Annotated in this window: 56 protein-coding genes and 2 tRNA genes (1 of these 58 cut by a window edge); 40 read left to right on the top strand and 18 right to left on the bottom strand. The window is 67.8% G+C overall.

Annotation, left to right across the window (positions count from 1 at the left end; translation table 11 throughout):
• From CQ034_RS18715 to CQ034_RS18700, 4 genes are all read left to right on the top strand, one after another.
• On the top strand, positions 1 to 152 hold the 3' portion of the coding sequence (locus CQ034_RS18715; protein ID WP_105712274.1) for an inositol monophosphatase family protein. 643 nt of this gene lie to the left of the window's left edge; only the last 152 of its 795 coding nucleotides appear in the window; the start codon falls outside the window, past its left edge; the stop codon is at positions 150 to 152.
• Between the two features lie 120 nt (positions 153 to 272).
• Positions 273 to 1,526 carry a M23 family metallopeptidase gene (locus tag CQ034_RS18710; RefSeq protein WP_105712273.1) on the top strand — a complete coding sequence of 418 codons (1,254 nt, stop codon included), beginning with the start codon at positions 273 to 275 and terminating at the stop codon, positions 1,524 to 1,526.
• 69 nt (positions 1,527 to 1,595) lie between these two features.
• Positions 1,596 to 1,667 (top strand) — tRNA-Thr (locus CQ034_RS18705).
• Between the two features lie 34 nt (positions 1,668 to 1,701).
• Positions 1,702 to 1,775, top strand: a tRNA-Met gene (locus tag CQ034_RS18700).
• 103 nt (positions 1,776 to 1,878) lie between these two features.
• On the opposite strand, the gene CQ034_RS18695 is transcribed toward CQ034_RS18700, so the two are convergent.
• The gene (locus tag CQ034_RS18695; protein ID WP_181156379.1) at positions 1,879 to 2,535 is read right to left on the bottom strand and encodes a GntR family transcriptional regulator; all 657 of its coding nucleotides are present in this window, start codon (positions 2,533 to 2,535) and stop codon (positions 1,879 to 1,881) included.
• A gap of 117 nt (positions 2,536 to 2,652) precedes the next feature.
• Here CQ034_RS18695 and CQ034_RS18690 point away from each other — a divergent pair, with 117 nt between their 5' ends.
• From CQ034_RS18690 to CQ034_RS18660, 7 genes are read left to right on the top strand one after another with little or no spacing between them, the layout of a single operon-like run.
• Complete coding sequence (locus CQ034_RS18690; RefSeq protein ID WP_105712271.1) at positions 2,653 to 3,717, top strand: substrate-binding domain-containing protein; 1,065 nt, start codon at positions 2,653 to 2,655, stop codon at positions 3,715 to 3,717.
• Between the two features lie 27 nt (positions 3,718 to 3,744).
• On the top strand, positions 3,745 to 4,836 hold the full coding sequence (locus CQ034_RS18685; protein ID WP_105712270.1) for a mandelate racemase/muconate lactonizing enzyme family protein: 1,092 nt from the start codon (positions 3,745 to 3,747) through the stop codon (positions 4,834 to 4,836).
• A complete protein-coding gene (locus CQ034_RS18680) occupies positions 4,836 to 5,915 on the top strand; it encodes an ABC transporter permease (protein ID WP_105712269.1) in 1,080 nt (359 codons plus the stop codon). Before CQ034_RS18685 ends, CQ034_RS18680 begins: the two co-directional genes overlap by 1 nt.
• Positions 5,912 to 6,916, top strand: coding sequence for an ABC transporter permease (locus CQ034_RS18675; RefSeq protein ID WP_105712268.1), 1,005 nt, complete (start codon positions 5,912 to 5,914; stop codon positions 6,914 to 6,916). Before CQ034_RS18680 ends, CQ034_RS18675 begins: the two co-directional genes overlap by 4 nt.
• Positions 6,913 to 8,433, top strand: a complete 1,521-nt coding sequence (locus CQ034_RS18670; protein WP_105712267.1) for a sugar ABC transporter ATP-binding protein — start codon at positions 6,913 to 6,915, stop codon at positions 8,431 to 8,433. Before CQ034_RS18675 ends, CQ034_RS18670 begins: the two co-directional genes overlap by 4 nt.
• A complete protein-coding gene (locus CQ034_RS18665; RefSeq protein ID WP_105712266.1) occupies positions 8,430 to 9,413 on the top strand; it encodes an aldo/keto reductase in 984 nt (327 codons plus the stop codon). Before CQ034_RS18670 ends, CQ034_RS18665 begins: the two co-directional genes overlap by 4 nt.
• A 16-nt stretch (positions 9,414 to 9,429) precedes the next feature.
• Positions 9,430 to 9,765 carry an L-rhamnose mutarotase gene (locus CQ034_RS18660; RefSeq protein ID WP_105712265.1) on the top strand — a complete coding sequence of 112 codons (336 nt, stop codon included), beginning with the start codon at positions 9,430 to 9,432 and terminating at the stop codon, positions 9,763 to 9,765.
• Between the two features lie 7 nt (positions 9,766 to 9,772).
• Here the strand turns inward: CQ034_RS18660 and CQ034_RS18655 are convergent, their stop codons facing one another.
• The 4 genes from CQ034_RS18655 to CQ034_RS18640 all read right to left on the bottom strand — a co-directional run bounded on the left by CQ034_RS18655 (position 9,773) and on the right by CQ034_RS18640 (position 13,394).
• Positions 9,773 to 10,600: a CPBP family intramembrane glutamic endopeptidase gene (locus CQ034_RS18655; RefSeq protein WP_105712264.1), complete on the bottom strand. Its 828-nt coding sequence runs from the start codon at positions 10,598 to 10,600 to the stop codon at positions 9,773 to 9,775.
• Between the two features lie 90 nt (positions 10,601 to 10,690).
• Positions 10,691 to 10,999, bottom strand: a complete 309-nt coding sequence (locus CQ034_RS18650) for a hypothetical protein (RefSeq protein ID WP_105712263.1) — start codon at positions 10,997 to 10,999, stop codon at positions 10,691 to 10,693.
• 112 nt (positions 11,000 to 11,111) lie between these two features.
• Complete coding sequence (locus tag CQ034_RS18645; RefSeq protein WP_105712262.1) at positions 11,112 to 12,782, bottom strand: MDR family MFS transporter; 1,671 nt, start codon at positions 12,780 to 12,782, stop codon at positions 11,112 to 11,114.
• Entirely contained in the window at positions 12,783 to 13,394 is a 612-nt protein-coding gene (locus CQ034_RS18640; protein WP_105712261.1) for a TetR/AcrR family transcriptional regulator, read from the bottom strand.
• Positions 13,395 to 13,569: 175 nt separating this feature from the next.
• Here CQ034_RS18640 and CQ034_RS18635 point away from each other — a divergent pair, with 175 nt between their 5' ends.
• The 9 genes from CQ034_RS18635 (at position 13,570) to CQ034_RS18595 (ending at position 17,652) form a co-directional block, all read left to right on the top strand.
• Positions 13,570 to 14,013: an Asp23/Gls24 family envelope stress response protein gene (locus CQ034_RS18635; protein WP_081859859.1), complete on the top strand. Its 444-nt coding sequence runs from the start codon at positions 13,570 to 13,572 to the stop codon at positions 14,011 to 14,013.
• Complete coding sequence (locus tag CQ034_RS18630; RefSeq protein WP_105712259.1) at positions 14,010 to 14,201, top strand: DUF2273 domain-containing protein; 192 nt, start codon at positions 14,010 to 14,012, stop codon at positions 14,199 to 14,201. The genes CQ034_RS18635 and CQ034_RS18630 overlap by 4 nt, the downstream gene beginning before the upstream one ends.
• 38 nt (positions 14,202 to 14,239) lie before the next feature.
• Positions 14,240 to 14,545, top strand: coding sequence for a hypothetical protein (locus tag CQ034_RS18625; RefSeq protein WP_146114884.1), 306 nt, complete (start codon positions 14,240 to 14,242; stop codon positions 14,543 to 14,545).
• Positions 14,542 to 15,108: a hypothetical protein gene (locus CQ034_RS18620; RefSeq protein ID WP_105712257.1), complete on the top strand. Its 567-nt coding sequence runs from the start codon at positions 14,542 to 14,544 to the stop codon at positions 15,106 to 15,108. The genes CQ034_RS18625 and CQ034_RS18620 overlap by 4 nt, the downstream gene beginning before the upstream one ends.
• The gene (locus tag CQ034_RS18615; protein WP_105712256.1) at positions 15,105 to 15,722 is read left to right on the top strand and encodes a hypothetical protein; all 618 of its coding nucleotides are present in this window, start codon (positions 15,105 to 15,107) and stop codon (positions 15,720 to 15,722) included. Before CQ034_RS18620 ends, CQ034_RS18615 begins: the two co-directional genes overlap by 4 nt.
• A gap of 90 nt (positions 15,723 to 15,812) precedes the next feature.
• Positions 15,813 to 15,986, top strand: a complete 174-nt coding sequence (locus tag CQ034_RS18610) for a CsbD family protein (protein WP_029261149.1) — start codon at positions 15,813 to 15,815, stop codon at positions 15,984 to 15,986.
• A 126-nt stretch (positions 15,987 to 16,112) separates the two neighbouring features.
• Entirely contained in the window at positions 16,113 to 16,679 is a 567-nt protein-coding gene (locus tag CQ034_RS18605) for an RNA polymerase sigma factor (RefSeq protein WP_029261150.1), read from the top strand.
• Entirely contained in the window at positions 16,676 to 17,296 is a 621-nt protein-coding gene (locus CQ034_RS18600) for an Asp23/Gls24 family envelope stress response protein (protein ID WP_105712255.1), read from the top strand. Before CQ034_RS18605 ends, CQ034_RS18600 begins: the two co-directional genes overlap by 4 nt.
• Positions 17,278 to 17,652 carry a hypothetical protein gene (locus CQ034_RS18595; RefSeq protein ID WP_105712254.1) on the top strand — a complete coding sequence of 125 codons (375 nt, stop codon included), beginning with the start codon at positions 17,278 to 17,280 and terminating at the stop codon, positions 17,650 to 17,652. The genes CQ034_RS18600 and CQ034_RS18595 overlap by 19 nt, the downstream gene beginning before the upstream one ends.
• 56 nt (positions 17,653 to 17,708) lie before the next feature.
• Here the strand turns inward: CQ034_RS18595 and CQ034_RS18590 are convergent, their stop codons facing one another.
• Complete coding sequence (locus tag CQ034_RS18590; protein ID WP_105712253.1) at positions 17,709 to 18,554, bottom strand: SDR family oxidoreductase; 846 nt, start codon at positions 18,552 to 18,554, stop codon at positions 17,709 to 17,711.
• 93 nt (positions 18,555 to 18,647) lie between these two features.
• On the opposite strand from CQ034_RS18590, the gene CQ034_RS18585 reads away from it, so the two are divergent.
• The 7 genes from CQ034_RS18585 to glmM all read left to right on the top strand — a co-directional run bounded on the left by CQ034_RS18585 (position 18,648) and on the right by glmM (position 24,777).
• Positions 18,648 to 19,013 (top strand): helix-turn-helix domain-containing protein, encoded by a 366-nt coding sequence (locus CQ034_RS18585; RefSeq protein ID WP_091035171.1) that lies wholly within the window; start codon positions 18,648 to 18,650, stop codon positions 19,011 to 19,013.
• Positions 19,014 to 19,111: 98 nt separating this feature from the next.
• Positions 19,112 to 20,653, top strand: a complete 1,542-nt coding sequence (locus CQ034_RS18580; RefSeq protein ID WP_105712252.1) for an APC family permease — start codon at positions 19,112 to 19,114, stop codon at positions 20,651 to 20,653.
• Positions 20,654 to 20,695: 42 nt separating this feature from the next.
• Positions 20,696 to 21,580 carry a tRNA pseudouridine(38-40) synthase TruA gene (truA, locus tag CQ034_RS18575; RefSeq protein ID WP_105712251.1) on the top strand — a complete coding sequence of 295 codons (885 nt, stop codon included), beginning with the start codon at positions 20,696 to 20,698 and terminating at the stop codon, positions 21,578 to 21,580.
• A 12-nt stretch (positions 21,581 to 21,592) separates the two neighbouring features.
• On the top strand, positions 21,593 to 22,261 hold the full coding sequence (locus tag CQ034_RS18570) for an endonuclease/exonuclease/phosphatase family protein (RefSeq protein ID WP_029261157.1): 669 nt from the start codon (positions 21,593 to 21,595) through the stop codon (positions 22,259 to 22,261).
• 183 nt (positions 22,262 to 22,444) lie between these two features.
• Entirely contained in the window at positions 22,445 to 22,891 is a 447-nt protein-coding gene (gene rplM / locus CQ034_RS18565) for a 50S ribosomal protein L13 (protein ID WP_029261158.1), read from the top strand.
• 27 nt (positions 22,892 to 22,918) lie between these two features.
• Entirely contained in the window at positions 22,919 to 23,404 is a 486-nt protein-coding gene (gene rpsI / locus CQ034_RS18560) for a 30S ribosomal protein S9 (protein WP_028502255.1), read from the top strand.
• Positions 23,405 to 23,418: 14 nt separating this feature from the next.
• A complete protein-coding gene (gene glmM / locus CQ034_RS18555) occupies positions 23,419 to 24,777 on the top strand; it encodes a phosphoglucosamine mutase (protein WP_105712250.1) in 1,359 nt (452 codons plus the stop codon).
• Positions 24,778 to 24,860: 83 nt separating this feature from the next.
• Here the strand turns inward: glmM and CQ034_RS18550 are convergent, their stop codons facing one another.
• Together CQ034_RS18550 and CQ034_RS18545 are read right to left on the bottom strand one after the other, a co-directional pair.
• On the bottom strand, positions 24,861 to 26,309 hold the full coding sequence (locus CQ034_RS18550) for a hypothetical protein (RefSeq protein ID WP_105712249.1): 1,449 nt from the start codon (positions 26,307 to 26,309) through the stop codon (positions 24,861 to 24,863).
• Positions 26,306 to 27,091 carry a glycosyltransferase family 2 protein gene (locus tag CQ034_RS18545; protein ID WP_105712248.1) on the bottom strand — a complete coding sequence of 262 codons (786 nt, stop codon included), beginning with the start codon at positions 27,089 to 27,091 and terminating at the stop codon, positions 26,306 to 26,308. The genes CQ034_RS18550 and CQ034_RS18545 overlap by 4 nt, the downstream gene beginning before the upstream one ends.
• A 54-nt stretch (positions 27,092 to 27,145) precedes the next feature.
• On the opposite strand from CQ034_RS18545, the gene CQ034_RS18540 reads away from it, so the two are divergent.
• Positions 27,146 to 27,589, top strand: coding sequence for a GtrA family protein (locus tag CQ034_RS18540; protein ID WP_105712247.1), 444 nt, complete (start codon positions 27,146 to 27,148; stop codon positions 27,587 to 27,589).
• 21 nt (positions 27,590 to 27,610) lie between these two features.
• Here the strand turns inward: CQ034_RS18540 and CQ034_RS18535 are convergent, their stop codons facing one another.
• Both CQ034_RS18535 and CQ034_RS18530 read right to left on the bottom strand, forming a co-directional pair.
• Positions 27,611 to 29,068, bottom strand: coding sequence for a polysaccharide biosynthesis tyrosine autokinase (locus tag CQ034_RS18535; protein WP_105712246.1), 1,458 nt, complete (start codon positions 29,066 to 29,068; stop codon positions 27,611 to 27,613).
• Positions 29,069 to 29,180: 112 nt separating this feature from the next.
• Entirely contained in the window at positions 29,181 to 30,533 is a 1,353-nt protein-coding gene (locus tag CQ034_RS18530; RefSeq protein WP_105712245.1) for a polysaccharide biosynthesis tyrosine autokinase, read from the bottom strand.
• A 70-nt stretch (positions 30,534 to 30,603) separates the two neighbouring features.
• Here CQ034_RS18530 and CQ034_RS18525 point away from each other — a divergent pair, with 70 nt between their 5' ends.
• The 10 genes from CQ034_RS18525 (at position 30,604) to wecB (ending at position 44,954) form a co-directional block, all read left to right on the top strand.
• Positions 30,604 to 31,809, top strand: coding sequence for a hypothetical protein (locus tag CQ034_RS18525; protein ID WP_105712244.1), 1,206 nt, complete (start codon positions 30,604 to 30,606; stop codon positions 31,807 to 31,809).
• A 129-nt stretch (positions 31,810 to 31,938) separates the two neighbouring features.
• Positions 31,939 to 33,753, top strand: a complete 1,815-nt coding sequence (locus CQ034_RS18520; RefSeq protein WP_258134276.1) for a nucleoside-diphosphate sugar epimerase/dehydratase — start codon at positions 31,939 to 31,941, stop codon at positions 33,751 to 33,753.
• Entirely contained in the window at positions 33,750 to 34,880 is a 1,131-nt protein-coding gene (locus CQ034_RS18515; RefSeq protein WP_219860817.1) for a DegT/DnrJ/EryC1/StrS aminotransferase family protein, read from the top strand. The genes CQ034_RS18520 and CQ034_RS18515 overlap by 4 nt, the downstream gene beginning before the upstream one ends.
• A complete protein-coding gene (locus tag CQ034_RS18510) occupies positions 34,877 to 35,977 on the top strand; it encodes a GNAT family N-acetyltransferase (protein ID WP_105712243.1) in 1,101 nt (366 codons plus the stop codon). The genes CQ034_RS18515 and CQ034_RS18510 overlap by 4 nt, the downstream gene beginning before the upstream one ends.
• A complete protein-coding gene (locus CQ034_RS18505) occupies positions 35,970 to 36,995 on the top strand; it encodes an ATP-grasp domain-containing protein (RefSeq protein WP_105712242.1) in 1,026 nt (341 codons plus the stop codon). Before CQ034_RS18510 ends, CQ034_RS18505 begins: the two co-directional genes overlap by 8 nt.
• Complete coding sequence (locus CQ034_RS18500; RefSeq protein ID WP_105712241.1) at positions 36,992 to 39,382, top strand: glycosyltransferase family 4 protein; 2,391 nt, start codon at positions 36,992 to 36,994, stop codon at positions 39,380 to 39,382. Before CQ034_RS18505 ends, CQ034_RS18500 begins: the two co-directional genes overlap by 4 nt.
• Positions 39,383 to 39,389: 7 nt before the next feature.
• Positions 39,390 to 40,658, top strand: coding sequence for a lipopolysaccharide biosynthesis protein (locus CQ034_RS18495; RefSeq protein WP_181156378.1), 1,269 nt, complete (start codon positions 39,390 to 39,392; stop codon positions 40,656 to 40,658).
• Positions 40,655 to 41,806, top strand: coding sequence for a nucleotidyltransferase family protein (locus CQ034_RS18490; protein WP_181156377.1), 1,152 nt, complete (start codon positions 40,655 to 40,657; stop codon positions 41,804 to 41,806). Before CQ034_RS18495 ends, CQ034_RS18490 begins: the two co-directional genes overlap by 4 nt.
• A gap of 33 nt (positions 41,807 to 41,839) precedes the next feature.
• Complete coding sequence (locus CQ034_RS18485; RefSeq protein WP_105712238.1) at positions 41,840 to 43,831, top strand: DUF4012 domain-containing protein; 1,992 nt, start codon at positions 41,840 to 41,842, stop codon at positions 43,829 to 43,831.
• 52 nt (positions 43,832 to 43,883) lie between these two features.
• A complete protein-coding gene (gene wecB, locus CQ034_RS18480; protein ID WP_105712237.1) occupies positions 43,884 to 44,954 on the top strand; it encodes a non-hydrolyzing UDP-N-acetylglucosamine 2-epimerase in 1,071 nt (356 codons plus the stop codon).
• 18 nt (positions 44,955 to 44,972) lie between these two features.
• On the opposite strand, the gene lepB is transcribed toward wecB, so the two are convergent.
• Positions 44,973 to 45,644, bottom strand: a complete 672-nt coding sequence (gene lepB / locus CQ034_RS18475; protein ID WP_105712236.1) for a signal peptidase I — start codon at positions 45,642 to 45,644, stop codon at positions 44,973 to 44,975.
• A 48-nt stretch (positions 45,645 to 45,692) separates the two neighbouring features.
• Here lepB and CQ034_RS18470 point away from each other — a divergent pair, with 48 nt between their 5' ends.
• Entirely contained in the window at positions 45,693 to 46,805 is a 1,113-nt protein-coding gene (locus CQ034_RS18470) for an acyltransferase family protein (protein ID WP_105712235.1), read from the top strand.
• 37 nt (positions 46,806 to 46,842) lie between these two features.
• Here the strand turns inward: CQ034_RS18470 and CQ034_RS18465 are convergent, their stop codons facing one another.
• The 5 genes from CQ034_RS18465 to CQ034_RS18450 all read right to left on the bottom strand — a co-directional run bounded on the left by CQ034_RS18465 (position 46,843) and on the right by CQ034_RS18450 (position 52,869).
• A complete protein-coding gene (locus tag CQ034_RS18465; RefSeq protein WP_105712234.1) occupies positions 46,843 to 48,618 on the bottom strand; it encodes a D-glucuronyl C5-epimerase family protein in 1,776 nt (591 codons plus the stop codon).
• A gap of 148 nt (positions 48,619 to 48,766) precedes the next feature.
• Positions 48,767 to 49,855 carry an O-antigen ligase gene (locus CQ034_RS18460; RefSeq protein WP_146114883.1) on the bottom strand — a complete coding sequence of 363 codons (1,089 nt, stop codon included), beginning with the start codon at positions 49,853 to 49,855 and terminating at the stop codon, positions 48,767 to 48,769.
• A gap of 246 nt (positions 49,856 to 50,101) precedes the next feature.
• Entirely contained in the window at positions 50,102 to 51,091 is a 990-nt protein-coding gene (locus CQ034_RS19655) for a MauE/DoxX family redox-associated membrane protein (protein ID WP_181156376.1), read from the bottom strand.
• Positions 51,092 to 51,240: 149 nt separating this feature from the next.
• Complete coding sequence (locus CQ034_RS19650; RefSeq protein WP_181156375.1) at positions 51,241 to 51,777, bottom strand: hypothetical protein; 537 nt, start codon at positions 51,775 to 51,777, stop codon at positions 51,241 to 51,243.
• A gap of 195 nt (positions 51,778 to 51,972) precedes the next feature.
• Complete coding sequence (locus tag CQ034_RS18450; RefSeq protein WP_105712231.1) at positions 51,973 to 52,869, bottom strand: helix-turn-helix domain-containing protein; 897 nt, start codon at positions 52,867 to 52,869, stop codon at positions 51,973 to 51,975.
• A gap of 328 nt (positions 52,870 to 53,197) precedes the next feature.
• Here CQ034_RS18450 and CQ034_RS18440 point away from each other — a divergent pair, with 328 nt between their 5' ends.
• The gene (locus CQ034_RS18440; protein ID WP_105712229.1) at positions 53,198 to 54,283 is read left to right on the top strand and encodes a hypothetical protein; all 1,086 of its coding nucleotides are present in this window, start codon (positions 53,198 to 53,200) and stop codon (positions 54,281 to 54,283) included.
• 25 nt (positions 54,284 to 54,308) lie between these two features.
• On the opposite strand, the gene CQ034_RS18435 is transcribed toward CQ034_RS18440, so the two are convergent.
• A complete protein-coding gene (locus tag CQ034_RS18435) occupies positions 54,309 to 55,772 on the bottom strand; it encodes a polysaccharide biosynthesis tyrosine autokinase (protein ID WP_146114882.1) in 1,464 nt (487 codons plus the stop codon).
• A gap of 94 nt (positions 55,773 to 55,866) precedes the next feature.
• Positions 55,867 to 56,548: low molecular weight phosphatase family protein (locus CQ034_RS18430; protein ID WP_308737274.1), on the bottom strand; the 682-nt coding region annotated here is incomplete at its 5' end.

The raw sequence follows: 56,548 nt of genomic DNA, 5'->3' as shown, positions 1-56,548 counted from the left end.
GCCCCTGGGACCACGCCGCCGGGGCACTTCTGATCACGGAGGCGGGAGGCCGCGTCTCCCGGATCGACGTCGAGTCGACGCGGCCGATGCTGGTGGCCGGAGGTCGCGAGGTGCACGCCCGACTGCTCGAGATCCTCGACCCGAAACACTGACCGATTCATGGCATTCCCAGGCTGATCAGGGTATGGTTTACCCGATCGTTACTTTCGCCACCCGAAGGTGAAAGTCTGAGTTTGCGCCCCCGAGCATGACGCACGACCGAGAGAAACGCTTTGCCCTTCGAGAATTCCCAGGCTGCCTCTGCGCCCACGCGCCGGTCCAGCCGACTCCGCACTGAGGCCCCCGAAGCCTCCGCGGCGGGAACGACGGCACCCGACTCCGCGGCAGAAGCCGCGGCCATCGCCCTCGCCGTCGTCGCTCCGCTTTCCCGCCGTGCTGCACGCCAGCGACAGACCACCGATGACACCGTGGTCGAACCGCCCTTCATCGCCCCGACGCCCGAGCCGATCATCGCGGATGTGCCCGCCTCGCCGGTTGCGGTCGACAAGGTCGAGCAGATCATCGAGATCGCCACCGGCGACGAGGCCCACGCTGCGGCCGAGCCGGAGCCGGCGACCGACCTGCCCCTCGAAGACGATGCCGACGCCTTCGAGCGTGCGTCCCGCGCTTTCCGCACGGGCTCGATCCCGACGGTCGACTCTTCCGCCGCCGCGTTCACCGCGCAGAAGCCGTCGGCTGCGGGCTCTGCGCAGCCAGACGCGCCCGCCCACGTCGTCGCGCGCCGCCCGCGTAGCTTCCGCAAGGTCGTGGCCGTCGGCGCCAGCGTCGGCGTGATGAGCCTCGCAGGGCTCCTCGCCGTCTCCATGACTCTTCCCGCCGAGGCCGTCGCCGCGGTTCAGGGAACCTCGGTCGCCGCCACCTCGCTGGTCTCGGCTGCTGCCGCCGACGCGAAGGGAGCGGCCGACGACGAGATCCAAGCCTTCGTCGCACCCTCGGGCGTCGAGAACGAGACGCTTGCGCGGTCCGACGACTTCAGTACCGTCTCGCTGGTCCAGGTCGCCGCCGAGCAGGGCATCAACTACTCGGGCGAGATCTTCACGAACGACCCCGACGCGGCCATCCAGTGGCCCTTCCTGGTCGGCGTCGGCATGAGCTACGGGTACGGCATGCGCAGCGGCCGTCTGCACGAGGGCATCGACTTCGTTCCCGGCGACGGCGCCCCGGTTCAGGCGATCGCCGACGGCACCGTCCGCATCGCGACCGAGCAGGGCGGCGCTTACGGCGTGACCGTCTACATCGACCACGTCATCGACGGGTCGGTCATCACGAGCCACTACTCGCACATGCAGTACGGTTCGCTGCAGGTCAAGGCCGGCGAGACCGTCAAGGTCGGCACCGTCGTCGGCAAGACCGGAAACACGGGTCGTTCCTACGGCGCGCACATGCACTTCGAGCTCATCGTCAACGGGTCGACCATCGATCCGATGCCGTGGCTCAAGGAGAACGCCGGGCGGACGTCGTACTGACCGGCCCGGATTTCATGAGGACGCCACAGTAATGGTATTCTCGTACGGTTGCCCCGCGAGGGGCAGCACGCCCCGATAGCTCAGTGGCAGAGCACTTCCATGGTAAGGAAGGGGTCGTCAGTTCAATCCTGACTCGGGGCTCGCAGCATTCTTCTCACGCGGACGGATGCCTCGCGGCAGGGTAGCTCAGCTGGTTAGAGCGCACGACTCATAATCGTGAGGTCGCGGGTTCAAGCCCCGCTCCTGCTACAGACTTAAACCCCCGGTCATCCGGGGGTTTTGTCGTTTCCTGAACGGGCGCGGTGTAGCCGATGATGTGGCCCGGCGCCGCGAGAGAGCAGGTGTGCGCGTCTCAGTCGACGACGCGCATCAGCCGGTCGCGGGAGCGCTCGATGTGCGTGCGCATCGACTCCGCCGCCGCGGTGGGGTCGCCCTCGGTGATGGCGCGGACGATGGCCGCGTGCTCGTCGACCGTGTCCGACACGTATGCGCCCGTGTAGGCGAGTCGGAACGTGTGCAGGTGGCAGTGCGTGCGCGCATACGCCTGGCGGACCGTCTCGTTCTGCGCCGATCGGAACACGAGATCGTGCAGTCGCACGTCATGGCGGGAGAGCAGGCGGTAGGCGTCCGCTTCGCCGACCGCGGTCCGCCCCGCCTCGACCTCGTGAGCGAGTTCCTTCAGATCCGTGGCCGAGCGGCGTTCGGCGGCGCTCGCCGCGCTGCCCGGCTCCAGCAGCAGTCGCAGTTCGAAGAGTTCGGTCAGCCGCGTCCGATCGAGCAGATCGGTCGTGCGGTACCCGCGCAGGGGGAGCTTCTCGACGAGCCCGTCCGACTCGAGTCGCGCGAGCGCCTCTCGCACCGGAGTGGGTGACACTTCGAACTGCCGGGCCAGCTCGCCGGCGTTGATGCGCGCGTCCGGCGGGTAGGTTCCGTCGAGGATCGACTGCTGGAGCGCGCCGTACACCTCGTCGCCGAGCATCGTGCGTGCACCGGGGGTGAAGGAGGGCAACTGACCGAGCGTAGACATCCGACCTTTCCCTTGACATAGCGGCGGAGTGCAGCCATCATATCCTTTGAAAGATCAAATACGATATTTCAAAAGGAACCCTTTCCTGGAGGCTCAAAGATGCGCATCACACAGCACGTGCGGCTCGGCGCCGTCATCGCGGCAGCCGCCGCCCTCACCCTCGCGCTCGGCGCGTGCACTCCGCAGAACGCCGATCCGGATGCCGGCGGCGACGGGGCCGGCGGGGATCTGTCCGACGTGCGCGTCGCCCTCGTTCCCGGCGGCGCCCACCCGTACTTCCAGCCCTGGATCGAGGCCGGCGAGAAGGCGGCCAAGGACTTCAGCCTCGGCGAGGTCACGTTCAACGAGACCGCCGAGTGGGACCAGACCAAGCAGAACGATGTGATCAACTCGCTCGTGGCCAACGGCTACAACGCGTTCGGCATCTTCGGCGTCTCCCCGACGGACATCAACGCGACCTTCAAGAAGCTCACCGATGCGGGGGTCGCGGTCGGATCCATCGCCTCCTGTCCGGCAGGCGACGAGAACCTCGCCGCGTTCTGCCTCTCGACCGACACCGAGGAAGCCGCCTACCAGGCTGCCGCTGCGGCCATAGAGGCGATCGGCGGCAAGGGCACGATCGTGCACATGACCGGCAACAACGTCGACTCCAACACGCAGCGTCGCATCGAAGGCGTCCAGCGCGCGATCGACGAGACCGACGGTGCCGTGACCCTGCTCCAGACCATCACCGATGTCGACACCGACCTCGCGACCGCCCAGAAGGCGGCATCCGACCTCCTCGCGGCGAGCGGGTCCGAGATCAACGCGATCGTCACCACGGCCTACAACCCGGCCGTGGCGAGCGCCGAGGCGATCGCCGAATCCGGCCTCGAGATCCAGCTCGTCGCGATCGACGACGACGCCACCATCCTCGACGGCATCCGCGACGGCTCCGTCTACGGAACGGTCGCGCAGAACCCCGCCGGCCAGGCCTATGTGGGCAGTTGGGTGCTAGCTCAGCTCGCGAGCGGCACCTGCGAGATGGCCGACCCCGGAGTGATCGTCGACTCCGGCTCGTTCGTCGTCACGAAGGACAACGTCGACACGTACGACGACGAGCGCGTCGCGTTCGCCGAGAAGGTGAAGAAGCAGTTCGACGACGAGCTGCTCACCTGCAAGTGATCTTACCCACACCAGGAGATGTACCCGATGGCCAGTACGATCACCGATGCTCGCGCGTTCCTCGTGGACGTCGCCGTCGAGACCGAACGCACGGATGCCGTGCAGAGCTTCGTGTCTCAGGAGACGATCTTCGTCGAACTCACCACGAGCGATGGCCTGCACGGCCTCGGGTACTCCTACACGATCGGAACGGGAGGTCGCGCAGTGCTGTCGATGCTGCGCGACCACCTGCTCCCGATCCTCGTCGGTCAGGAAGCCGACCGCATCGAGGCGGTCTGGTACCGCCTGTTCGCCTCGACCCGCGCGACGACGACCGGGGCCATCACCTCGCTCGCACTGGCTGCCGTCGACACGGCGCTGTGGGACATCGCCTCGCGTCGTGCCGCGCTCCCGCTCTGGCGCCTCGCGGGTGGGTTCCGCCGTGACATCCCCCTCTATGACACCGAAGGCGGGTGGCTGCACCTCGACTCCGACGAGCTGGTGGCCGGTGCGCTCGCCTCGAAAGATGCCGGTCTCAAGGGTGTCAAGGTGAAGATCGGCAAGCCGAGCGGGCAGGAGGATCGCGAGCGACTGACGGCCGTTCGTGAGGCCGTCGGCTCGCACTTCGACATCATGGTCGACGCCAACCAGTCCCTGACCGGCGCGGAGGCCATCCGTCGTGCTCGACTGTTCGACGGACTCGACCTCGGCTGGATCGAAGAGCCCCTGCCCGCCGATGACATCGAGGGGCATGTCCGCCTCGCGGCATCGACCTCGACACCTATCGCGGTGGGGGAGTCGATGTACTCGATCGCGCAGTTCCGCGAGTATCTCGACCGCGGCGCCGCGGGAATCGTCCAGGTGGACGTCGCCCGCATCGGCGGCATCACGCCTTGGCTGAAGGTCGCGCACCTCGCCGAGTCGTTCAACGTGCACGTGTGCCCGCACTTCCTCATGGAGCTGCATGTGAGCCTGGTCGCCGCAGTCCCGAACGGACGCTACGTCGAGCACATCCCGCAGCTGCGCGCGATCACCCGGACCGGTATGACCATCGAAGGCGGCCGCGCCCTCGCGCCGGAGACGCTCGGCCTGGGCATCGATTGGGATCGCGATGCGATGGACGACAGGATCGTGCTCTGATGTCGCGTCTGGGTGCTGCCGCGCGCGCCGAGCTCCGCTCACCGCGTGCGCTCCTCGTCGTCCTGATCGTCGTCCTGGTCACGACCCTGGCGATCCTCAAACCGGCGTTCCTCAACGGCCCCTTCGTCATCGCGCCGCTGCTCACGACGATCGCGATCTTCACCGTCGTCGGGCTCGCGCAGATGGTGGTGCTCTCGATCGGTCACATGAACCTCGCTGTCGGTCAGCTCGCCGGGATCGGGGCGCTCGTCACCGGTGCCGCGTTCGAGAACCTCGGCCTGCCACTCCTCGCCGGGCTCGCTCTCGGGGTGCTCGCCAGTACGGCGCTCGGCGCGCTCGCCGGATGGATCATCGCCAAGACCGGCGTGAACTCGTTCATCGTCACCCTCGCGATGAGCTTCACGCTGCTGGGACTGATCCCCACGCTGTACAAGTCGTGGAGCACCGGCCAGGCGTTCACGGTCTCGCCCGCCGGGTTCGAGACCATCGGTCGCGGCACCTTCGCCGACGTCTGCATGTTCGGCTACTGCGGCTCGAACGCCGTGCCGCTCATGGTCCTGCCCGCCCTCGGCTGCATGGCCGTGATCTGGTACTTCTACACCTGCACACGCAGCGGACGCGAAGTCCTGATGACCGGCAGCAGCGTGAAGGCCGCAGAGCTCTCCGGCATCCCCACCGCGAGCCGGACCATCCTCGCGCATGCCCTCTCCGGGCTGCTCGCGGCGATCGCCGGGTTCTTGCTCGCCGCGAGCACGGGGTCGTTCACCCCCGCCATCGGCAGCGAGTTCATGCTCTCCTCGTTCCTCGGACCGATCCTCGGCGGCACGCTGCTCGCCGGCGGCCTGGTCTCGATCGTCGGCACCGCGCTCGGCATCACGCTGACCTCGGTGATCCGCAAGGGGCTCGAGCTGTTCGGGGTCGGGCTCGAGACGCTCAACGTCCTGCTCGGCGTCATCCTCCTGGCGGCACTCGCCACGGACCGGCTGCGGCTGCTCTTCGCGCGACGCCGTCCCGCCGCAGCGACGGAGTCCGCCGCGACGCTCGCCGTCGAACTCGAAGAGGCGGAGGCCCACCGATGAAACGCATGATCAGCGCGAACAACCTCCTGCTGGTCGGGATCGTCGTGGTCGGAGCCGCCGTGCTGGGCATGGCGACGTCGGGACAGTTCTTCGGCCCGGTGTCGATGACGAGCTTCTTCCGGTTCGTCAGCGTGCCGATCCTGATCGGGCTCGCCCAGATGATCACGCTCTGCGTCGGGCAGCTCAACCTCGCGGTCGGTGCCATCGGCGGCGTCGCGGCCTGCTTCACCGGCGTGATCGTCACATCCTGGGGCGTCCCCCCATGGATCGGTGCCCTCGTCGCCGTGCTCACCGGCGCCGTCCTCGGCCTCGTCAACGGTCTGCTGGTCGTCGGGACCAGGATCAACGGCTTCATCGTGACTCTCGCGATGTCGCAGATCCTGATCGGTGTGCAGTACGCCCTCGTGGGCACCCGTACGATCGAGCGCAAGGCCTGGCCCGAGCTCGCCGCCTTCGGGCGGTCGGAGATCCTGGGCATCCCCACGATCTTCCTGATGACGCTCGTGGTCGCCGTGATCGTCGCCCTGTACTTCGCGCAGACGGTGTCGGGACGCAAGCTCCTGGCCAGCGGGGGCAACGCCTCGGCCGCGCAACTCGCCGGAATCTCGACCGACCGCGCTCTCGTCGTGGCCCACACGCTCTCCGGACTCCTCTGCGGCGTCGCCGCGATGGTGAGCATCTCGTTCCTCCCCGGTGTGAACACGACCGTCGGCGGCGACTGGCTGCTGCCGAGCTTCGCCGCACCGATCATCGGCGGCGTCGCGCTCGCCGGAGGGACCGTGGCAGTCCTCGGCACGGTGCTCGCGGCGATGGTCGTGCGGCTCGTGGATGCCGCCAGCCCGATCTTCCGCTTCGACGCCGAGGTCGTGAACTTCGTCGTCGGTGCGGTGGTGCTGGGTACCGTGGCTCTCGGCAAGCTGCGCGAGGTGCAGGCGTCTCGACATGCCAGCAGGATCAGATCGTTGCGGGCGGAAGCCGCACTGGCGGAGGTGAAGCGATGACCGTCGCACTGGAAGTCCGGAACCTGCGCAAGACGTTCCCTGGCGTGACCGCGCTCGCCGACGCGAACCTGACCCTCGAGGCCGGCTCGGTGCACGCCCTCATGGGCGAGAACGGCGCGGGCAAGTCGACGCTCATCAAGATCGTGACCGGTGTGCAGGGCGCTGACTCCGGGAGCCTGATCCTGGGCGGTGAGGAGATCTCGTTCTCGAACCCGCTGGAGGCGATGGCGGCCGGCATCGGTGTCGTGCATCAGGAGCGCAACGTCGTCCGCGAGTTCACCGTGGGGGAGAACATCGCCCTCTCCGCGATGCCCCGCCGTGCGGGCGCGGTCGACTGGCGGCAGGTGTGGCGCGAGTCGAAGCGCTGCCTGGACATGCTCGACCTCGACATCGATCCCCGCACGCCCATGCGTGAGCTCTCGGCCGCGCAGATCCAGCTCGTGGAGATCGCCCGCGGCCTGTACCGCAGCGCCAAGGTGCTCCTGCTCGACGAACCGACCGCCTCACTCAGCAACGACGAGGCCGACCGGCTCTACAAAGTGGTGCGCCAGCTCAGCGCCGAGGGCACCGCCGTCGTCCTCGTCAGCCACAAGCTCGACGAGGTGTTCGCGCACTGCGATGCGATCACGGTGCTCCGCGACGGCAGCACCGTCATGCCCTCGCAGCCGATCGCGGACACGACCCATGACGAGGTCGTCGCGCGGATGGTCGGCCGCACGCTCGCCGATCTGGAGGTCGAGGAGCGCGAGGTCGACCGCACCGTCACGCCCGCGCTCGAGCTGACGGATGTCAGCACCGCCGCCGGGCATCGCCGCATCTCGCTCGCGGTTCATCCGGGAGAGGTGCTCGGGATGTACGGGCTCGTCGGCGCCGGCCGCACCGAGCTCGCGCGAGCCATCCTCGGACTCGACCGGGTCGTCGGGGGAGAGGTGAAGGTCGACGGCAGATCGGTGCGGATCCGCTCCGTGCGCGATGCCCTGCGCCGTTTCCGCATCGGCTACGTCACCGAGAACCGCAAGGAGGAGGGAGTCTTCCTCCTGCAGTCGATCACGCGCAACGTCGCCGTCACCATCTGGTCGGAGATCTCGAAGGTCCTCGGATTCGTCCCCGGGCGCACGGAGCGCGACGCGGTGCAGACCCACGTCGACGCCCTGGACATCAGGATCAGCTCGCAGGATCAGCTCGCCGGACAGCTCTCCGGAGGCAACCAGCAGAAGGTCTCTCTGGCCAAGTGGCTCGCCGCGCGGACCCGTGTGCTCATCATCGACGAGCCGACGGTCGGAATCGACGTGCGCACCAAGCGCGCGTTCTACGAGCTCATCTGGCGGCTCGCCGACGACGGCATGGCGATCCTGCTCATCTCGAGCGACCTCGCCGAGATGGTGACTCTCGCCGACCGCATCGTCGTGATGGACCAGTTCATCGTGCGCGGTGTCGTCGAGAACACGCACGATTACCAGCCGATGAGCGCGGCCGTGATGAGTCACATCCACGGATCGTCGGTGGAGGCCTCATGATCCCCGTTCGCACGCATCGCGGGCTCGACGTCAGCATCCTCGGCATGGGATGCGCCCAGCTCGGCAATCTGGGCAGCGTGATGACCGACGAGGAGGCGGAAGCGTCGGTGCACGCGGCCTGGGACGCCGGCATCCGCTACTTCGACACGGCGCCCCACTACGGACTCGGGCTCTCGGAGCGCCGACTCGGCCGCGCGCTCGCCGCGTATCCGCGGGATGAGTACGTGCTCTCCACGAAAGCCGGGCGACTACTCGTCCCGAGCCCGGAGACAGCCCATCTCCGCGACCTGGACAACCTCTTCGACGTGCCGTCCGATGTAAGGCGCGTGTACGACCTCAGCCGCGACGGGATCCTGCGTTCGATCGAGGCGAGCCTGGACCGGCTCGGACTCGACCGGGTCGACGTCGTGTACATGCACGACCCGGACGATCACCTCGACGCCGCCAGGACCACGGGCGCGCAGACGCTGTCGGCACTGCGCGACGAGGGCGTGATCGGGGCATACGGCGCCGGAATGAACCAGGCCGGAATGCTCGCCGACCTGATCGAGCAGACCGACACGGACATCGTGATGTGCGCCGGGCGACTCACGCTCCTCGAGCAGGCCGCCAGTCTGCGGATGCTGCGGCTCGCGCGCGAGCGTGGTGTCGCGGTGGTCGCCGCCGCCGTCTACAACTCGGGACTCCTCGCCCGTGACAGCGTGCCCGACCGGGTCAGCTACGACTACGCCGATGCGCCCCAGGACGTAGTGGAGCGGGCGCGCGAGCTCGAGCGCATCTGCCGCGCGCATGGCGTGACGCTGCCGTCGGCCGCCGTGCAGTATCCGCTGCGGATGCCGCAGGTGGCCTCGGCCGTCGTGGGGATGCGCGGGGTGCAGCAGGTGACGGAGGCCGTCGCCCGCGCGACGGCGGTGATTCCTGCGGAGCTGTGGAACGCGTTGGAGCACGCCGGGCATGTCCTGTCGCCGGAATCGATCTGAGCGCGGAGGGGACCACATGCGCATCGCCCTGCATTCGATCATCGCCGAGGGTGCGGTCGACGACTACCGATCCCACCACGCCCGGATCCCCGATGCGCTGCGCGACCTCTTCGGCGTCGCGGGCATCCACGACTGGACGATCTGGCGCTCCGGTCGCGACCTGTTCCACCTGGTCGAATGCGACGACTTCGAGGCCGCGATGCGCGTCGTCGAGGCCTCGCCGGTGAACGACGCGTGGCAGGCCGACATCGGCCGGTTCGTCGAAGGCTTCCACGGTGCTGATGGCGAGGACGGCTTCACCCCGATCGAGCAGGTGTGGGCGCTGTCGGTGCAGCGCGGCACCGACGCGTGACGCGCGGTCAGGCCGGACGTGTCTCGCTGAAGTCCGGATGCGCGTCGCCGACGCGGCCGCGGATGAAGAAGATCGTCACGAAGCCGGCGACGACCACCACGATGTTGCCGAGACCGGCGAAGCCCGTGAGCGCGCCCTCCGCCGGGTAGGCGGTCTGCAGGAAGATGCTCGGGTCGGTGCTCGCGTGCAGCAGGATCGGCGCGATGATCGTTCCGGTCACGCGGAGCGCGAGGTACATCAGGATGCCGAAGGCGAAGGTGTAGACCAGCTGGAACCCGGTCGCGAGGAGGTTCTGCCCGTTGAGCAGGTTGCCCGCGTGCAGTCCCGCGAAGAGGGCGGCCGAGACCACGGCCACCACGACCTCGCGGTGGCCCGCCTTGCGCATCAGGTTCACGACCAGGCCGCGAGTGAGCACCTCTTCGGTGAAGCCGATCAGGAGTCCGGCCAGGAGCCACGTCAGCACGACGTCGAAGCCCGCCTTGCCGTAGTCGATCGTCGCGAAGCGGAGGATGTTGAACAGCAGCACCACAACGATGGCGATCCACATCCAGCCTCGGCCGCGGATCGGCTGCCGGCCGAAGACCTCGCGCCACCACCCGACCGAGAGGGTGAAGGCGGCGAGGATGACGGCCCCGACGAGTTCGGGCAGGACGTAGAACACGGCGAGGCCCGCCGCGCTGCTCGGTTCCTGGATGTTCAGCGCGAGTGGAGTGAACGACAGCGAGAGCAGCTGGAAGAGGACGAAGTACGCGGCCGTGAGGAGGAGCGCTCGCCACCATCCGCCCTTTTCCCAGAACCTCTTCCAGAACGTGGCGGTGGGTGCGGGAGAGGTCATGAGGACTCCAGGCGGTGGGGGAGGGCCGGCGTGTTCACGTCAGTTTTGCGCAGGCCGGCGCTGTGCGTCCAGCGGAGGCATCTCGGCGTGTCAGCGAGGAGCGCTCCGACCCGCACCCCGGTTGCGCGTCGGTGGGAGGTGCGGGATCGGGATCGGCCGCGTCGCCCGAGAGGCGTCCTGGAACCTCCGGACGGCGTCGAGCACGTCCTCTGCGGAGCTGTACCGCAGGGCGAGGGGGAGGTCGCGTCGCCACAGGACCTCGAACTCCGTCGGCGCGTCTTCGAAGATCGTGCAGACCACTCGGCGGTGATCGCCCTCCGGGTAGTGCAGATCATGGATCGCCCAGTCGGTGTCGCCGACGCGCGCCAGGGCGAACCTGCGGTCCGGGTCGTGCTCCATCGTTCTCCTGCCTGTCCCCACGATGAAGGATGACCGCTCGCTTCGCGGAAAGGGAGGGGCTTGACACCACCGCGCCCTCACCCTTCATCAGAAGGGTGAGGGCGCGAGGATGTCAGCGGACCGTCGGTGTGGAACCTGTGTCCGTCGGCCCGGCATCCGCCGTCGCGAGGCCGTCCGGATGGGCGATGCCCCGCTGCTCGGCTTCCATGCGCTCCGCTTCCTCACCGCTGATCGCCTCGCCGCGGGCGACGAGTCCGGCCTGATCGGACAGCGGGATCTGCTTGAGGAACAGCGACAACACGAGTGCGAGTGCGATGAAGGGTACGAGGTACCAGAACACCGGCGCCAGAGCGTCCGCGTACGCGGTGACGATGCCGTCGCGCACCTCGTCGGGGAGGGTGTTCAGCGTCGCGGGGTCGATCGTGGACGCGGCCTGGGAGGCGGCATCCGGCGAGGCGCCGGCCCCGGCGAAGACCCCGGTGAGGTTCTCGGTCAGGCGCGTGGTGAAGATCGTGCCGAACACGGCGGTCCCCAGCGACGCGCCGACCTCGCGGAAGTAGTTGTTCGTGCTGGTGGCGGTGCCGAGCTCGCCCGCGGGGACCGCGTTCTGCACGACCAGGACGACGACCTGCATGATGAGGCCGAGTCCGGCGCCGAACACGAACAGGAACGTGCAGATCAACCAGATCGGTGTGGAGGCCGACAGGGTGGTCATCGAGACCATCGCGATGCCGGTGATGATCGTGCCGAGGATCGGATAGATCTTGTACTTGCCGGTCTTGGAGATCGCGATGCCCGAGAAGATCGACGTGCCCATCAGGCCCACCATCATCGGGATCATCAGCAGACCGGATTCCGCCGCCGAGGTGCCGGACGACATCTGCAGGAAGGTCGGCACGAAGCCGATCGCCGCGAACATGCCGATCCCGAGCACCAGTCCGATCGCGGTCGCGTTCACGAAGATCGGGTTGCGGAAGAGGCTGAGCGGGATGATCGGGTCCTTGACCCGCGATTCCGTGATGACGAAGGCCGTGGCTGCGACGATCAGGCCGGCGCCCCAGGCCCAGGTGGCCAGCGAATCCCAGCCGAACTCCTTGTCGCCGCCGAAGTCGGTGAAGAAGATCAGGCAGGTGGTCGCGATCGAGAGGAAGATCACGCCGAAGATGTCGATCGGCTTCTCGGCCTTCTTGCTCGGCAGCTTCAGCGCGACCAGAGCGATGATGAACGCGGCGATGCCGACGGGGATGTTGATGTAGAACGCCCACTGCCAGGTCAGGTGGTCGACGAAGTAGCCGCCGAGGAGCGGCCCCGCGACGGCCGACAGACCGAACACGGCGCCGAGCGGGCCCATGTACTTGCCGCGCTCGTTGGCCGGCACGATGTCGGCGATGATCGCCTGCGACAGGATCATCAGGCCGCCGCCGCCGAGGCCCTGCAGGGCGCGGAAGACGACGAACATCCAGAAGTCGGTGGCGAAGGCGCAGCCGACCGAGGCCAGGGTGAACAGCGCGATGGCGACCAGGAACAGGTTGCGTCGGCCGAGGACGTCACCGAACTTGCCGTAGATCGGCATCACGATGGTCGTGGCGAGCAGGTAGGCGGTGGTGATCCAGACCTGGTGGTCGACGCCGCCGAGCTGCCCGACGATGGTCGGCATGGCGGTCGAGACGATGGTCTGATCGAGGCTGGAGAGCAGCATGCCCGCGATGAGGGCGCTGAAGATGATCCAGATGCGGCGCTTCGTGAGCAGGAAGGGCGCATCCTTCGTGGCGGTGGCGGACATTCAGAGGTCTTTCTGTGACGGTGCGTAGAGCGAGCGGGCGAGGTCGAGACGTCGGGTGATGAGATCGCTGAACGGCTCGGTGGCCTGGTGGTGCAGGAGCTGGTCCATGCTCATCCGCACGAGCGCGCCGACGGTGTGCACGATCACCTCGGCGCGGAGCTCGGCATCGGGGGCGTCGGGGATGCGGCGGAGGATCAGCTCGCCGTCGCGGCGCTCGTTCTTGGCGAGCTGCTCGAACGCGGCCTTGAGCAGACGCGGCTCCTGCTCGATCACGGCGAACATCGCCGGAGCATCCTCGACCGGGTTGAACAGCTCGAAGCGGCGGATCGTCAGCTCGATGAAGTCGTCGAGCAGGTCACCGTGCTGCGAGGCGAACTCCTCTTCGAGGGCCTCCTGGCGCGAGTCGATGGTGGCGAACCCGAAGACCGCGTTCTCCTTGCTCTCGAAGTAGTTGAAGAAGGTGCGTCGGGACACGCCCACCTCGGCGCACAGCTCTTCGATGGTGAAACCCGCGAAGCCCTGCTCCGTCGTCAGTCGGCGGGCGGCATCGGTGAGTGCACGGGACGTCTCGCGCTTGCGCTGCTCCCGCAGTGAATCTGCACTGTCGCTCATGGAGTGCAATATTGCACTCTCTTCCTTGGAGTGCACTGTGAGTGCCCGCTCAGGCGGGGACGAAAAAGTTCCGACGAATCTGTGACGTTCTCCGCCCGGCATCCGTCCTAGTGGTGTCGCTGAACGGCGACCCGCACTCCGCAGGGGGACGGATACACGGATGAAGGAGCTCGAGATGGCGAACGTGACCGGCAGTACTCAGCCCAAGACCCAGATCGTCGCACCGCAGCAGGGGGCTGCTGCGGGCAAGACCACGATCGAGGATGCGGTGGTGGCCAAGATCGCCGGCATCGCCGCTCGCGAGGTCAGCGGCGTCTACGCACTCGGTGGGGGCACCGCGCGCATGGTGGGGGCCATCCGCGACGCGCTCAATACCACCGACCTCTCGCAGGGGATCCGCGTGGAGGTCGGGGAGACTCAGGTCGCGGTCGACGTGACGATCGTCGCCGAGTACCCGGTCTCCCTCCAGAAGGTGGCGGACGACGTCCGCGCCGCCATCCACCGCGCCATGGTGGAACTGGTGGGCATGGAGGTCGCCGAGGTCAACGTGACCGTCAACGATGTGCACATCCCCTCCGATGACGAGGGCGACGGCACGCAGGAGACGCGAGTCCAGTGACCGCGTCGGTGATCGGAGCGGCGGCAGCGGCTGCTCTCACGCTGACCTGGATCGCCCTCGGCTTCTGGGCGTTCCTGCTCGTGGCCCTGGCGATGCTGGTGGGCGCGGTCGCCGGCCGCATCATCGACGGTCGACTCGACCTGCGGGCGCTCGCCGAGGTCTTCCGAGGCCGGCGCTCCTCCTCATGACGGCCGACCGCTCATCGCAGGCAGGGGGAGGCGTCGTCGTGGGGACGACGACCTTCACCGCCCGCGCACTGCAGCGGCTCGCCGTCGGCATCGCGCACGATGTCGCCCGGGTCTCGGCTCGCGACGTCGGGGTGCAGCTGTCGGACGATCACGGTGCACTGCGGATCGCGGTCACCGTGCCCGTGGCCGTGGCATCGACGCGTCGAACGGACCTGGTCGCCGGCGGGGAGGAACTCCGCACCGGTCTGATCGAGGGCATGCGAGAACTGGCCGGCCGTGAGGTCGGCACCGTGGACGTCCGGTACTCGGGCGTCCACCGGAGTACGGAGAGGAGAGTGCGATGACGAACGAACAGGCGACGTATCGCCGCGTCCTGCGTCGCGAGACGCACACGTCCCGCACGGCCGCGGCGATGGTGGTCGCATCCATCGGTGCCCTGCTCCTGATCGCGCTGCTCGCCGGCGCCGTGTGGTGGCTCGTCGACGGCGGCTTCCGTGACGCGGCAGCGCGACCGCTCGAGGAGATCTCCGTCGGGGTGCAGCAGCCGCCGGTGCTGTTCACCGTGGGTGGGGTGCTCACGGCCCTCGCCGTGGTGCTCATCGCGCTCGCACTGCTGCCCGGACGACGGGCACGGCGGGCACGCCTCACCGACCGGACCGCGCTGCTCGTGGACGACGGCGTGATCGCCGACTCGATCGCCGCAGCGGTCGCCCGTCGTGCCGGAGTCGACCGCAGCCGGGTGTCCGTCTTCGTCGGCCGACGCACGGTCGAAGTCCGCATCACTCCGACCAGCGGCGTCTTCGTCCGGGTGGCCGACGCAGAAGACGCGGCGAGCGACATCCTCGCCGGGATCGGCTTCTCGGCCACCCCGCGCGTGGTCGTCGAACCGAACGGAGTGGTGGCATGAACGCGACGAACCGATTCGTGAACCGCAGTGTGCTCTTCCTCGTGGGTGCGGCGCTTCTGATCGCCGGAGCCGTCGCTCTCGCGGCAGGAGTGCTCTCCGCCGGTAATCCGCCGGCGTGGGTGCGGCGGCCGGCGGCAGAAGTCGCGGCCGCGTGGGAATCCGTCGACGACCGGACGTGGCAGGTGATGGGCATCGGCCCGGTGCCGATGCCGCTGCTGTTCGCGGCGGCGGCTGCGCTGGTGCTGACGGTTCTGCTGGTGGTGTTCCTGATCTCGCGCCGACGTGGGCGCTCGAATACCGTGCTCGACGTGCATACCGCCACCGGGCGGACGACGGTCGATCGCAACGTGGTCGACGCCGTGCTCACCGAGCCGCTGATCCGACGCCCCGATGTGCTCTCGGCCCGCACAGGCACCTACCGTGTCGGTCAGACGCGCGCGGTCGAGTTGGCCGTGACCGTGCGGCCGGGGGCTCCACTGGCGAACGTCGTCGCGGCGGCCGAGGCGGCGATCGGCGAATGGGACGAGCTGCTGGGGTCTCGAATCCCGATCCTGCTGCACCTCTCGGACCGGCGCTGGAGCGAGGGTTTCCGCTCGCCGACGAGAGTGCGGTGATCGGGTGCGACGGCGACACAGACCAACGCACGGACCACGTGCGTGAACACGCGAACCCGAGACACGGGTGCGATGAGAAAAGGAGACGCCATGGGCGCTGAAGACAAGATCAAGGCCGCTGCGGAGAAGGTCGCCGGCAAGGCGAAGGAGGCCGTCGGCAAGGTCACCAACGACGACAAGCTCGTCGCCGAGGGCAAGGCCGAGCAGGCCAAGGGCGAGATCCGCGACACGGCCGAGAACGTCAAGGATGCGTTCAAGAAGTAGCGGACGCGGGGAGGGACCCGACCGGGTTCCTCCCCGATCACTCCCAGGTCGGTCGGCGAGGATCCGATCCGGTGAGGCGTCGGTTCCGAATCTCCTGTGGGGATCGGATCGAGGGGTGGGGAACAGATGGAAGAGGAACGCTTTCGCAGAGCGCTCGAGCAGGCCGACGACGGCATCGTCGCCGGCCGTGCGATGGACGGCGACGTCGAAGCCTTCGCGGTGCTCGTGCGGAGATACACGCCGATGATGCGTGCGTACACGCAGCGGATGCTGAACGCCTCGGCCGATGTCGACGACATCGTGCAGGAGTCCTTCGTCACCGCCTGGCAGCGGTTCGGCGAGCTCGACGACCCGTCGAAGGTGAAGAGCTGGCTGATGCGGATCGTGAGTCGGAAGGCGGTGGATCGCATCCGCGCGGCCCGACCCGTCGTGGACATCGACTCCATCGATCGCCCGGCGCCGTTGCACGCCTCGCCGTCGGCGGTGGTCGAGGTGCGAGCCGGAGTCGCCGCCGTCGGTGCCGCGCTGCGCGAGCTGCCCGATGCCCAGCGCGAATGCTGGGTCTTGCGCGAGATCGGCGGCTACTCCTACGAGGAGATCTCGGAAGAGCTCGGCATTCCCGTCTCCACCGCGCGAGGACTGCTCGCGCGGGCCCGGAAATACATGATCGTACGGATGGAGGAGTGGCGATGACCGACGAGAGAGACATGCCAGAAGTCCGCCGTCTCGGTCTGGAACCGAGCGATCTCGACGGGCACACGCTCGACGAGCTCACCGACTACCTCGAAGCGGGACGACAGCCCTCCGACCGCTCGATCGACGAGTCGCCCGGCTGTCAGCTGGCGCTGGACGCGCTCGAACGTCTGCACGGCCTCGGCGCGGAGCTGATGGCCGCCGAGACCGCCGCGGAACCGGAGGTCGAGGGGAGCTGGGTCGACCGCATCCTCAGCGGCATCGCCATGGATGCGCGCTCGGGCCGACGCATCCCGTTCGAGTCCCCGGATCCGTCGACGGATCTCGGGATCACCGAGGGGGCGGTGCGCGGACTCATCCGCTCGGCCGAGAGCACCGTGCAGGGACTCCTCATCGGGCGCTGCCGCCTCATCGGCGACGTGACCGTCGCGGATGAGCCGATCCGCGTCGAGATCGACGCCAGCGCGCTGCACGGGCAGCCGATCCCGGTGGTCGCCGACCGCCTCCGGGGCGAGGTGGATCGGGTCCTTCGTGCGCACACGGAGTTGAACGTCGTCGCGATCGACATCGCGATCCGGGACATCAGGGAGGTGTCGTCATGGACGCAGGAGAGCTGAGGGTCACCGATGCAGGGGCGGTGGTCGCCGCCGAGATCGAGAAGGCGGTGCGGGCGACTCCCGGTGTCCGCAGCGTGTACCGCTCCGGTTCGCTCATCTCGAATCTGCTGCGCGCGGGGGCCGCGGCGCTCGGCGGGCGACCGGAGGACGAGCCGCTGGTGTCGGTCGCGCCGGTGGGCGACGGCATCGCCGTGGAGGTGTCGATCGGGGTGGAATCCGACGCGAGATCGGCGGATGCCCTTCGCGCCGTGCACGCCGCGGTCGATGCGGTGCTCGAGACGCGGGGGCTCCGGCCGGACAGCATCACCCTCACGGTCGTGCACGTGCAGTCCGCAGAGGCAGCACCCGCAGGGTGAGACGAGGGATGCCGCCCTCGGAGGAGGGCGGCATCCCGCGGAACACCCGGTGGCGATCAGGCGATCGCGCGCAGCCCCTCGACCAGCGGGGTGGTGGGGCGTCCGATCAGCCGCGCGAGCGTCCCGTCGGTCTCGGCCAGGGCGCCACCGCGGATCCCGGCGTCGAGCGCGGCGACGAATCCGGCGGTTCCCTCATCGAGACCGGCTTCGCGCAGAGCCGCGAGCTGGTCGTCAAACGAGACAGGGACGAATGCGACCTCGCGCCCCGTGACCTCGGCGAAGGCCGCGGCCAGATCGCTGTAGGTCCAGGCGACGTCGCCGCCCAGCTCGTAGACCTCGCCGACGTGCCCGTCTTCGAGCGCGACGACCGCCGCCGCCTCTGCGAAGTCCTTGCGGCTGGCCGAGGCGACCCGTCCGTCACCGGTGCCCGAGGTGAGCACGCCGGTCTCGGCGGCGCGGGCGAGGTCGGCGGCGTAGTTCTCGGTGTACCAGTTGTTGCGGAGGATCACGGCGGGAAGTCCCGCGGCGGCGATCAGCTCTTCCGTCGCCTTGTGCTCGGGCGCGAGGACCAGATCGCTGGTGGTCGCCTTCGGCGCGCTGGTGTAGATGAACTTGGAGACCCCGGCGGCCTTCGCGGCGTCGATGACCGCCTGGTGCTGGGCCACCCGCTGTCCGACTTCCGATCCGGACACGAGCACGACGGTGTCGACGCCCTCGACGGCCGCGGCCACCGAGGCGGGGTCGGTGTAATCCAGGGGCACGACGCGCACACCGAGGTCGGCGGCCTTCGCGGTGTCGCGGGCTCCGGCGACGATCGACTGCGGGTCGGCGCCGCGCTCGAGAAGGCTGGCGATGATGAGGCGTCCGAGGTTGCCGGTCGCGCCGGTGACGAGGATGGTCATGAGGGTCCTTTCGTAAGTGACACCCTCGACAACCTCGAGACGGGCATTGCGCATTCCGATCTGCGGGTACCCACTTTGAAGTAAGGTACCCACATGACGGTTAGTTTCGCGCAGATAAAGGAATCCACACCGTTCGTGTTCGATCAGAACTGCGGCACGCGGGTCGTCCTCGACCACATCATGAGCAAGTGGGGTGTGCTCGTGCTCTCTTGCCTGTCCGACGGCACGCACCGCTGGGGTGCACTGCGCCGCGAGGTCGACGGCATCAGCGAGAAGATGCTCGCCTCGACGCTGCGCACGCTCGCCGAGGACGGGCTCGTGCATCGGGAATCGCTCCCGACGGTGCCCCCGCACGTCGAGTACAGCCTCACTCCGCTCGGCCGCGATCTCATGGAGCGGATGCTGCCGCTGATGGAATGGGTCGCCGACCATGCCGACGGGATGCTCGGAAGGGCCTGAACCTGCGGAATCCGTCGCGAGCATGCGCCGTTGGCCGCGGATTCGGTCGGTGAAAGAAACCGTTGACGCGATAACCGTGGTGGCTCTACTGTTCTGACATGGCAGCAACGACGCCCATTCATCTGGAACGACCCGACGGCAAGGGTCTGGCTGCGGGAACCCTCGGGCTCTGGGGGTCGACCGTCATCGGTCTCGCCTCGACGGCCCCGGTCTACTCGCTCGTCGCGACGCTCGGCTTCGTGGTGCTCGCCGTCGGTGCGCAAGCGCCGATCGCCTTCATCATCGCCTTCGTCCCGATGCTCCTGATCGCCTTCGCGTATCGAGAGCTCAACAACGCGGTGCCCGACTGCGGCACGACCTTCACCTGGGGCACCAAGGCGTTCGGTCCGTGGGTGGGTTGGATGGGCGGCTGGGGTGTCGCCGTCGCCGGTATGGTCGTGCTCGCCAACCTCGCCCAGATCGCCTCGGTCTACTTCTGGTCACTGATCGGACAGGACCTCGAGAACAACGACTGGCGCGTGGTCGTCGTGGCCGTGCTCTTCATCGCCGCGATGACCTGGGTCAGCTGGCGTGGAGTCGAGATCGGCGAGCGCATCCAGAACATCCTGCTGGGCATCCAGTACCTGGCGCTCGCGATCTTCGTGGTGACCGCGCTGTGGCAGTTCTTCGCCGGCACCGCCCCGAACCCCACGCCCTTCTCCTGGGAGTGGATGAACCCCTTCGCCTTCACGGACTGGTCGGGTTTCACCGAGGCCATCCTGCTCGCCCTCTTCATCTACTGGGGCTGGGACACCTGCCTCGCCCTGAACGAGGAGACCAAGGACCCGAAGCGCATCCCGGGCCGTGCCGCATTGCTGACCACCGTCATCCTGCTGTTCACGTATGTCGCCGTCACCATCGCGGCCATGATGTACGCCGGTCTGGGGGAGAGCGGCACGGGCCTGGGCAACGAGGCGAACGCCGACGACTTCTTCCTCGCGATCAAGGACGGACTGCTGGGCCCGTTCGGCTGGGTGCTCGTCGTCTCGGTGATCATCTCGGCGATCTCGTCGACGCAGACCACGATCCTGCCCACCGCCCGCGGCACGCTCGCGATGGGCGTCTACCGCGCACTGCCGGCGAAGTTCAAGGACGTGCACCCCACCTACAAGACGCCGTCGTTCTCGACGATCGTCATGGGCGTCGTCGCCTCGGCCTACTACATCGGCATGACGCTGATCAGCGACAACATCCTGCAGGACTCGATCCTCTCGCTCGGGCTCGCGATCGCGTTCTACTACGCCATCACGGGTTTCGCGTGCGTCTGGTACTTCCGCAAGGATCTGACGTCGTCGCCGCGGGACTTCTTCTTCAAGGGACTCTTCCCGCTGCTGGGCGGACTCATGCTGACCTGGGCGTTCATCCAGTCCGCCATCGACATGTGGGACGTCGACTACGGCTACACCGTCCTGTTCGGCATCGGCGGCACCTTCGTGATCGGCGTCGGCTCGCTGGCATTCGGTCTGGTGCTGATGTTCGTCTGGTACCTGTTCCCGCGGTCGAAGCGGTTCTTCCGCGGCGAGAGCCTGAACCGCGAGACGCAGGTGATGGTGCCGGACGAGCCCAGCGTCACGATCCGTTCGATCGACGGCGGCATCTGAGGTCGCCCGGGCACGTCCGCGGACGTGTCCTAGGCTTGCTCCGTGCGCATCCGGCTCGACATCGCCTACGACGGCACCCACTTCCGCGGGTGGGCGAAGCAGCCGACGCTCCGCACCGTGCAGGGGACTCTCGAGGCGGCCCTCGCGCGGATCGTCGGCTCCGACGTGCAGTTCGTCGTCGCGGGCCGCACCGACGCGGGAGTGCACGCCAGCGGTCAGGTCGCGCACGTCGATCTCGACGAGAAGCAGTGGTCGCGCATCGAGGCCAGGCAGGGGCGGGCTCCGCTGGCTCCCGCAGAGACCATCGCCGGGCGCATGCGCGGCGTGCTCGGTGCCTACTCCGACGTCACCGTCACGAAGACGTCGATCGCTCCCGAGGGGTTCGACGCCCGGTTCTCGGCGGTGTGGCGGCGTTACCGCTACCGTCTCGCCGATGCGCAGGCCGGATTCGATCCACTGCGCCGGCACGACACGACGAACATCCGCGGGAATCTCGACGAACAGGCGATGGATGCCGCGGCCCGCAGCCTCATCGGCCTGCACGACTTCGCGGCGTACTGCAAGCCCCGCGAAGAGGCGACGACGATCCGCACCCTGCTCGACTACCGCTGGGAACGTGATGCCGAGGGCGTTCTCATCGCCGAGGTCAAGGCCGACGCGTTCTGCCACAGCATGGTGCGCGCACTCGTCGGCGCGTGCGCGGCGGTGGGGGAGCGACGCCTCGACGTCGAGGATGTCGTGCTGCTGCGCGACGCCCTGACGCGCACGAGCGAGTTCAAGGTCCTGGCGGCGCGCGGCCTGATCCTCACCGAGGTCGGCTACCCCGCCGACGAGCTGCTCGCGACGCGCGCGGAGCAGACGCGGGCTCGACGTGACGGTACGAGCCGCGTTCGTGATCCGGAGCCCGACCACAGCCTGGGCGAGTAGCGTGGAACGGTCATGAAGGTCATCTCGTACAACCTCCAGAAGCATCGCGCGGCCGGTGAACTCGCCGCCATCGTCGGCGAGCACGACCCCGACATCCTGTGTCTGCAGGAGTGCGACGTTCCGGAGCTGCCCGCAGAGATCGGCGACCTGGTCCTCGCGGATGCGACGCAGGGCAACCGCCTCGGGCTCGCGCTGTTCTACCGCTCGAGCACCTACCATCTGCAGTCGATCCGCACCCTCGGGTTGAAGAAGTCGCTGCACGACCGGATCGCGAAACCCGCTCACGAGCGTGTGCTCGGCGCTCGGCTGCGTGACATCGACGACGCCCAGGATTTCATCGTCGCCTCGTTCCATGCCGCACCGCTCACCGCATTGAACTCGTTGCGTCGGCACCAGATCCGCGCGGCGCTCACCGAGCTCGCGACTCTCGGGGAGGGTCTGCCGCAGCTGATGGTCGGCGACTACAACTACCCGATCTTCAAGGAGAACCTCGGTCAGGCCGTGCGCGACCACGGTTATGCCCTCTCGCTCAGCGACGACCACACCTACACGCGCTACCGGGTGTTCCGCGGGCACTACGACTTCGCGACCTCGGCCGGTTTCGAGATCGAGCGCATCACGACGCTGCCCCAGGGGTCGAGCGACCACCGCCCGATCCTGGTCACGGTCAAACCCGACTGAGTCGGCGGTTTGGGCATCCGCGCCCGGTGGCGTATGATTTCCCTTTGGTGCCTTTCCCGTTCGCGGGAAGTGGGCATCGTCCGAACGTGAGCCCTCCACTGGCGTGTTCCTCCCTGTCGGGAAGAACCACCCCGGAGTGGGATTCACGAACTTCTCCGTTCGACACAAGAAAGCAGCACTATCGTGACGCGCACTTACACCCCCAAGGCTGGCGAAGTCCAGCGCGATTGGGTCGTCATCGACGCCACCGACGTCGTTCTCGGCCGTCTGGCTTCGCACGCCGCTACGCTCCTGCGTGGCAAGCACAAGCCGACCTTCGCCAACCACATCGACTCGGGTGACTTCGTCATCATCGTGAACGCCGACAAGGTCGCGCTCACCGGTCAGAAGCTCCAGAAGAAGCTGGCCTACCGCCACTCGGGTTACCCGGGCGGCCTGAAGTCGGTCACCTACGCCGAGCTCCTCGAGAAGAACCCGGTTCGCGCTGTGGAGAAGGCCATCCGTGGCATGCTCCCCAAGAACAGCCTCGGCCGCCAGCAGCTGACCAAGCTCAAGGTGTACGTCGGTGCCGAGCACCCGCACGCCGCGCAGCAGCCGCAGACGTACACCCTCGACCAGGTCGCCCAGTAAGCGCCGTAAAGACTTAAGGACATACTCGTGGCTGACATCCAGGACACCACCGAAACCCCCCAGAACTTCTCGACGTCGACTCCGGAGACCGACGTGGTCGAGGCGGCTCCCCGCCCCGTCCTCAGCGTCCCGGGTGCCGCTGTCGGCCGTCGCAAGCAGGCCATCGCCCGCGTGCGCATCGTCCCCGGCTCGGGCACGATCACGGTCAACGGCCGCACGATCGAGGACTACTTCCCGAACAAGCTGCACCAGCAGCTGATCAACGACCCGTTCACGGTGCTGAACCTCACCGGTGCATACGACGTCATCGCGCGCATCTCCGGTGGTGGCCCCTCGGGCCAGGCCGGTGCGCTCCGCCTCGGCATCGCCCGTTCGCTGAACGGCATCGACGAGGAGAACAACCGTCCGACCCTGAAGAAGGCCGGCTTCCTCTCGCGTGACGCTCGCGTCAAGGAGCGCAAGAAGGCCGGACTCAAGAAGGCCCGTAAGGCGCCTCAGTACTCGAAGCGTTAAGGTCCACTGCTCCGATGCCGATCTTTGGCACGGACGGCGTGCGAGGACTTGCCAATGGCATCCTCACCGCCGACCTGGCGCTCACCCTGGCCCAGGCGACTGCTGTCGTCCTGGGCCAGGGCCGTACTGCGGAGGCTCGCAAAGCCGAAGGCAAGCGACTCACCGCAGTGGTCGCCCGCGACCCCCGGGTCTCCGGACACTTCCTGACGTCGGCCGTCTCGGCCGGGCTCGCCTCCTCGGGTGTCGACGTCCTCGAGGCCGGTGTCATCCCGACCCCGGCGCTGGCGTTCCTCGTCGCCGACCGTGACGCCGACTTCGGTGTCATGATCTCGGCCTCGCACAACGCCGCTCCCGACAACGGGATCAAGATCTTCGCCCGCGGGGGCCGCAAGCTCCCCGATGAGGTCGAGCAGCGCATCGAAGAGGCCATGCACGGCGAGATGCTGCGCCCGACGGGTGCCGGCGTCGGTCGTGTCGACCGCTTCTCCGACGCGGAGGACCGCTACGTCGTGCACCTCCTCGGCTCGCTGCCGAATCGTCTCGAGGGCATCCACGTGGTGCTCGACTGCGCCCACGGCGCGGCATCCGGGGTCTCGCCCGAGACGTTCCGCGATGCGGGCGCCGAGGTGACGGTCATCGGGGCAGACCCCGACGGCTGGAACATCAACGACGGAGTCGGCTCGACCCACCTCGACAACCTCGCCGAGGCTGTCGTGCGTCTGGGCGCCGACATCGGCATCGCCCACGACGGCGACGCCGACCGCTGCCTCGCCGTGGACGCCGAGGGCAATCACATCGACGGTGACCAGATCATGGCCATCATCGCGGTGTCGATGAAGGAGCGCGGACGCCTCACAGACGACACGCTCGTCGCGACCGTCATGAGCAACCTCGGCCTGCATGTCGCGATGCGCGAGCACGGCATCACGGTGCGTCAGACCGCCGTCGGCGACCGCTACGTGCTCGAAGACATGAACGAGGGCGGATACGCGCTCGGCGGCGAGCAGTCCGGTCACGTGATCATGAGCGAGTACGCCACCACCGGCGACGGCATCCTCACGGGCCTCCACCTGGTGGCGGAGATGGCGCGGCAGAAGAAGTCGATCGCGGAGCTCGCATCGATCATGACCGTGTACCCGCAGGTGCTCATCAATGTGCGCGACGTCGACAAGGATCGCGTCGCAGACGACGAGGTCGTGCAGCAGGCTGTACGCGACATCGAGGGTGAGCTGGGTGATTCCGGGCGGGTGCTGCTGCGCAAGTCCGGCACCGAGCCCCTGGTGCGCGTCATGGTCGAAGCCGCCGATGCGGAGTCGGTGCACGCCTACGCCGGACGACTGGCGGAGGTCGTGCAGGAGCGCCTCTCGCTCTGACGCTCGCAGAACCTCGGAACCGGCCGGTCGCTGATCTCAGCGGTCGGCCGGTTCTCTGTGTACGGGGAGCCGAGGGACGGCGGTCAGGGTGCCGCGCAGATGCGGTACTGGCCGGCGTCGACGAGCGTCTCGGTCGTGCAGGGCTGAGTGGTCAGCCGTGGCACGTCGGCCATGGCGGGGGCGTCGAAGAGCCCGACGTGCGCACCCGTCAGCACGATGGGCGCGACCGCGTACCCCCAGGGCTCGGCCGCCAGCCATTCGACGTCGTTCGCCTCGACCCAGGCCGTGAGCGGCACGAGGGCCGTGCGCTGGCTCTCCAGCGTGGTGCGGGGCTCGTACGTCGACACGACGTGAGCCACGCCGCCGCCGGCGATGATGGCGGCCAGAGCGGACGCGGCGATGATCCCGATGACGCGCGCGCCCTTGCGGCGGGGCAGGGCGGCCACCGCCCACAGCGCGACCGCGGCGATGACGGGGAAGAACGCCAGGATGCCGGGCGCGGGGTGCCGCACCCACAGCGGCAGGCGGGAGGCGGTGGCCCACCAGCCGACGAAGGCGAGTGCGCCGACGATGGCCGCCAAGGCGTACGCGATCACGATCCGGTCGGCCGCGCTCGCGTCCCGCCAACGCAGCACGACGCCGGTGACCGCGAGACCGAGGGCGATGACCGCTCCGATCACGGCGAGGAAGCCGGGCAGCGACCACGAGTCCGCCAGCGTCCCGAGCTTCTGCAGCACCGTGGTCGCGGCGTCACCCTGCCCGCCGGTGCGGAGGAAGTGGGCGAAGTCGCGCACGTGCTGCCAATAACCGGAGAACCCCAGCGACAGCAGCGCGCCCAGCTCGAGGAGCAGTGTCGGCACGGCGGCCAGCAGGAGGGGCAGCCACGACCGTCGGAGCGTGTCGCGCACCCGGGCCCAGCCGGTGCCGTCGGAGAGCACCCACAGGGCGATGGCGAAGGCGGGGAGGGCGAGGGCGGCGATGAGCTTCGCCTGGATCGCGAGGCCCACGAGGAGCCCGGCGAGCCATGCGCGGCGGGGAAGCAGTGTGAGGGCCCAGACGAGGAGCGCGGCCGCGGGGATCTCGCCCAGCAGGTCGGCGGGGCCCTGGATGGGGGAGAAGCCGGCATCCGCCGTGAATGCCAGGGGAACGGCCACGGCGAGCAGAGCGGCCCAGCGTCCGCCGATGCGTCGCCCGATCACGGCGAGGCCGGCGAGGAGCGCCACCCAGAAGGCCAAGGGGACGAGCCGTGCGGCCAGCACCGGGTCCATCCCGGTCGCGAGGAGCGCGGCGACGGGCAGGAGCACGACGGGCCCGGTCGAGATACGCGGGTCGAACGGCGTGATGGTCGAGCCGGAGAGCGCGCCGTCGCTGGAGTATCCGAGTCCGTCCAGCAGATTGAGCGGGACCGTGAGGTTGAAGGCCTCGTCCTCCCAGAAGCGCCACACCACGAGGCTGTGCCAGGCCACGATGACGTGACCGATCAGCAGGGCGACGGCCGCCGCCCAGAACACGACCGTGCGTGCTCGGGTCATCGCGCGACGGTCTCCGGAAGACGGATGCCGCGCAGGGGAGCGGATGGCCGCAGAGAGAGGGTCCACGCCTCGACGAGGGCGACGCGAACGAACCGGCGCAGACGCTTCGGCGGCAGGGTGACCGAGTTCCCTCGCCCCCACATGGTGCCCGTGGTCGATTCGCCCCGACGAGGGATGCTGGCGACGCGGAGGTAGCGCACGGTGAAGCCCGCGCGCGCCTCGGCGAGGGAGAAGTGCACGTGCGGCACCGTGGCGTCGGGCGGGGTCGCGTCGACGAGCAGTCGCAGGGCGTCGGGGCGGTAGGCGCGCAGCGGGGTGTTGACGTCGGGGATGCGGCGTCCGGCGGCGAGGGCGATCAGCAGGCCGACGGCACCCGTGAGCACCTTGCGGTACCAGGGGTCGGTACGGCCGTCGCGCACGCCGTGGACGACATCGGCGTCTTCGGTGGTGAGCGCGTTGATGAGCCGAACGAAGTCGCTGCCGTAGAACTGCCCGTCGCCGTCGACGTGCACCAGCACGTCGGGGTCGGCGGCGAGCCCGGCACGGTAGGCCGAGAGCGCGGTCGGGCCGTGGCCGCGGTTCAGCGGCTGCACCTCGACGGTCACGTCGGAGACGGCGTCGAACACCGTGGCCGTGGTATCCGTGGAGCGATCGTCGGCGACGTGGAAGGAGACGTGGTCGGCCAGGGGGGAGACGCAGTCACGGATCTCGTCGATGAAGCCCTGGATGCCCTCGGCCTCGTTGTAGGCGGGCATGACGACGGCGAGGTGGCGAAGGGTCACGGGGTCCTTGGGGTGGCGGAGGGCGCGGGGATCAGCCAGTAGCCTAGTTGAGCCATGAACCCTCCCTCCCGCATCCGTCGCATCGCCAGCGTCGGCAGCCGTTTCCTCGTCGTGGGTGCGCTGAGCACCATCATCGAGGTCGGCGTCTTCAATCTGCTGGTCTTCGTGTGGGGATGGGATGTGGTCGCCGCGAAGATCGTCGCCTCGCTCGTCGCGCTGGTGAACGCGTACATCGGCAACCGCGAGTGGACGTTCCGCCACCGGGACCGTCGCGGACGGGTCTCCGAGGTCACGCTGTTCCTCGTGACCAATGCGGTCTGCACGGCCATCGGCGCCGTGCTCGTCTGGGTGGGCGTCGAAGCGGTCGGCGCGATCCTCGGTCGTGAGCCGGGGGCGGTCGCCGTCAACCTCGTGAACCTGACGAGCATCGTCATCGTGGTCCTGCTGCGCTTCGTGCTCTATCACGGCATCGTCTTCCGGGTGGCGCCGACGAAGTAGTGCGGCTCGGTCGGGGGCAGGTCAGGCGCGAGCGGTTTCGCGCTTCTTGGCGCTCTTCGCCTTCTTGGCCTTCTTCGCTTTCCGCCGATCCGTCGACGTCTCGCCGTCGAGGTCGTGCGTCGAGCCGTAGGTGTAGGAGCCGTAGCCGTAGCTGTCGGGGCCCTTGGTCGGCAGCATCGTGACGACCACGCCGAGCATCTGCACGCCGGCGTTCTCGAGTGCCCGCAGTGCTCCGGAGAGCTCCTGCTTCTTGGTCTTGCCGGAGGCGGCGGCGAGGATCACTCCGCGGGTCTTGCTTCCCACCACGGCCGCGTCGGTCACCAGCAGCAGCGGCGGGGCATCGATCAGCACGTAGTCGAAGTAGTCGCCGAGCGACTTGAGCACCTGATCCATCGCGGCCGAGCCGAGCAGCTCGCTGGGGTTCGGCGGGACCTGCCCGCTCGGCAGGACGTACAGGTCGGACGTACCCCACTTCTGCAGCGCATCGGCCACGTCCACGCGTCCGATGAGCACGTCGGTGAGTCCGACGCCGCCCTCGATGCCCAGGTAGTCGGCCACGCGGGGCAGTCGCAGGTCGCCGTCGACCAGGGCCACGCGGGCTCCCGTCTCGGCGAGGGCGATGGCGAGGTTGGCGGTGGTCGTCGACTTTCCTTCGCCGGGGCCGGCGCTGGAGACGACGAAGATGCGGGGGCCCGAGTCGAGGTTGAGGAACTGCAGGTTCGTGCGCAGGCTGCGGAACGATTCGGCGCGCGGGCTGCGCGGGTCGGCGTGCACGATCAGCGGGCGCTTGGTGGCATCCGGGTCGTACGCGATGCCACCGAGGACGGGGCGATCGGTGAGCGTCTCGATGTCGTGGAGCGTGTGGATGCGGTTGTCGAGCACGGTGCGGAGCATCGCGATTCCGAGGCCGAGAGCGAGGCCGATGATGCCGCCGAGGACGATCAGCAGGCGCACGTTGGGGCTCGTCGGAGTGGAGGAGGCGATGGCGGGCTCGGTCACGGTGATGCGCACCGGGCTGACGGCGTCTTCGGTGGCGGGCTGCTCGAGCGTCTTCTGCACCGCGTCCTGGAAGCTGGTCGCGACGGCGTTGGCGATGGCCGCGGCCTGCTCGGGGTCTCCGTCGGTCACGCTGACGTCGATCAGCACCGTGTTGAGCGGCGTGGTCGCGGTGACGCGGCTGCTGAGCCCCGAGACCGAGTCGTCGAGGCCGAGTTCCTCGATCACGGGTTCGAGCACGAGGGCGGTTCCGACGACGTCGACGTAGCTCGTGACCATCTGCCGTGCGAAGGTCGTGCCCTGCACGAGGTCGCCGGTGGCGGCGCCCTCGGTGCGGACCGAGACGTACAGCTGCGTCGATGCGACGTACTTCGGCTGCTGGAGCGCGGCATAGCCGGCGCCGCCCGCGAGGCCGAGGACCATCAGGACGAGGATCAGGATCCAGTTTCTGTGCAGCACACGCACATAGTCGCGAAGTTCCACGCGGCAGATTCCCCCTGATGCAATGCGACCGCTGCCGATCAAGGCGGGCCGTGAAAACGGTATCCCGGTATTCTTCCACAGCGACGGTGGGACGACCGGCCGCTGCGTGTGGTCAGTTCGTCGTGGTCTGCGCGGAGGCGCTGTAGGCCGTGCTCGCGGCCGCGCTGACCGGAGCCTTCGTGAGCACCGTGCCGAGCACTCGGGCTCCGACCGACTCGATGCTCTTGGCCGCGTCGGTGAGCCGGTTGGCCTGCGACGATCCGGCGGCGGCGATCAGGAGGGCTCCGGTCGTGACGCGCGCGATCACGGCGGCGTCCGTCACGAGCAGCAGCGGTGGCGCGTCGATGATGACGACGTCGAAGGCCTCGGTGAGCGTCTCGATCAGACTCTCCATCGCGGAAGAGCCGAGCAGCTCGGCCGGGTTCGGCGGAACAGTGCCGGCCGGGAGGACGAACAGGGCGCTGCGGCCCCAGCGCTGGATGACGTCGTTGAGCTGCACGCGTCCGGCCAGCACATCGCTGAGTCCGATCCCACCCTCGATGCCGAAGTACTCGGCCACGCGGGGGAGGCGGAGGTCGCCGTCGAGCAGGGCCACGCGCTGACCGGCGTCGGCGAAGGCGAGGGCCAGGTTCGCCGCCGTGGTCGACTTGCCCTCGCCGGGGCCGGAGCTGGTCACGACGAACACGCCCTGGTTGCCGGAGAAGAAGAAGCGCACGTTGGTGCGGAGGCTGCGGTAGGCCTCGGCGCGGAGGCCGTGCGGCGCGGTGCTCATGGCGAGGGGGTGCTCACCCGTGTCCGGGTCGAGGGGAATCTGTCCGAGGACGGGAACCGGCACGGCGGCCTCGACGTCGGCGGCGACGCGCACCCGACGGTCGAGCGTCGCACGCAGGAGCGCGACGCCGACGCCGACGGCGAGCCCGAGCAGCGAGCCGATGATGAGAGACAGGGAGAGGTTGGGCGCGACGGGACTCGTCGGCACCTGAGCGGGTTCGAGCGTGACGATGCGGATGCTGAACGCCGCGGCCTGGTCGCGCTTTTCTAGCGTGCCGGTGACGACGGTGGCGAAGCTCTCGGCGACGGCGTTCGCGATGCGCGCGGCCTGCCCCGGGTTGCGGTTGTCGACGGTGATCGTGATGATCGCGCTGTTGAGGGGTGCGGAGGCGCTGATGCCCGTGGGGGCTGCGGTGAGGCCGAGGTCTTCGGTGACGGGGTCGATCACGAGCGAGCTCGTGATGAGCGAGCGGTAGGTCTCGACGGCCTGCTTCGCGTACCCGGTGGCGAGCGAGCGCTCGGCGGGTGTGGCGGTGTCGGCGACCTGCGCGGCCACCATGACCTCGGTCGAAGCCTGGTAGCGGAGAGGGGTGAGCATCGCGACCAGCGCACCGGTGGAGAGACCGATCAGAACACTCGCGACGATCACGACGATCTGTCGGCGGAACACCCGAAGGTAGTCATGGATGTCCAAAGCTCTCCAGCGTGGTCGAGTGCGATCGGCGGTATCGTCTTCCGAGACTACCGATTCCTATGAAGGCGACATGACGCACCTCGACGATCTCTTCCCCGACGGGCCCCGCGCCGGCGACGCAGGGAGTGTGGTGCTGGACGACCACCACACTGCGCGCCGCTTGCGGGAGATGATCGGCGAGCCGCGGCAGAGTCGGGCATCGGCGACGTCCGATGCGGATGCTCGTGCGCTCGCCGACATGGTTCAGGCCGCCGCCCGTACCGCCGTTCCCGTCGGTGCAGGTTCCGATGAGTCCTCTCGTGCGAAGAAGCGGCCGAGGCGCTCGGTCGACGCCGTGACGCTCTCGGCAGCCTCTCTCGCCGTCGTGGCCCTGGTCGTCGCCGGCACCGTCGGCGGTATCCAGATGGCGACAGCCAGCCCGGCCGCGAGTGCCGTGGAGTCGTTGGAGGCCGATGAGGCCGCCCTTCTGAATGCTCACCAGTCCTTGAAGACGGCTCAGGACCGGCTCATCGCCGACATCGATGCGCAGACGGCGGAGGTCGCCCCGCTCCGGAGCGCGCTCACCGGGACGAGCACCGCCCCGGATCCGGCCGGCGAACCCGACGATGCGCCGATCGCCGTGACCGACGCTGCCGCGCTCGCCACGGCACTCGCAGCCGTCGATGCGTATGCCTCGGGGTTGGCGGCGATCACGGTTCCCGAGCTGCCCGCCGAATATGCGCGTGCCGACATCGACGAGGACTCGCTCGTGGAGGTCGGGGGCGCGATCGACGGCGTCCAGGAGCGTCTGGTCGCGTTGGACGATGCGACCGCCGAGGCGCGGGCTGTCCGCGAGAGGTTCGATGCGCTTCGGCCCGCAGCTGACGCGGCGGTGGATGCGTACGCGGCATCTTTCGTGCCCGCGGCGGCGGCGGCGATCGCCCGCTACCCGGATGCCGAGGAGTCGCTGCGTGCGGCTGTGACGGATGCGGCGGCGCGCGTCGCCGCCGCGGATCTGTGGACGGTCGAGGGACGTTCGGCGCTGGCGGCCTACCGGGATGCGTTCGTCGCTTTGGCTGCGGACCAGCTGCGGTTCGAGATCGAGCGCGACCAGCGCGAGGACATGAACCAGTGGCAGCCGCAGCAACAGCAGCAGCAGGGCGACGGGACTCAGAATCCGCCCACGGAGGGAAGCACCGACCCGGGAACCGGCGTCACTCCGCCGGTCACGGACCCCGGCGGCGGCGAACCCGATCCCGGCGGGGAGACGCCGCCGGACGGCGAGGGAACGCCATAACGCTCAGACCTGGTCATTCGCTGTGAGAATATATCTCCAGGGGAGTGAATAAGTCTGAGGGGGCTCCGTATCTTGATTCCGGATGGGTCTGTCGACGTGTCTACCGGCAATATTCCAATATTGTCTGAGGTGTCGGTGAAGCAGCGGCGACGCCGCATGCTGGCCGCGGCGGTCGATGGGCTCGCCTGGACTTTCGGCGTCGTGCTGGCGATCGCGCTCCGCTTCGAGTTCATGATGGACGCGCAGGGGTGGATCTCGACCATCGTGCTCGCGCTCGCCGCCGGCATCATCCAGATGGCGGTCGGATTCGCGACAGCCCTCTACCGCGGGCGCTTCACCTACGGCTCGTTCGACGAGGTCCGCGCGGTGGCGTTGATCGTCGTGATCGAGGCGATCCTGCTGTCCCTCATCGTCATCCCGATCGGCCCGGTGGTCGGCATCCCGCGCGGAACGCTGCTGCTCGCCTTCCCCTTCGTGCTGCTGCTGATGTTCGGCGTGCGCTACGTGGCCCGCCTCGCGATCGAGCGCGCACGCAAACCCGGTGCGGATGCCGAGGCAGCACTGATCATCGGTGCGGGATTCCTCGGCGACAAGCTGCTCGCGAACGTCACGACCGATCCGTCTTCGCCGATCCGGCCCGTCGGCCTTTTGGACGACGACCCGGCCAAGCGCAACCTGCGACTGCGCGGCGTCCCGGTGCTGGGCACCACGCGCGACATCGCGTCGGCCGCCCGGACCACCGGTGCAAAGCTCGCGGTCATCGCCATCCCGAATGCCGACAGCACCCTGCTGCGTGCGCTGAGCGACCGCGCCGAGAGCGCCGGTCTGCGGGTCGCGGTCACCCCCACGCTCGCGACGCTCGCGTCGGGGGAGCAGTCGGTCACCGACGTGCGCGACATCAGCATCGAGGACCTGATCGGACGTCACCCCGTCGACACGAACGTCGAGCTGATCGCCGGGTACATCACTGGTCGACGCGTGCTGGTGACCGGTGCCGGTGGCTCCATCGGCTCGGAGCTGTGCCGACAGTTGGCCAAGTACGGGCCGAGCGAGCTGATCATGATCGACCGCGACGAGACCGGACTCCAGGTGGCCCAGCTCGGGACGCTCGGACACGGGCTGCTCGATTCTCGCGACGTCGTCCTCGCGGACATCCGTGAAGAGCAGAACCTGCTCGACATCTTCGTCGACCGGCGCCCCGAGGTCGTGTTCCACGCGGCCGCTCTGAAGCACCTGCCGATGCTCGAGCAGTACCCCGACGAGGCGTGGAAGACGAACGTGCTCGGAACGCTCAACGTGATCAACGCCGCGCGCGCCGTGGGCGTCGACACCTTCGTCAACATCTCGACCGACAAGGCGGCCAACCCGACGAGCGTGCTCGGACACTCCAAGCGCGTCGCCGAGAAGCTCACCGCCTGGGCGGGATCCGTGACCGGGATGCGGTACCTCTCGGTGCGGTTCGGCAACGTGATCGGCAGCCGCGGGTCGATGCTGCCGACGTTCCAGCGGCTGATCGCCGAGGGGCGGCCGATCACGGTCACCCATCCCCAGGCGACGCGGTATTTCATGACGATTCCCGAGGCGTGCCAGCTGGTCGTCCAGGCGGGCGGCATCGGGCGAGCGGGCGAGGTGCTGATCCTCGACATGGGGGAGCCGGTGTCGATCCTCGAGGTCGCCAAGCGCATGATCGCGATGTCGGGCAAGAGCGTCGAGATCGTGTTCACCGGGCTCCGTCGCGGCGAGAAGCTGCACGAAGAGCTCGTCGGGTCGCGCGAGAACCTGGAGCGACCCTTCCACCCGAAGGTGTCGCACACACGGGCCGACATCATCACGCCCGAGCGGCTCGACAAAGCGGGCTGGATGGACCGGATGTACGCGAGCCCGCGGATCAATGACACGGTGGCGATCGAGCCGATCCGTGCAGAAAAGGTGTCAGAGGCGTGAGCGAGCGGATCTACATGTCTTCGCCCGATGTCGGCGAGGCGGAGGAGCAGGCGGTCGTCGCGGCGATGCGATCCGGATGGATCGCCCCTCTCGGCCCCGACGTCGATGCCTTCGAGCGTGAGCTCGCCGAGCGCGTCGGAGTGGCTCACGCGGTGGCGTTGAGCTCGGGGACCGCAGCACTGCACCTCGCGCTGCTCACGCTCGGCGTGAAGCCGGGCGACGTGGTGCTCACCTCGTCGATGACCTTCGCGGCGACGGCCAACGCCATCGTCTACACCGGCGCCGAGCCGTACTTCATCGACGCCGATCCGACGACCGGGAACATCGATGCGGCACTGCTGCGTGAGGCGCTCGTCGAGCTGCGGGACGCCGGCGAGTACGTGGCGGCCATCGTCCCGGTAGACCTGCTCGGGAAGGCCATCGACTACACCGCGGTCCTCGCGATCGCCGATGAATTCGGCGTGCCGGTCGTGGCGGATGCGGCGGAGTCGCTGGGCGCCACGCACGCCGGTCGTGCGGCGGGCAGCTTCGGACGAGCATCCATCGTGTCGTTCAACGGCAACAAGATCATGACGACGTCCGGTGGCGGAATGCTGCTCACCGATGACGCCGACTTCGCGCAGCACGTGCGGTACCTGGCCACCCAGGCACGGCAGCCGGTGGTGCACTACGAGCACACCGACATCGGGTACAACTACCGGATGAGCAACCTGCTCGCGGCGCTCGGCCGCGCGCAGCTCGCTCGCCTCGACGCCATGATCGCCCGCCGTCGCGAGATGCGCGAGCTCTACAAGCAGCTCTTCGCCGAGGTCGATGGCGTGGAGGTCTTCGGGGCCGAGGGAGACGAGGCGGACAACGTCTGGCTGACGTCGATCCTCATCGACTCGTCCATCACGGGCTGGGAGCCCTCCGAACTCGCCGCAGCGCTCGCCGCCGACGACATTGAGAGCCGCCCGCTCTGGAAGCCGATGCATGCTCAGCCCGTCTTCGACGGTGCGCGCAGCAAGACCAACGGTGCGTCGGAGGCGCTGTTCGCGCGCGGCCTGACCCTGCCGAGCGGTTCGGCACTGACCGATGCGCAGCGTGAGCGCGTGGTCACCGCGATCCGCGGCTTCCTGAACCGATGAGGGCGCGGGTGCGTCCGTACGACGTGGTGAAGCGAGGGCTCGACGCGGCAGCCGCTGCGGTGGGACTCGTCGTGCTCAGTCCCGTTCTCCTCGTTGCGTATGTCGTCGTCACGTTGGCTCTGGGCCATCCGGCCATTTTCAAGCAGCAGCGCCCTGGCCGGCATGGGGTGCCGTTCACGCTGCTCAAGTTCCGATCGATGCGGTCGATCGACGCCGCTCGCGGCCGCGTGTCGAACGAAGAGCGGATGACCAGGTTCGGGCGAGTGCTGCGCGCGACCAGTATCGACGAGCTCCCGAGCCTGTGGAACATCTTCGTCGGAGACATGAGCTTCGTCGGTCCTCGACCCCTTCGTCTGGCCTACCTCGAGCGGTATTCGGCTGAGCAGCAGCGCCGCCATTCGATGCGGCCGGGACTCACCGGGCTTGCGCAGGTGAGCGGTCGCAACGCGCTGACCTGGGATGACAGGTTGCGGTTGGACCAGGAGTATGTGGAACGGCGAAGCCTCCTGCTCGATGCTCGGATCCTGTTCCTCACGGCGAAGGCCGTCATCACCCCTCGCGATGTCGCGGCGGAAGGCCAGGCCACGATGAGCGAGTTCTTCGGGCCGGAATCGACGAGCAGGCTCTCTCTCGCGCCCCTCGCGGAGGAGCACCTCGAGACGCGGGTCAGCTGGCTGAACGACGACCGTGTGAGGGCGGGCATCTCGATCAGTTTCGCAGCGGACATCGACTCGACGGTGCGGTGGTTCGCCTCGACGAGGTCTTCATCGGACCGATGGGACTGGGTGGGAGTCACTCCCGCCGGAGTCTCCGTCTCGATGTGCGGTCTGCTGCGCGTGGAAGAAAGCACCGCGTCGCTGTACATCTACGTCGATCCCGATCAGCACAAGAACGGCTTCGGCAGAGACACCATGAGCATTCTCATCGCCAACGCCAGACGCCTCGGCTTCGACAGGCTGGAACTGGAGACACCGGCAGACAACGAGCCGGCCCGTCGTCTGTACGAAAGCCTCGGTTTCTCTATCGTCGGGACCCGCGAGGACGGCAAGAAGCTCCACCTCACCAAAGACATCACGGCAGGGCACGCGAATGGATGACAGCCAGACGTTCCGGATCGTCATCGGATCCGCGGGGCGCCGAATCTATCTTCACGACTGGTTCGAGAAGGCGCTCTCCCGCGCAGGCGTATCGGGTGAGGTGCACGTCACCGATGCCGACGCTCGATCTGCGACATACTCGCATGCGACGTACCGACACCTCATGCCGGCGTACGCGTCTGACGAGTACTTCCCCGCGATGGTGAACCTGGCCGACCGGTTGCGCCCTGCACTGCTGTTCTCGGTCAACGACTATGAGATCGAGGCGCTGGCGACCTCCGGGCTGGGACAGCGGATTACGGAGCTCGGTACGGAGGTGCTCGGCGTCCCCGGTGATCGGCACCACCTCGTGCACGACAAACTCCTCATGTCCCGTGCTCTGACTCAGGAAGGGATCGCGACGCCGCGTACGGTGCTGCTCACAGACCTTGAAGGGCTTGCCGAGCTCGCCCGGTCCGCGCCGCGGATCATCATCAAGGACCGTTTCGGCAGCGGCTCGTCGGGACTCATCAACGTGGCTGCGGGCGACCTTTCCCTCGCCGTGGAGTGGGCGACGAGATCCGGTGCTCTGGTGCCCGACGGCCTCATCGCGCAGCCAGCGCTCGAAGGCATCGAGTTCGGTCTCGACGTGGTCGCTCCCCTGAAGGTGGGCGCGCACCCGGTCGCGGTTCTCGCGAGGCGAAAGCTGCGCATGCGGTCGGGTGAGACGGACCAAGCGATTTCGGCGGACGCGTCGCCGTTCCTGCCGCTCGGCGAGCGCCTCACGACGTGGCTCGGCCACCGAGGCAGCGTGGATGTCGACGTCATCGTGGCCGATGACGGCGTGCCGAGCGTGATCGACATCAATCCGCGCTTCGGTGGTGGGTATCCCTTCAACCATCTGGCGGGTGCCGACCTGCCCGCACTCTTCGTCGCGCAGCTCAACGGCGGGTACGGAGCGGAACTGGGCGAATTTCTCCGGTACGACGTGGGCGTCGCATCGAGCAAGTACGAGGCAATTGTAGGAGCTGCTGAATGACACTCGAAGAACGCAGCGTCGTGAGCGACCGGCACATCTGGCTGGTCAATCACCACGCCCTCGTGCCGTCGAAAGACGGGGGCTCCGGGCGTCACCTCAACATGGCGCGCTACCTCCCCGCCCACGGATGGAGCGCCTCGTTGATCGTGGCGAGCACGGTTCACGCGCGCGGCGCGCAGGCGATGCCTGGATGGAAGCTGCGCCAGATCACCTCGGAGGATGGAGTCCCTGTCCTTTGGGTGCGGGCCAGCGCATATGGCCGCAGCATGGCGCGGCGATTCATCGGAATGTTCGTCTTCACAGCTATCGCTCTGCTCCCGGGCATGACGCGCGGGCTCCGCAGACCCGATGTCGTGATGGGGAGCACGGTCCATCTGCTGGCTGCCTGGGTCGGTTATCGTCTCGCCAAGCGCAACCGGGTGCCGTTCGTGTACGAGATTCGTGACGTGTGGCCCGATGCTCTCGTCCACCTCGGCAAACTCACGCCGCAGGGGATGCCTGCGCGTTTCATGCGCCGTCTGTCCGTCAAGCTGGCGAGAGTCGCGGACATGGTCGTCTCGCCGCTGCCGCACGTGGACCGCTATCTCGAGGAGAACGGCATCGACCCGGCGAAGTTCTGCTGGGTGTCGAACGGGTTCGACGACTCGACAGCGCTCGACCTCCCCGAGGACAACGAATCGCCGTTCACCTTCATGTACCTCGGCGCTCACGGCAATGCCAACGCCCTCGATGGGGTGATGGAGGCGTTCGATCGGTTCTGCTCTGCGCACCCCGACATCGACGCCCGCCTCCGATTCGTCGGGAATGGGCCTCTCAAACCGCAGCTCCAGGACTTCGCGAAGAGTCTGTCGAGTTCCTCGCGCATCGCCTTCGAGGATCGAATCCCGCAGAGCGAGGTGATCGCTCGGGCGAGGGAAGCGGACTGTCTGGTCGCAAGCCTCCACGACAGTCCGGTCTACAACTACGGGATCAGCCCGAACAAGCTCTTCACGTACTTGAACGCCGCACGTCCGGTGATCTTCGCCAGCAGCGCTCCGAACAACCCGATCAGCGAAGCGGGATCGGGTCTGACTGTTCCCGGTGATGATCGTCCCGCGCTTGCTGAGGCGATGTTCGAGATCTACAGCATGCCGCTTGCGGAACGCGCCGCGCTGGCCCGCAAGGGTCACGAGTACGTGAATGCCACCTACACCCACGAGGTGCTGACTGCGCGCCTCGCGTCGGCCCTCGGTTCTTTGGCGAAGGCGCCGCTCGCGAGCGCCTCGAGCCGCCGACGTCGGCGGTCCGTTGCTCACGTCAGCTCGGTTCACCCGTCGACGGACAACCGCATCCACTACCGTGAGTGCGCGAGTCTCGTCGAGGCGGGTTACGAGGTCACCCTGATTGCGGTGAAGAGCCCGATCGAAGGGCCGCCCTCGGGCGTCACGGTGCTCACCGTTCCGCGGCGTCGTCGCATTGCCCGGATGCTGCTCTCGAGCCTGCAGGCCGTCACGATGGCGATTCGTACGCGCGCCGCGGTGGTGCACCTGCATGACCCCGAACTGATCCCTTACATTCCCGTCCTCCGGATGCTCGGGCGTACCGTCGTGTACGACGCGCATGAGGACCTTCCGATACAGGTGATGACCAAGTCCTATCTCTCGCCCGCTCGGGCAAAGGTCGTCAGCTGGTTCGCGACAGGGCTCGTGCAGATTGTGCGCTCCGCCAATGTCTGCGTCGCCGCGACCGAGACGATCGCGGCGCATCTTCCGACCGACCGAGCCGTCGTCGTGCACAACTATCCGCCGCTGCGGGAGAGCGAGTCGTCGGCCGACGAGGTCGATATCAACGAGCGCGCCCAGACCGCCGTGTATGTCGGGGGTATCGCGAGCCGCCGTGGCTCTGACACGGTGATCGGCGCTTTCGGGGATCCCGGCGCGCCCGAGGGCTGGCGACTGAATCTTGCCGGTTCGCTCTCGGAAGCGCATCTGAACTCGCTCCGGGCGCTCCCGGGTTGGGGGCAGGTCGACTTCGTGGGCCAGGTCGGCCCCGAGCAAGCACGCGACATCATCCTCTCGAGTCGAGTCGGACTCGTACTGTTCGCCGACACAGAGGCGCACAGGGACGCACTGCCCACGAAGATGTTCGAGTATTTCGCCGCCGGTGTTCCGGTCATCGCCTCGGACTTCCCGCTGTGGCGGACCATCGTGGCCGAGCACGAATGCGGTCTGCTCGTCGATCCATCGTCACCGGCCGAGGTGGCGGCCGCGCTGGCGGAGTATGCGCGCAAGCCCGAGTTGCTCTCCGCCCACTCTCGCAACGCCCGGCGGCTGGCCGTCGAGCAGCTAAATTGGCAGGCCGAGGGCAAGCGGCTGGTCGACACCTATGATCGGTTCCGCTGGAGATGAGAAGTTCGTGTTCCGACGGTTGAGCGCGCTCCTGCAATCCGGAGTGTCCCGGATTCTGACCGGAACCCTCATCGGTCAGGGGACCCTGCTTGCGGTCTCGCCTTTGCTGACCCGTCTCTACGACGTCTCTGACTTCGGGGCGCTCGCCGCATTCACGGCCTTGGCGACGGTGGCGGGAGGTATCGTCAGCCTCAGCTGGGAACGGGCGATCGTCATTCCGCGCGCTGAGCTGAGCGCCCGTGCGCTCGCGATCCTCACTCTCGCCAGCACCGCTGTCATGAGTGCGCTTCTGGCCGTGCTCATGTGGTTCGGTGGTCCCTGGCTGGACACGCTGCTCCAGACGGCGGGGATCTTCTCCGCCTATTGGTGGTTGCTGCCGCTGACGACCATGGCGATGGGGACGTATTCCGCGCTGTCCTCGACGCTCGTCCGCGATGCCGCCTATGGTCGGCTCGCCGTGCGAAACGGCATCCAGGGCACGTCTCAGGCGCTCTCGAGCGTCGTCCTCGGCCTGCTCGCGGTGGGTCCGCTCGGCTTGCTGTCGAGCATTCTCGTCGGGCGGGTGGCGAGCTCGGTCGGGATGGCGGGAACTCGGGGGGAACGTCGCGAATGGCCATCCCCGTTGCGCGTGCGAGTAGTGGCCCGCCGCTACCGGCGCTTTCCGCTCGTCGTCACCTGGTCTCGGGTACTCAACATCCTCGGGCTTCAACTCCCGCCGCTGATCGTCATCGCGATGTACGGATCGATCGAGGCCGGGCTCTATGCGCTGACCATCCGCGTTCTGGCGACGCCGATCGGCATGGTCGTCGATGCCGTCAGCCAGTACTTCGAAGGCACGTTCGCGACGCGGCGGCGAGAGAGGTCGGGACGCCTCTCCGCCCTGCTTCTTCGAATCTCCACGCGTCTGCTGGCCGTGGCAGTGGTCCCGGCGATCGTGGTGGCGGTCTTCGGGCCGGTGCTGTTCGGGTTCGTCTTCGGTGCGGAGTGGGCGGTGGCAGGTCAGTATGCGCAGATAACCGTGCTCTTCTATCTTGCTCAATTCGTCGTGGCTCCGATCTCTCGCGCGCTGCTCGTGCTCGAGCGGCAGTACCTCCAGCTCGCCTGGGATGTCAGCCGGACGGTCCTGATCTGCGCTGCCGTGCTCCTTCCCGGGCTGTGGGGCTTCGGGCTGGAGGCCGCACTCATTGTGCTGACTATCGTTCAGGTCGCCATGTACGCTGCCCTGTTCCTGCTGTGCCTCTTCGCATCCCGCCGCGCGGAGGCGGAATGGGCATGAGCACGGGCGCGGGGAGCCGACCGGCGAAGACCTGGCGTTCGGTCGCCGTAGGCGCTCTCGACCTGGTCGGACACCCGATCGGCGAAGAGGGCTACGAGCTGCTGCTGCTTCCCATCAACGCAGGCGCCCCCGCCTACCTGTGGGGTGACGGGGCAGCCACCTGGCGACGCCTGCTGGAGCATCCCGCAGCTGACGAGACATTCGATGAGCACACCAGCGACGTCGTGCGTCAGCTGGAGGAGATGGGACTCGCCACCGCATCGCCTGATGTCGACCGAGGCGCGGTCGAGTTGTCGCCGCCGTGGCTGCGGTCCCCGCAACATGAGCTCGTCTATGCGCTGCTCGCCGAGGTGGCGAGACAGAACGCGATCGAGATCGTCTTCATCAAGGGCCCGGCCCTGCATGCTCAGGGGCTGCGAGCTCGTGAGCACTCCGGCGACGTGGACTGCTGGGTTCGCCCCGGAGACGAGGTGCGACTCGCCGAGGCCATGGTGGCTTGGGGATGGACACCGCTCTACTCGGCTTTTCTCGGGACGGGAGTGCCACACTCCCTCACTCTGCAGCCAGCGGAGTGGGGGTGCGCTATCGATGTGCATTCGCGATTCCCTGGAATGGCGATCAGTCCCGAAGTCGCATTCGAGTATGTGCAGGCGAGTTCGGAGTCCCGCGCCTACGCCGGAGTGCGGGTGCAGACGCCCTCGAGGTCCGAGCACGCAGTGATCACGGCCCTGCACGAACTCCGCCCGACCCACGGACGGCAGCCCAACCCGGTGCAGGCGGCGAACGCCCGCCACGCACTGGAAGCCGCCGGCCACGACACGATCCGTTCCGCGAATGATCTCGGGGCAGGGTACGTGCTTCGACAAGTCCTCCGTGATGCATACGGCGAGTCGAGTATCGACGGACTGGCCACCCCGCGACCCGAGGACTGGGCATGGCGATCCGCTTCGGGCCCGCGCCGCTACGTAAAGGCGTTCCTCACCGTGCCATGGCGCCACCGCGCCCGCGTGCTTGGGCGGCTCATCTGGCCATCGACCGCGATGATGCTGTCGGTCGAGGATGCTCCAGATGCTCCCGCTCGGACTCTGGTGCTTGCCCGTGTCCGCCGGTTCTCCCGCGCCGTGCGTGCCCTCCTCGGGGGGAAATAGGGGTTATGCAGCTTCAGATGATTGGATCGTGAGATGCCCGAGAACAGCTCGCCCCCTCCGTCGCGCCGCGAATTGCGAGAAATTCAAGCCCAGCAGAACGCGCAGGCGGCGCCGGAGCAGTCCGACGGTTTGGCAGGGCTGTTCGGCGACCAGCCATCCGGAGGGCGAGACGAGCAGCTGGCGCACCCTGACGCACGTCCACCGCGGTCGCACGACGACGGCAGGACCGGCGGTCGCGGACGGCGTCCTCGCCGAAAGCGGCGCGCGCTGTGGATCACGCTCTCGTGCCTCGCGCTGCTGATCGTGGCGGCAGCCGGGCTGGCGTGGGCGGGTTCGAAAGTGTACGCGCAGGCGATGGACGCTCGTGCGCACCTTCTTGCGGCGATGCCGCACGCGGCTGAGTTCCGCACCGCATTGCTCGCCGGTGATACCGCGGCCTCGGAAGCGGCAGCTCATGCGTTCGAGGCGGAAGCCGCGCAGGCGGCTTCCGCTACCGGAGGCAGGATCTGGGGAGTGCTCGAGTCGATCCCGCTCCCGCCCGCTGAGAATCTGCGTGCGGTGAAGACGGTCGCCGAGGCGGCTGAGGAGATGGGCGCTCGGGTCTTCGTCCCGGCGAGCTCGATCGGCCTTGCCAGTCTGACCCCTCAGGATGGTCGTATCGACGTGGCGCAGCTGGAGGCCGTCGGTTCCATCGTGGGCGAGGCGGATCGTTCCGTCAGTGCGCTTGCGGAGCGGGTGGGCGGGATCGATCAGTCGGCGCTGCTGCCGCAGGTGAAGCAAGGGGTCGGCCAGATCGTCGACGCGATCGCCGAACTGCAGCCCATCCTCACCGCGGCGTCTGACACCTTCGAGTTTCTCCCCGCGATCCTCGGGGCTGATGAGCCTCGGAACTACCTCCTGATGTTCCTGGGCAATGCGGAACTCCGTGCGGGCGGGGGAGGCCCGGGATCATTCATCCAGGTGCGTGCGGAGGACGGCGCTCTGTCGGTCGTCAGGCAGGCGGCTGCGACCGAGTTCACCAGCGCCCGAGCGGAGCCGATCGCGCCGCTGGATGCCGAGTCGGAGGCGCTCTACTCCGACATCCTCGGACGCTGGATCGCCAACCTCACCGGAACTGCCGACTTCCCCACGAGCGCCGGGCTGGCGCAGGCGTGGTGGGCCGAGAAGTTCGACGATCAGATCGATGGCGTGATGTCGATCGACCCGGTCGCCCTCAGCTACCTGCTGCCCGCGACCGGACCGATATCCGTGCCGACAGGTGAGACGCTGTCGTCGGAGAACGCCGTGAGCATGCTGCTCAACGAGGTCTACTTCGCGTACCCGAAGGGCGTCGACTCGAACGCATTCTTCGATGGTGCAGCCGCTGCGATCTTCGCCCAGGTGCTCGGAGGAGCGCCAGAGCCGAAGGCATTCCTGGAGGGGCTTCTGCAGTCGGTCGATGAGGGTCGGATCCACTTCTGGTCAGCGAACGAGGACGAGAGAGCGGCCATAGGTGCCACGGCGCTCTCCGGCACACTGCCGACGATCAACGATGACGTGACAGCCGTCGGCGTCTATTTCAACGACACGACCGGCTCGAAGATGGACTACTACGTCGATGCGTCCGTGAATCTCACGACGGATCAGTGCACGGCGAGCACCGCCGAGCCGACATGGACCACGGCCATCAGCTTCACCAACGGCATCAGTCGCGGTGACGCCGAGTCGCTCCCGAGCTACATCACGGGTCCGTACTACCGGCCGGGTGACATCGCGACCGACGTGATCTTGTATGCGCCGGTGGGCGCATCAATTGAATCGCTGACGGTCGACGGAGTGGAGACCGCCGGCACCCGCGCGACACATCTCGGACGAGCGGCCGTGCGGGTCAGCATTCTGTCCCCGCCGAACTCCACTCAGAACATCGTCGCCACATTCCGCGGCGCCGAGGGGGAGCCCGCGAGTGGCTATGGTGCACCCGAGGTGCAGCACACCGCGATGGTGAGGGAGACGCCGGTGACTCTCGACGCCCCTGGATGCGGTTAGCCGCGGAAGGTGTCCGGATGAGCGAGGGGTCGTCACGCCCTAGGCTTGTTCCGTGAAGGTAATCAGTGTCGTCGGCGCCCGTCCTCAGTTCGTGAAGCTCGCTCCGATCCATCGGGCGATGAAGGCCGCCGGGATGGATCACGTGATCGTCCACACCGGCCAGCACTACGACCCGATGCTCTCGGACGTGTTCTTCGAAGACCTCGGGATCGGGGACCCCGATGTGCATCTCGGCGTGGGCAGTGGTTCTCATGGAGTCCAGACGGGCAGCATGCTCGCCGCCCTGGACGCCGTGTTCGATGAGCATCGCCCCGACTGGGTGCTCGTCTACGGAGACACGAACTCCACCGTCGCGGCTGCCCTCAGCGCGGTGAAGATGCACATCCCGGTGGCACACCTCGAGGCCGGCCTGAGGAGCTTCAACCGACGCATGCCCGAGGAGCACAACCGGGTTCTCACGGATCACGCTGCCGACGTCCTGCTGGCGCCGACCGAGGTCGCCATGGGACACCTCACGCACGAAGGCCTCGAAGACCGCAGCGTGATGGTCGGCGACGTGATGACCGATGTCCTGTTCGAGATGCGGGACAAGGTCGGCGCCGAGCCCTCTCGTCTCGTCGCAGAGCTGGTGCTCGAGCCGGGCGAATACTATGTCGCAACGATTCACCGCGCGGAGAACACAGACGATCCTGAGCGTCTGGCATCGGTCGTCGACGCACTGTCTGCTCTCGACCGCCCCGCAGTGCTTCTTGCACACCCTCGGGTGGTCGCGAAGGCTGCGGAGCACGGGATCGACCTCCAGCGCGGGACACTGCTCACGCACGCGCCGCTGGCGTACCCGGATCTCATCAATGCGGTGATGTCGAGCGCGGGGGTGGTCACCGACTCCGGTGGTCTGCAGAAAGAGGCCTTCTTGCTTCGGATCCCGTGCACGACCGTGCGCACCGAAACCGAGTGGGTCGAAACCGTGCAGCTCGGGTGGAATGTGCTCGCCAACAGCGCCGCGGAGATCGCCGACGCCGTGCGCCGGCCGATGCCGGCGACGACGTTCGAGGCGCCCTACGGCGACGGCAATGCCGCGGAGCGGGTGGTCGAGGTACTCTCGGCCGGATCTCTCCGCTGAGCGCACCGCCGCTCGTCGCTACGGGCCACCCCAGCGGCTGATCGGCCACAGGATCGGTCCTGCTTCGCCTACGACGAGGTCTCTCTCCGCCCAACGCCAGCAATCGTCCGCGCCGCCGCCTCGGCACAGGTAGGCCGAGTCGGCAGAATTCGCCCGGTTGTCGCCGAGTACGAGGTAGGACTCGGCGGGGACCGTGACCGGGGGGAAACACCGCAACGACGCGGGTTGGGAGTCGCAATCGAGTTCCCCGTCGATGAACGGGAGGTCCTTGCGCACGTAGGGCTCGTCCAATTCCACACCGTTGACACGGACAGCACCTTCGGCGCTGCAGCATTCGACCGTGTCGCCGGGAACGCCGATTACTCGCTTGACGAGGACGTACGGGCGGATCCCTGTCGTCTCCCCGACCCAGGAGACCGCTGCACTGAGCCCGTTCGCGGGTGTCGGGCGCTCTCCCCAGGCATCGCTGGGACGGAACAGGACGATGTCGCCTGCTGCGGGGTCGGAGCCGACGTAGGCGAGGCGATTCACGATGAGCCGATCGCCGGGTTCGAGCGTCGGGGACATCGAGCCTGATGACGGCTGCCCCAAGAAAGCGATCACGACAGCGGTGAGGCCCAGCGCGAGCGCGAGATGGATCCAGAGTTTGGATCGGCGCCGGCGATCAGGGCGGGACTCAGATGTCGTCATCTCGGCCTCCGGGTCGCGAGTTCTCGGTAGACCCAATACTGTCAGGACATGCCTCAGAACTCCGCACGCGTCGCGCGAGATGCGAGCACCGATTTCGCGGCGATTCCCCAGGGTGGGCGTCTCGTGGTGCCCGACGTTCTCCGAGGGTTCGCGATCGTGGCGATGCTCATCGCGCACGCCGCGCCTTTCATTCCGAACGTCCCCTCAGCGGTGCACTTCCTGAATTCGAATTTCAGCGCTGTGGCGTCGCCGCTCTTCGCGCTCGTGATGGGCATGTCGGCAGAGCTCGTTTGGCGGCGCGGTGGAAAGATCGGCACGACTCTGCTCCACCAGTGCCTCCGCGGTCTCTTCCTCGTCGTGCTCGGCGTCTGGATGGCCACCTGGGGGTCCTGGGTCGCAGTGGTGCTCGCCTACCTCGGGGTGCTGATCATCGTGGGGGCCCCTCTGCTTCTGGCGCGCACTCCAGTAGTCATCGGCATCACCATTCTGCTCTTCGCCATCAGTGAGCCGCTCCTCGAGCTCGCGCGCACCTGGACGTGGGTCTACACCGCGCCGGCACCCGTTCGCGACCTCATGGTCTGGACCTTTCTCGGGCCGCAGTATCGCGTGGTCAATCTGCTTCCAATGTTCCTCATCGGCGCGGTCCTTGTCCGACACGGGTTCCGGCGGGATCGACTCCTCTGGGTGCTCGCCGTGGCGGCGCCCCTTGCGTTCATCGCCCGCGGGCTCCTGGAGTACTTCGACATCGTTCGCGCTCAGTCGGGGGACTACGTCGACACGCTTCGCGACTTCGGACTCGTCTTCGTCGTATACGTCTGCGTCGTACTGGCCGCGACAGTGCAGCGAACGGGCGCTAAGCGGTTCTGGGGCGCCGTCTTCACCCCCCTCATCGCGTGCGGTCAGGTGGCGCTGTCCCTCTATCTCCTGCATGTCGGACTCATCGCGGCATGGAACACCAGCCACGGCCGCCCCACCGAGAACCTCTGGCTCGGATGGGCCGTGATCGTGCCGGTGATGATCCTCGTCGGGTGGCTCTGGTGGCGCTTCGTCGGCACCGGCCCTGTGGAATGGGTCATGGGCTGGCTCACCGGACGCCCCCGCAAGCGCACTGAGCACGGCGTCGCTGTCGAGTCTCAGAGAGACGACCGAGTGGCTGATTGATCACGCGGGGCGTCGGCTCCCGTTCCACGGGTCGACGTCAGGGCATCAACTGGACGCTCCCGCTTGCGAGCACCCACATGCCCTTCCAGATCCCACCTGTGATGCGGTAATACATACCCGCATCCAGGGCGACCGATTGGTCGGCATATGCGCTAGACGGTCTGCTGAGTCCGGCGGTCTTCTGGCCGACGATCTGCCAGTCTCCATCGAACGTGACGCCACTGTGATTTCCTTGCGCGAACTTCACAAGCCGGGCCGGATTCAGCGAGATGGGCGTACCCGCCTCGGCAGGCGGGTCCCAGTCCTGCACGCGCTCGCCTGTGAGCGGACGAACTGCAGCGCTCACCGTATCCGATGCAGGCACCCACAGGTCCTTCCAGATTCCATTGGTGATCAAGTAGTGAGTGCGTCCATTGACGAGCGCGCGCATGCTGGCGTGTGCCGACGAGGGTGTCTTGAGCCCGGCGCGCACGGATCGGACTATCTTGCCGCCCTTGCTGTATTCGAATCCGGTGTGCGTGCCCGCCGCGAAGTCGATACGGCGAAGGGGGGCGAACCTGTAGCGCTCGAGCGCGAGACCGCCGATATGCGTCTTTCCTGCCTGCTCTTCGATCCATTTACCGGCGTGCTGGCCTGAATCGATCCGCAGCCAGATCCCGTCGGTACCGACGAGCTTGCGGCGGCTGCCGAAGGCGACGTCGGCGATCGTGGCGGTCGTCGCAGTCGTGACGACCGCCTTGCTCGACGCGCTCGCATTAGTGGAGGCGAAGCGGTGATCCCCGGACGAGATGGGCCCGCGCCCGTAGGAAGTTGGGGCCGGGAAATCCGCGAGGAAGGCATCCGCAAGTGAGGCGAAGTAGAGGTCGCCAGTCATGTCGAACACCTTGTACAAGAGCTCGACATGCACGTTGTGGTAGGAGATCGATGGGGTCTCATGGCGGAGGCAATAGTGGCTGATCCACCCGGGATCGCGGATCGTGTCCGCATAGTGCTTCATAGTGGTCGCCCCGATCTGGAACAACGATTTCGCTTCGGGATTCCCGGTCAGCCGGTAGTAGTCGTACATGCCATAGACGCCGAACACATGCCCGTTGAACGTGAAGTCAGCACGTCCTTCCTGATCGGCGTACTCCTCGAACCAGGCATATCCGTGCGCATCGATCCGGGTGACCCACGGTGACGAAGGGTTCTTCAGGACTTTGAAACTCGCGAACGCGCCGTCAGCCGCTACTCGGTATCGCTCATCGCCGGTGGCGGCGTACAAGCGGCAGAATGCGCTCAGGGCTTGCCCCTGAGCCATTCCCGAGTACCAGGGGGCGATCATCTTGTCCGGCCCGCTGTGGAGCGTGAAGTCGAACGTGTAGGGGAAGAACAGTGCGCCGGAAACATCTGTGGCAGATCCGATGAGCCGGTCGGCGTTCGCTCGCGATGCGGCAAGATACGCGGGGTCTTCGTTGAAGGCGTAGCTCGCAAGGATGCTCAGCGCGGCTTGTGCCTGCCCGACGGGGTGGTTGTGCAGCACCCCGTCGTACACGCGGATCGAGACATGCTCGCTGTCATAGTTCGCTCCAGCCGGCAGCGGGCGAGCGAAAGTGCCGGCGTATGGCAGCTGTTCAGGAGTCAGTTCTCGAAGGGAGAAGTTTTCTCGCTCCGCGTCGAATAGCCCCCGGATTTCCGCGCGTGCGGGCGCATGGACGCCCCGACGGGAGAGCGGGAGGGAGAATGCGTGGGTAGCGGAACCCCCGAGAGTGGCCACCGTCGAGGCAGCCGCTGTGCCTCCGAGCGCGAGCGCGGTGCGACGAGAGATCAGCATGCAGGACTCCTGGGGGTTATTGGCAGATCACCGTCACGCTAGCAGCTTGCCACTGGGCGCCCTGACGGACCGCGAACGCCTGTGAAGTCGCCCAGCACTGCGGCCAACGCCCGTGCGGTGAGCCGACGATCTACAGCAGATCGGGGACCTAAGCCACGTCCGACGAGACTCGCGTGGTGCGAGTGTTCGTCCTGAGCGCCGCCGCGCGCTTCGGCGCCGGGAGATGCTCGGCGCCCCGTGCTCGAGAGTCATTGACGGCCCAGGCGGCGAAGAGCACGACGACCAGGAGGCGCGACCCGTTGATGTCGGAAGACACCATCGCGTTGAAGGCGCTGAAGACGAGCAGCGCAAAGAACGCGACTCCCGTGCCGTCCGTTGCTCGTCGAAGAGCGCTGATTGCGCCTGCGAGGAGGAGAACGGCGACCGCGACCATTGCGATGAAGCCGGCCTCGAAACCTACCTCGAGAAGAAGGTTGTGGGGATAAGGGTTGGGTCCACCGATCTCGGCGAAGGACCCCCAGCCTTGTCCGTTCTCGACCCGCAGGATCCCTTCCCACGCTGCCTCCCACATCTGCGTCCGTGCAAGAGAGGATCGATCGGTGTCGCCACTGACGAACGTGAGAATACGAGCGAATCCCACGTTGCCGTCCCGAGCGACGACGAAGACGGCAACCGTGCCGAGCGCGGCGACGGCGGCGAGCGCTCGTACCCGGTACTTGTTGAACATTGGCGCGAGAGCGACTGCGACGAGAATGGAGAGTGCTGCCGCGAGCGCGGGCCCGCGGCTGCCTGTCATCAAGGCGATAACGGCAAGGCTTAGCGCACCGAACAACGAGAACAACCTGACACGAACGCGGGACTCCCGCGACATCGCGATCACGGCGAGTGCGACCGCTCCTGCCATTGCCAACCGCGCTGTTCCGATCGTGTCAGTGCCCTCGGCAGAGACGCGTCCGTACAGTTCCACGGATGAGCCGCCAGCGAGTACATCGATCGATGCGATTGCTCCGGCTACCACGAGCGCGTGCAGGAAGGAGCGACGCTGCGTCGGAGTGCGCAGCAGAAAGAACGGGGACAGAGCAAGGAGGAAGGTGATCGTGAAGAGAGTGAAGACCTTCGTCTGACCGTACGGAGAGGGCATCGCGGTTGCGACGGTCGGCAGCAGCAGCAACCAAAGAATCACCGGAAGGATGGTGAAACGCGAGGGTGCACCGAGACCGAACACCGAGATGACCATCGCGATGGCGACGATGCCACCGGCGACGAGCGTCAGGTCGAACGGCAACCATGACAACGCCGGATGCGATTTGAACTGTCCTGCAACGACGAGCAGGACGATCGCATATCCTCCGAGTCGTTGGGCCACCGCCGAAGTCTATCGTCCTGTGCGCGAGCCCGGAGGTCGGCGTGCTTCCGCTGATCCGGACGCCGAGCGAACTCAGAGCAGAGCTATGCCGTGGTCGGTCGAAGCGGCACCACCGCGTCAGGCGGGGGAAACCTCGACCGCCGCGCGGATGCTGTCGATCAGCACCCGCACCTCGTCGCTGCCGACCGCCAGCGGCCCGGCCTGCGTTCCGTCGGTGCCGATGAGCGCGGCCACCGGGGTCGCCGCTCCGATGCGGAGCGCCGCCGCCACCGAACCGCCGACGTCGAGCGCGAACCGCGTCGAAGCGGGGAGGTCGTGCGGCGGCTCTGTGCTCGCCGCGACGCTCACGGCGCGCTGGATCACATAGACGTCGACAACGGCCGCCAGAGGGGCCTCTGTGGCCTTGAGCGATGCCAGGGCGGTCGCGCACGCATGACACCCGGGCGCGACGAACACCAGGAGGCGAGCGCGGGTTGCCGGGACGAGCACGTCGACGATCTCTGCCGTGGCGGGCAGCAGCACCGCGCCGGCTCCACGGGGGATCTGCGCGTCCGTCCGCCCGGTGGCGTGCGATGCGCGGACCAGGGACCAGACGCCGACGGCGATCAGCAATCCTGCACCGACAGCGCCGAGCACGAGGGGCACCGACGGGCCCGTGAGGAGTGTGGCCGGAATCCCGACGGGCTCGGAGACGGCGACCGCCGTGACGGCCCCTGCGAGTACCGAGGCGGCGATGGCGGTGAGGACCGCGTTGCGCACGATGAGTCGAGGCCCGATCGCGGAGGGGAGCCAGTCACCGAAGCAGCCGCAATCATCGGTGGCGCCGAGTCGGTGCGCCCGGGCGACGGCGACCAGAAGGCCGGAGGTCAGCAGGAGTGCCGCCGCGGCGGAGACCACGAAGAGCCAGCTGGCGGTCGCGAGCAGGCCCACGGCGACAACGGCCTCGGCCGCGATCAGCACCCCGGCCGCGGTCTTCGAGTGGCGAACCGGGATGCGCAGGGCAGCGAAGGCCGACTGTCCGTGATCCGCAGAGCGCAGTTTGCCGACGGCGCTCACGGCGAAGACGACGGCGAGGAAGAAGGCAAGCGGAACGAGGAATGCGCTCATGGGTTGATTCTCCCGGATCGGAAAAGCGGGCGGATCCTGGAAGGATCCGCCCGCTCGGTGCTGCACGTCGCCCTGCCGCCACCATCGGCGGTGGCCGGAGCGACGATGGGAGCGTCGGTGCTGGGCCCGGCGCTCCCATCGAGATCCGCTCAGAGCAGGTTGATGCCCACGTTCTGCGAGGTCGAGTTGTTGCCGGTGACCGAGTCGCCGGTGACGGTCGCGGACATGACCTGCTGCGGTCCGCCGAGGAGCGAGGTGAGCAGCCCGACGTTGAGCAGAGAGTCGAGCGTCGTGCCCAGGCCGATGACGATGTTGCCGCCGGCGGGGATCGACGGGAGCGTCAGCGTGTAGTTGCCGTCTGCCCCACCGATGGACACCCCGGCCACGGTGGCGATGTTCAGGCTCAGCAGGCCCGGGTTGTACTGCACGACGGCCGTGGCACCGGCGGGCGAGGCGTCGGTACCGTTGTTGGTGATCGTCAGCGTGTTCACGGTGTTGACCGACGCGAGGAGACCGAGGTTCAGCGTGATCGGGCCGCTGAGCGCGGGAACGAGGTCGTCGTTCACCAGCGACGCGGCCGCGAGCGGCGTGGCGACGGCTGCCGCGATGACGGGGACCGACCATGCCGCGCCCTTGACGAGCGTGCGGCGCGAGACGCCCTTGTTCTTCTGGATTTCTTCGGTCACGTGAGTGCCCTCCCTGTTCGATGCAGATGCGGTTTCCCGCGGTGTCGTGAAGAGGCGACACGTCGTCTGCATCCCCCAGGAGCCTCTTCGTGGTCATCAAAGTAGGGAGAGGAAGAGGGGGAGGAAGGGGGTTTCGGTGAACTACGCGCAGGGTGCGCTCAACCTGCGCGATCTGTGCGTTCTGGCTGCGCGGAGCTATGCCCGGCGCGAGGAGCGCAGGGTGCGCGGGGTGGCCTGATAGGCCTCGTCGAGTGCCCGACGCATGCTCATCGGAGAGTGGAATCCGGCGCGCTGCGCGATCTGGTCGATGCTCAGCACGTCATAGCGACTGTCGACCAGTAGCGAGTGCGCCAGCCGCGCGCGTTGGCGACGGATCTCCGCCGCGACGCTGTTGCCGGATTCGGAGAAGACGAGCTGCAGCTGCCGCAACGACGACTGCACCTCATGCGCGACGCGCGACGGTTTCAGCGACGGGTCACCGCACTGCTGCGAGATCACGGCGATCGCCCGCTCACGCAGCACGGCATGCGGCGAGCCCTGCCCGCTGACCCCGCCGATCCGGTCGAGGAGTACCGCGCCGCACATCTCCATCACCAGCTGCTCGATGGCGTACTGCTCGATCGCCGATGCATTGTCGTCGGTGTCGAGCAGACACCCGATGAACTGCTGCATCGAGGTGTCGAGGAGCCGGCGGTCCGCGAACACACTCGCGTCGGAAGGCAGCGACGGCACGAACGAGGCGATGGCCGAGCGGGGCACGAGTGCGGCGACGAAGCGCCACTGCCCTGCCCACCGCAGTCGGCGTGCGATGCCGTGTGCGGCGACGACGAGACCGCCCTCGGTCTCGACCCAGGGTTCGCCCTCCACTCGCGACCAGAGCGCCTGTGCTTCGACGAACGCGAAGACCGAGTGGTCGGGGTATCTGCTCACCGTGTCCACGTGGAGTTCGGAGGTCCCGCCGCCTGTGCTGAGCAGTCGCACACCGCCGGAGGCGCGCTCCCGGGAACGCAGTCCAGGGCGGTCTCCGACCCGCCGGACACCGTGCTTCGCGAGCTCTCTGTCGTCGATGACCTGAGCGTGGGAATGACTCACGAGACGTCCCCTTTCAGGGTGCCAGCGAGCGGCAGTAGCGCCTCTGCGATCGGTGCGGCCTCGAAGCCGAAGCCCCGATACAGCGGTGTATTGAATATAGATTCAATCATCCCGGACCTCCTGTCAATGCAGATCTCGAATTCGTGTAGTGAGACGACACGAAACTCATCTGCATCCCCCAGGAGCCTCACTGCGAGCCACCGTAGAGCGCCCGTCAGGGAAAATCCGACGAATAGACGAAAAGCGCGCAATGTGCGTTGTTCCTGCGCGCATTGTGCTGCCGACTCCGCGGCTCGCCGAGTCGGCGAACGTGGATAGGCTTGCTGGCATGCCCGATCGCCTCCTCGTCAACGCGGTCGGAGCGGTGATCGAGATCGACGCCTCCCAACGCGACGACGACTTCCGGGCTCGCGCCGCGGCTGCCTGGGCGGATGCCCGCTACGAGGGCGATCGAGTCGCCGATGCGGTCGCCGTGGTTCCGGCCGACACGGAGGATGCCGCAGCCCTCTCCGCGCTCTCGACCGACGTCACGATCAAAGCCCTCGCGCACCGCCGACACGACCCGATCTGGATGTTGCATGCTGCCGGTCTCGCCACTGACGACGGTCGCGTCGTGGTCCTCAGTGCGGCATCCGGCACCGGCAAGACGACGGCGGCGCGCCACCTCTCGAAGCGCTACGCGTATGTGAGTGACGAGACCATCGGCATCGACGACACCGGTCGCGTGGTGCCCTACCGCAAGCCGTTGTCGATCATCGAACAGGATGCCGTTCCCAAGGCTCAGGTCGCGCTGTCGAGCATCGGCGGCGCGCACCCGCTTCCCGATGAGCTGCGGGTGGCGAAGATCGTCGTGATCGATCGCTCGCCGGAGGGCCCGGAGGTGCCGGAGGTCGAACTGCTGGACGTCGCGGACGCCCTGGCTCTGCTGGGACCGCAGACCAGCTATCTCTCCGACGGGCCGGCACCCCTGCAGCGGATCGCTGCGCTGCTCGAAGCCACCGGCGGTGCGGTTCGACTGCGCTACCGGGAGGTGGCGGGCATCGACGGGATCATCGACGATCTGCTCGCGGTCGAGCCCGCTCCGGTGCCGCCGATCATCGCCCGCACCGCACCCGTGGTCGACGCGTCAGCCGCGGACGCGTACCGCCGCGCGGAGACCGTCGATGAGCTGGTGCTCGACTCCCGTGTCGCCGTGCTGCGGCGGACGCCGACCGGGGGACAGGTGCACGTCCTCGACGGCATCGGCCCGACCATTTGGAGCGCGGCCGCCGGCGGGAGCACGCTCGCTCAGCTCGTCGACGCCGTGGTGACCATGCACGGAGAGCCCGCAGACGGAGACCCCGTGACGATCGTGCAGACGGCCGTGCAGGTGCTCATCGCCGACGGGATCCTGCTGCCGCCGACTCAGCCCTGAGAGGGGCCGCAGACCGAGCGGTGACTCAGACCTGAGCGGTGCCGCGCCGGCGTACACCGGGCGCGGCGTCGGGCTCAGTGCTCTCGCTGTCCGCGCCGTCCTTCGCGTAGCGCTCGTAGGCGCCGTAGTACTCGCGGCCGTAGTACGCCGACTCCGCACCCTTGCGCGGCACACGGTTCAGCACCACGCCGAGCACCCGACCCGTCGTGCGCGTGATGTTGTCGATCGCACGCTGCAGCATGTCGAAGGTGGTCTTCCCGGACGAGACGACGATCAGCACGCCGTCTGCGTTCGCGGCCAGCACCGCGGCGTCGGTCACCGGCAGCACCGGTGGCGAGTCGAGGATGACGATCGCCGACTTGCTGATCTCCGCCAGGAAGTCGCGCATCCGCTGCGACCCGAGCAGCTCGCTGGGGTTCGGCGGGATGCGCCCGGCGCCGACGACGGCGAGCGGGATGTCGCGGGAGGGGCGATGCGCCACATCCTGCAGCTCGGCCCGACCCGCGAGCACATCGGTGAGGCCGACGTCGTGGGACATGCCGAAGATGTCGGCGATGACCGGGCGGCGCAGGTCGCAGTCGATGAGGATGGCCCACTGTCCGGCGGCGGCGAGGCTGGAGGCGAGGTTGACCGAGACGGTGGACTTGCCGTCTCCGGGCACGGAACTCGTGACCACGATCACGCGCGGCGGGTTGTCGACGTCGATGAACTGCAGGTTCGTGCGCAGCTCGCGCATCGATTCGATGAGGTGGTGCGACACCCCGTGCTGCGATTCCAGGGAGAAGTCGATCACCTGTCGCTCGCCGGCGATCGACTTCTCGAGCGGGAGGGTGCCGATGACGGAGACGCCCGTCTCGCGCTCGATGTCGCGGGGGTGACGCACGCGACGGTCGACGGTGTGCCGCACGAACGCATAGACGAGACCGAGGGCGAGACCGGCGAGAGCGCCGATGATCACGTTCAGTCGCGTGTTCGGCGACGACGGGGTGCTGGGAAGGCGCGCGGAGTCACCGACGATGAGGGAGATCGCCGCCGGCGTCTCGGCGGTGCCGCCCTCGAGCTTCTCGATCTCGATCGCCATGCCGTCGAGCCAGGCCTGCGCCAGTGCCTGCGCCGACTCGGGCGTCGGCCCGGTGGCGGTGACCTTCAGCGCGGTGGTGTCGACGGGGTTCGTCACCGTGACCCGGTTCACCAGCACGTCGGGCGAGGCGTCGATGTCGAGTTCGTCGATCGCATGCTCGGCGACCGCCCGCCAGGAACCGAGATTGAGGTACGACTTGACCCTGCTCTGGGCGAGCTGGTTGCCCACGAGGGCGGAACCGCTCGTGCCGTCTCCGCCCACGGCCGTCACGATGCCTGTCGTGTCGGCCGAGTACACCCGTGGCTGCAGGGAACTCCAGCCGAACGCGAGGGCCGCACCCACCAGCGTGGCCGCGACGATGACGATCCAATGCGCGCGCAGAATGCGCGCGTAGTCTCTCAGTTCCAACTCTTCATCCCCTCGCACATCCCGCGGGGAGGCCGGGATGCAGACATGAGAATGAGCATACGGCGAACACCCCGCCGCCGGAGGCGCACACGGCTCACGTGAGGGCGGCGCGCACGATTCGTTCGACCTCGACCAGCGCGGGAGTCAGCTCCGCCGCCGACCGCGCGTAGGTCTCACGCGACCGCCGGTAGGGGTCGATCACGTCGTCGTCATCCCCGGAGGAGGCGGTGACGCCGCGCTGATCGTTGACGGCACGCAGCACGGCGGCGAACCGCTCGTGGGACGACGAGCCGGCCGCATCGGCGGCAGCGCGGGCGTCGTCGGTGCTCACCGTCGATGCGAGGCGCGCGAACTCGCGGACCGTGAAGGTGCGACGCAGTCGGTTCGGCATCATCTTGACCACGTGCGACCGATGCTCGCGTGCCATGGTGAGGACGAGGTCGGCGTCGTCGAGAAGCGGCTCGACCAGGTAGCGGGCCAGGTGGGCGGATGCCGTCGCGGGATCGACGCCCGCCTGCGCGGCCAGCTCCAGCGCCGGCTCGGGCATGCCGTGACCTACCAGGGCATGGGTGCCCGCGCTGTGGACCCGCACGCCGAGCGGTTCGAGGTCGGACCGCAGCATGACCTCGGCCAGCGGCGACCGGCAGATGTTGCCGGTGCACACGGTGAGGATCGTGAGGCGTGACGAGGGGGCATCCGACGCCGGTGCGCCCAGGATCGCGGCGAGGGGGGCGGCATCCTCCGTGGGGGCGGATGCCCCCTCGTCACGCCTCACG

This window comes from Microbacterium sp. MYb45, from assembly GCF_002979655.1.
GTDB lineage: Bacteria > Actinomycetota > Actinomycetes > Actinomycetales > Microbacteriaceae > Microbacterium.
This window is presented reverse-complemented; position numbering and strand designations above follow the sequence as displayed.

Coding starts and splice junctions, on each gene's coding strand:
- CQ034_RS18605 (WP_029261150.1), top strand. CDS start 16,113: ATGGAAGAGGAACGCTTTCGCAGAGCGCTCGAGCAGGCCGACGACGGC.
- CQ034_RS18590 (WP_105712253.1), bottom strand. CDS start 18,554: ATGACCATCCTCGTCACCGGCGCGACCGGCAACCTCGGACGCCTCATC.
- CQ034_RS18550 (WP_105712249.1), bottom strand. CDS start 26,309: ATGACCCGAGCACGCACGGTCGTGTTCTGGGCGGCGGCCGTCGCCCTG.
- CQ034_RS18540 (WP_105712247.1), top strand. CDS start 27,146: ATGAACCCTCCCTCCCGCATCCGTCGCATCGCCAGCGTCGGCAGCCGT.
- CQ034_RS18660 (WP_105712265.1), top strand. CDS start 9,430: ATGCGCATCGCCCTGCATTCGATCATCGCCGAGGGTGCGGTCGACGAC.
- CQ034_RS18650 (WP_105712263.1), bottom strand. CDS start 10,999: ATGGAGCACGACCCGGACCGCAGGTTCGCCCTGGCGCGCGTCGGCGAC.
- CQ034_RS18595 (WP_105712254.1), top strand. CDS start 17,278: ATGGACGCAGGAGAGCTGAGGGTCACCGATGCAGGGGCGGTGGTCGCC.
- CQ034_RS18510 (WP_105712243.1), top strand. CDS start 34,877: ATGAGGGCGCGGGTGCGTCCGTACGACGTGGTGAAGCGAGGGCTCGAC.
- CQ034_RS18645 (WP_105712262.1), bottom strand. CDS start 12,782: ATGTCCGCCACCGCCACGAAGGATGCGCCCTTCCTGCTCACGAAGCGC.
- CQ034_RS18440 (WP_105712229.1), top strand. CDS start 53,198: ATGCCCGATCGCCTCCTCGTCAACGCGGTCGGAGCGGTGATCGAGATC.
- CQ034_RS18525 (WP_105712244.1), top strand. CDS start 30,604: ATGACGCACCTCGACGATCTCTTCCCCGACGGGCCCCGCGCCGGCGAC.
- CQ034_RS18670 (WP_105712267.1), top strand. CDS start 6,913: ATGACCGTCGCACTGGAAGTCCGGAACCTGCGCAAGACGTTCCCTGGC.
- glmM (WP_105712250.1), top strand. CDS start 23,419: ATGCCGATCTTTGGCACGGACGGCGTGCGAGGACTTGCCAATGGCATC.
- CQ034_RS18460 (WP_146114883.1), bottom strand. CDS start 49,855: ATGGTCATCTCGGTGTTCGGTCTCGGTGCACCCTCGCGTTTCACCATC.
- CQ034_RS18680 (WP_105712269.1), top strand. CDS start 4,836: ATGTCGCGTCTGGGTGCTGCCGCGCGCGCCGAGCTCCGCTCACCGCGT.
- CQ034_RS19655 (WP_181156376.1), bottom strand. CDS start 51,091: ATGAGCGCATTCCTCGTTCCGCTTGCCTTCTTCCTCGCCGTCGTCTTC.
- CQ034_RS18470 (WP_105712235.1), top strand. CDS start 45,693: ATGCCTCAGAACTCCGCACGCGTCGCGCGAGATGCGAGCACCGATTTC.
- CQ034_RS18465 (WP_105712234.1), bottom strand. CDS start 48,618: ATGCTGATCTCTCGTCGCACCGCGCTCGCGCTCGGAGGCACAGCGGCT.
- CQ034_RS18580 (WP_105712252.1), top strand. CDS start 19,112: ATGGCAGCAACGACGCCCATTCATCTGGAACGACCCGACGGCAAGGGT.
- lepB (WP_105712236.1), bottom strand. CDS start 45,644: ATGACGACATCTGAGTCCCGCCCTGATCGCCGGCGCCGATCCAAACTC.
- CQ034_RS18665 (WP_105712266.1), top strand. CDS start 8,430: ATGATCCCCGTTCGCACGCATCGCGGGCTCGACGTCAGCATCCTCGGC.
- CQ034_RS18690 (WP_105712271.1), top strand. CDS start 2,653: ATGCGCATCACACAGCACGTGCGGCTCGGCGCCGTCATCGCGGCAGCC.
- CQ034_RS18685 (WP_105712270.1), top strand. CDS start 3,745: ATGGCCAGTACGATCACCGATGCTCGCGCGTTCCTCGTGGACGTCGCC.
- CQ034_RS18655 (WP_105712264.1), bottom strand. CDS start 10,600: ATGACCTCTCCCGCACCCACCGCCACGTTCTGGAAGAGGTTCTGGGAA.
- CQ034_RS18640 (WP_105712261.1), bottom strand. CDS start 13,394: ATGAGCGACAGTGCAGATTCACTGCGGGAGCAGCGCAAGCGCGAGACG.
- CQ034_RS18585 (WP_091035171.1), top strand. CDS start 18,648: ATGACGGTTAGTTTCGCGCAGATAAAGGAATCCACACCGTTCGTGTTC.
- CQ034_RS18610 (WP_029261149.1), top strand. CDS start 15,813: ATGGGCGCTGAAGACAAGATCAAGGCCGCTGCGGAGAAGGTCGCCGGC.
- CQ034_RS18505 (WP_105712242.1), top strand. CDS start 35,970: ATGGATGACAGCCAGACGTTCCGGATCGTCATCGGATCCGCGGGGCGC.
- CQ034_RS18600 (WP_105712255.1), top strand. CDS start 16,676: ATGACCGACGAGAGAGACATGCCAGAAGTCCGCCGTCTCGGTCTGGAA.
- CQ034_RS18570 (WP_029261157.1), top strand. CDS start 21,593: ATGAAGGTCATCTCGTACAACCTCCAGAAGCATCGCGCGGCCGGTGAA.
- CQ034_RS18500 (WP_105712241.1), top strand. CDS start 36,992: ATGACACTCGAAGAACGCAGCGTCGTGAGCGACCGGCACATCTGGCTG.
- CQ034_RS18620 (WP_105712257.1), top strand. CDS start 14,542: ATGACGAACGAACAGGCGACGTATCGCCGCGTCCTGCGTCGCGAGACG.
- CQ034_RS18615 (WP_105712256.1), top strand. CDS start 15,105: ATGAACGCGACGAACCGATTCGTGAACCGCAGTGTGCTCTTCCTCGTG.
- CQ034_RS18485 (WP_105712238.1), top strand. CDS start 41,840: ATGCCCGAGAACAGCTCGCCCCCTCCGTCGCGCCGCGAATTGCGAGAA.
- CQ034_RS18675 (WP_105712268.1), top strand. CDS start 5,912: ATGAAACGCATGATCAGCGCGAACAACCTCCTGCTGGTCGGGATCGTC.
- CQ034_RS18490 (WP_181156377.1), top strand. CDS start 40,655: ATGAGCACGGGCGCGGGGAGCCGACCGGCGAAGACCTGGCGTTCGGTC.
- CQ034_RS18635 (WP_081859859.1), top strand. CDS start 13,570: ATGGCGAACGTGACCGGCAGTACTCAGCCCAAGACCCAGATCGTCGCA.